The sequence below is a fragment of the Polaromonas sp. P1_E11 genome (genome assembly GCF_056405995.1).
Window position 1 is genome coordinate 1 of the sequence record NZ_JBFUBA010000009.1, and the last position, 57,671, is coordinate 57,671.

At 63.2% G+C, this 57,671-nt stretch carries 42 protein-coding genes and 1 other RNA gene (1 of these 43 running past the window's edge); 19 read left to right on the forward strand and 24 right to left on the reverse strand.

The window, feature by feature from the left end; translation table 11 throughout:
• Positions 1 to 402: 402 nt before the first annotated feature.
• The 9 genes from AC1D11_RS21455 to AC1D11_RS21495 form a co-directional block, all read right to left on the reverse strand.
• Positions 403 to 2,043 (reverse strand): FAD-dependent oxidoreductase, encoded by a 1,641-nt coding sequence (locus AC1D11_RS21455; protein ID WP_477648561.1) that lies wholly within the window; start codon positions 2,041 to 2,043, stop codon positions 403 to 405.
• On the reverse strand, positions 2,022 to 3,569 hold the full coding sequence (locus tag AC1D11_RS21460; RefSeq protein ID WP_477648560.1) for a polyamine aminopropyltransferase: 1,548 nt from the start codon (positions 3,567 to 3,569) through the stop codon (positions 2,022 to 2,024). Before AC1D11_RS21460 ends, AC1D11_RS21455 begins: the two co-directional genes overlap by 22 nt.
• Positions 3,570 to 3,628: 59 nt before the next feature.
• Positions 3,629 to 3,703: non-coding RNA, sX9 sRNA (locus AC1D11_RS21465), on the reverse strand.
• A gap of 58 nt (positions 3,704 to 3,761) precedes the next feature.
• Positions 3,762 to 3,983, reverse strand: a complete 222-nt coding sequence (locus AC1D11_RS21470) for a DUF350 domain-containing protein (protein WP_007871890.1) — start codon at positions 3,981 to 3,983, stop codon at positions 3,762 to 3,764.
• A gap of 48 nt (positions 3,984 to 4,031) precedes the next feature.
• The gene (locus tag AC1D11_RS21475) at positions 4,032 to 5,549 is read right to left on the reverse strand and encodes a DUF4178 domain-containing protein (RefSeq protein ID WP_477648559.1); all 1,518 of its coding nucleotides are present in this window, start codon (positions 5,547 to 5,549) and stop codon (positions 4,032 to 4,034) included.
• A 120-nt stretch (positions 5,550 to 5,669) separates the two neighbouring features.
• The gene (locus AC1D11_RS21480; RefSeq protein WP_477648558.1) at positions 5,670 to 6,707 is read right to left on the reverse strand and encodes an SPFH domain-containing protein; all 1,038 of its coding nucleotides are present in this window, start codon (positions 6,705 to 6,707) and stop codon (positions 5,670 to 5,672) included.
• 64 nt (positions 6,708 to 6,771) lie between these two features.
• Positions 6,772 to 16,326 carry a YDG domain-containing protein gene (locus AC1D11_RS21485; protein ID WP_477648557.1) on the reverse strand — a complete coding sequence of 3,185 codons (9,555 nt, stop codon included), beginning with the start codon at positions 16,324 to 16,326 and terminating at the stop codon, positions 6,772 to 6,774.
• A 31-nt stretch (positions 16,327 to 16,357) separates the two neighbouring features.
• Positions 16,358 to 18,097 carry a ShlB/FhaC/HecB family hemolysin secretion/activation protein gene (locus AC1D11_RS21490; RefSeq protein ID WP_477648556.1) on the reverse strand — a complete coding sequence of 580 codons (1,740 nt, stop codon included), beginning with the start codon at positions 18,095 to 18,097 and terminating at the stop codon, positions 16,358 to 16,360.
• A gap of 642 nt (positions 18,098 to 18,739) precedes the next feature.
• A complete protein-coding gene (locus AC1D11_RS21495) occupies positions 18,740 to 19,855 on the reverse strand; it encodes a 5-methyltetrahydropteroyltriglutamate--homocysteine S-methyltransferase (protein ID WP_477648555.1) in 1,116 nt (371 codons plus the stop codon).
• Between the two features lie 144 nt (positions 19,856 to 19,999).
• On the opposite strand from AC1D11_RS21495, the gene AC1D11_RS21500 reads away from it, so the two are divergent.
• The 11 genes from AC1D11_RS21500 (at position 20,000) to AC1D11_RS21550 (ending at position 31,378) form a co-directional block, all read left to right on the forward strand.
• Positions 20,000 to 21,094, forward strand: a complete 1,095-nt coding sequence (locus AC1D11_RS21500; RefSeq protein ID WP_477648554.1) for an aromatic ring-hydroxylating dioxygenase subunit alpha — start codon at positions 20,000 to 20,002, stop codon at positions 21,092 to 21,094.
• A 17-nt stretch (positions 21,095 to 21,111) separates the two neighbouring features.
• Positions 21,112 to 21,906 (forward strand): GntR family transcriptional regulator, encoded by a 795-nt coding sequence (locus AC1D11_RS21505; protein WP_477648553.1) that lies wholly within the window; start codon positions 21,112 to 21,114, stop codon positions 21,904 to 21,906.
• A 109-nt stretch (positions 21,907 to 22,015) separates the two neighbouring features.
• Positions 22,016 to 23,002: a PDR/VanB family oxidoreductase gene (locus tag AC1D11_RS21510; protein WP_477648552.1), complete on the forward strand. Its 987-nt coding sequence runs from the start codon at positions 22,016 to 22,018 to the stop codon at positions 23,000 to 23,002.
• 132 nt (positions 23,003 to 23,134) lie between these two features.
• The gene (locus tag AC1D11_RS21515) at positions 23,135 to 24,307 is read left to right on the forward strand and encodes an ABC transporter substrate-binding protein (protein WP_477651321.1); all 1,173 of its coding nucleotides are present in this window, start codon (positions 23,135 to 23,137) and stop codon (positions 24,305 to 24,307) included.
• Positions 24,308 to 24,402: 95 nt separating this feature from the next.
• Positions 24,403 to 25,275, forward strand: coding sequence for a branched-chain amino acid ABC transporter permease (locus AC1D11_RS21520; protein WP_477648550.1), 873 nt, complete (start codon positions 24,403 to 24,405; stop codon positions 25,273 to 25,275).
• Positions 25,276 to 26,244 (forward strand): branched-chain amino acid ABC transporter permease, encoded by a 969-nt coding sequence (locus AC1D11_RS21525; RefSeq protein WP_477648549.1) that lies wholly within the window; start codon positions 25,276 to 25,278, stop codon positions 26,242 to 26,244.
• On the forward strand, positions 26,241 to 27,020 hold the full coding sequence (locus AC1D11_RS21530; RefSeq protein WP_477648548.1) for an ABC transporter ATP-binding protein: 780 nt from the start codon (positions 26,241 to 26,243) through the stop codon (positions 27,018 to 27,020). The genes AC1D11_RS21525 and AC1D11_RS21530 overlap by 4 nt, the downstream gene beginning before the upstream one ends.
• Positions 27,013 to 27,729 carry an ABC transporter ATP-binding protein gene (locus tag AC1D11_RS21535; protein ID WP_477648547.1) on the forward strand — a complete coding sequence of 239 codons (717 nt, stop codon included), beginning with the start codon at positions 27,013 to 27,015 and terminating at the stop codon, positions 27,727 to 27,729. Before AC1D11_RS21530 ends, AC1D11_RS21535 begins: the two co-directional genes overlap by 8 nt.
• Positions 27,730 to 27,970: 241 nt before the next feature.
• Positions 27,971 to 30,301 carry an NADP-dependent malic enzyme gene (locus AC1D11_RS21540; RefSeq protein ID WP_457281935.1) on the forward strand — a complete coding sequence of 777 codons (2,331 nt, stop codon included), beginning with the start codon at positions 27,971 to 27,973 and terminating at the stop codon, positions 30,299 to 30,301.
• 177 nt (positions 30,302 to 30,478) lie between these two features.
• Entirely contained in the window at positions 30,479 to 30,874 is a 396-nt protein-coding gene (locus AC1D11_RS21545; RefSeq protein WP_457282089.1) for a guanyl-specific ribonuclease, read from the forward strand.
• Between the two features lie 54 nt (positions 30,875 to 30,928).
• The gene (locus AC1D11_RS21550) at positions 30,929 to 31,378 is read left to right on the forward strand and encodes a barstar family protein (RefSeq protein WP_348050784.1); all 450 of its coding nucleotides are present in this window, start codon (positions 30,929 to 30,931) and stop codon (positions 31,376 to 31,378) included.
• A 279-nt stretch (positions 31,379 to 31,657) separates the two neighbouring features.
• Here AC1D11_RS21550 and AC1D11_RS21555 read toward each other — a convergent pair whose 3' ends face one another.
• The 4 genes from AC1D11_RS21555 to AC1D11_RS21570 all read right to left on the reverse strand — a co-directional run bounded on the left by AC1D11_RS21555 (position 31,658) and on the right by AC1D11_RS21570 (position 37,098).
• Positions 31,658 to 32,359 (reverse strand): glycosyltransferase family 25 protein, encoded by a 702-nt coding sequence (locus tag AC1D11_RS21555; protein WP_477648545.1) that lies wholly within the window; start codon positions 32,357 to 32,359, stop codon positions 31,658 to 31,660.
• 18 nt (positions 32,360 to 32,377) lie between these two features.
• A complete protein-coding gene (rsmA, locus tag AC1D11_RS21560; protein ID WP_477648544.1) occupies positions 32,378 to 33,157 on the reverse strand; it encodes a 16S rRNA (adenine(1518)-N(6)/adenine(1519)-N(6))-dimethyltransferase RsmA in 780 nt (259 codons plus the stop codon).
• A 73-nt stretch (positions 33,158 to 33,230) separates the two neighbouring features.
• Positions 33,231 to 34,649 carry a peptidylprolyl isomerase gene (locus AC1D11_RS21565; protein ID WP_477648543.1) on the reverse strand — a complete coding sequence of 473 codons (1,419 nt, stop codon included), beginning with the start codon at positions 34,647 to 34,649 and terminating at the stop codon, positions 33,231 to 33,233.
• Complete coding sequence (locus tag AC1D11_RS21570) at positions 34,642 to 37,098, reverse strand: LPS-assembly protein LptD (RefSeq protein ID WP_477651322.1); 2,457 nt, start codon at positions 37,096 to 37,098, stop codon at positions 34,642 to 34,644. The genes AC1D11_RS21565 and AC1D11_RS21570 overlap by 8 nt, the downstream gene beginning before the upstream one ends.
• Positions 37,099 to 37,215: 117 nt before the next feature.
• Here AC1D11_RS21570 and AC1D11_RS21575 point away from each other — a divergent pair, with 117 nt between their 5' ends.
• The 3 genes from AC1D11_RS21575 (at position 37,216) to AC1D11_RS21585 (ending at position 40,421) form a co-directional block, all read left to right on the forward strand.
• A complete protein-coding gene (locus AC1D11_RS21575) occupies positions 37,216 to 38,388 on the forward strand; it encodes an aminoglycoside phosphotransferase family protein (RefSeq protein WP_477648541.1) in 1,173 nt (390 codons plus the stop codon).
• Between the two features lie 102 nt (positions 38,389 to 38,490).
• Positions 38,491 to 39,255 (forward strand): 16S rRNA (uracil(1498)-N(3))-methyltransferase, encoded by a 765-nt coding sequence (locus AC1D11_RS21580; RefSeq protein ID WP_477648540.1) that lies wholly within the window; start codon positions 38,491 to 38,493, stop codon positions 39,253 to 39,255.
• A complete protein-coding gene (locus AC1D11_RS21585) occupies positions 39,252 to 40,421 on the forward strand; it encodes an MFS transporter (protein ID WP_477648539.1) in 1,170 nt (389 codons plus the stop codon). The genes AC1D11_RS21580 and AC1D11_RS21585 overlap by 4 nt, the downstream gene beginning before the upstream one ends.
• Positions 40,422 to 40,652: 231 nt before the next feature.
• Here the strand turns inward: AC1D11_RS21585 and AC1D11_RS21590 are convergent, their stop codons facing one another.
• Positions 40,653 to 41,582: a lysophospholipase gene (locus tag AC1D11_RS21590; protein WP_477648538.1), complete on the reverse strand. Its 930-nt coding sequence runs from the start codon at positions 41,580 to 41,582 to the stop codon at positions 40,653 to 40,655.
• A gap of 73 nt (positions 41,583 to 41,655) precedes the next feature.
• A complete protein-coding gene (locus AC1D11_RS21595) occupies positions 41,656 to 43,131 on the reverse strand; it encodes a M20 family metallopeptidase (RefSeq protein ID WP_477651323.1) in 1,476 nt (491 codons plus the stop codon).
• Between the two features lie 211 nt (positions 43,132 to 43,342).
• Here AC1D11_RS21595 and AC1D11_RS21600 point away from each other — a divergent pair, with 211 nt between their 5' ends.
• Complete coding sequence (locus tag AC1D11_RS21600; protein ID WP_477648536.1) at positions 43,343 to 44,209, forward strand: DUF72 domain-containing protein; 867 nt, start codon at positions 43,343 to 43,345, stop codon at positions 44,207 to 44,209.
• On the opposite strand, the gene asd is transcribed toward AC1D11_RS21600, so the two are convergent.
• Both asd and AC1D11_RS21610 read right to left on the reverse strand, forming a co-directional pair.
• Complete coding sequence (gene asd, locus AC1D11_RS21605) at positions 44,206 to 45,060, reverse strand: archaetidylserine decarboxylase (protein WP_477648535.1); 855 nt, start codon at positions 45,058 to 45,060, stop codon at positions 44,206 to 44,208. The genes AC1D11_RS21600 and asd overlap by 4 nt on opposite strands.
• A 72-nt stretch (positions 45,061 to 45,132) precedes the next feature.
• Complete coding sequence (locus AC1D11_RS21610; protein WP_477648534.1) at positions 45,133 to 45,321, reverse strand: heavy-metal-associated domain-containing protein; 189 nt, start codon at positions 45,319 to 45,321, stop codon at positions 45,133 to 45,135.
• A 155-nt stretch (positions 45,322 to 45,476) separates the two neighbouring features.
• Between AC1D11_RS21610 and AC1D11_RS21615 the strand changes: the two genes are divergently transcribed.
• From AC1D11_RS21615 to alkB, 4 genes are all read left to right on the forward strand, one after another.
• Positions 45,477 to 47,915 (forward strand): heavy metal translocating P-type ATPase, encoded by a 2,439-nt coding sequence (locus tag AC1D11_RS21615; protein WP_477648533.1) that lies wholly within the window; start codon positions 45,477 to 45,479, stop codon positions 47,913 to 47,915.
• Positions 47,908 to 48,321, forward strand: coding sequence for a Cu(I)-responsive transcriptional regulator (cueR, locus tag AC1D11_RS21620; RefSeq protein ID WP_477648532.1), 414 nt, complete (start codon positions 47,908 to 47,910; stop codon positions 48,319 to 48,321). Before AC1D11_RS21615 ends, cueR begins: the two co-directional genes overlap by 8 nt.
• A gap of 100 nt (positions 48,322 to 48,421) precedes the next feature.
• Positions 48,422 to 49,165 (forward strand): 2OG-Fe(II) oxygenase, encoded by a 744-nt coding sequence (locus tag AC1D11_RS21625; RefSeq protein ID WP_477648531.1) that lies wholly within the window; start codon positions 48,422 to 48,424, stop codon positions 49,163 to 49,165.
• A gap of 10 nt (positions 49,166 to 49,175) precedes the next feature.
• Positions 49,176 to 49,829, forward strand: coding sequence for a DNA oxidative demethylase AlkB (alkB, locus tag AC1D11_RS21630; RefSeq protein ID WP_477648530.1), 654 nt, complete (start codon positions 49,176 to 49,178; stop codon positions 49,827 to 49,829).
• 15 nt (positions 49,830 to 49,844) lie between these two features.
• Here alkB and otnI read toward each other — a convergent pair whose 3' ends face one another.
• The 7 genes from otnI to AC1D11_RS21665 form a co-directional block, all read right to left on the reverse strand.
• Positions 49,845 to 50,678 carry a 2-oxo-tetronate isomerase gene (gene otnI, locus AC1D11_RS21635; protein ID WP_477648529.1) on the reverse strand — a complete coding sequence of 278 codons (834 nt, stop codon included), beginning with the start codon at positions 50,676 to 50,678 and terminating at the stop codon, positions 49,845 to 49,847.
• A gap of 6 nt (positions 50,679 to 50,684) precedes the next feature.
• The gene (locus tag AC1D11_RS21640; RefSeq protein ID WP_477648528.1) at positions 50,685 to 52,562 is read right to left on the reverse strand and encodes a SulP family inorganic anion transporter; all 1,878 of its coding nucleotides are present in this window, start codon (positions 52,560 to 52,562) and stop codon (positions 50,685 to 50,687) included.
• Between the two features lie 53 nt (positions 52,563 to 52,615).
• Complete coding sequence (gene chrA, locus AC1D11_RS21645) at positions 52,616 to 54,007, reverse strand: chromate efflux transporter (protein ID WP_477648527.1); 1,392 nt, start codon at positions 54,005 to 54,007, stop codon at positions 52,616 to 52,618.
• Positions 54,004 to 54,885 carry a chromate resistance protein ChrB domain-containing protein gene (locus AC1D11_RS21650; RefSeq protein WP_477648526.1) on the reverse strand — a complete coding sequence of 294 codons (882 nt, stop codon included), beginning with the start codon at positions 54,883 to 54,885 and terminating at the stop codon, positions 54,004 to 54,006. Before AC1D11_RS21650 ends, chrA begins: the two co-directional genes overlap by 4 nt.
• Before the next feature lie 381 nt (positions 54,886 to 55,266).
• Positions 55,267 to 55,875 carry a methionine biosynthesis protein MetW gene (gene metW, locus AC1D11_RS21655; protein ID WP_477648525.1) on the reverse strand — a complete coding sequence of 203 codons (609 nt, stop codon included), beginning with the start codon at positions 55,873 to 55,875 and terminating at the stop codon, positions 55,267 to 55,269.
• Positions 55,872 to 57,035 carry a homoserine O-succinyltransferase MetX gene (gene metX, locus AC1D11_RS21660; RefSeq protein ID WP_477648524.1) on the reverse strand — a complete coding sequence of 388 codons (1,164 nt, stop codon included), beginning with the start codon at positions 57,033 to 57,035 and terminating at the stop codon, positions 55,872 to 55,874. Before metX ends, metW begins: the two co-directional genes overlap by 4 nt.
• A gap of 239 nt (positions 57,036 to 57,274) precedes the next feature.
• Positions 57,275 to 57,671: the 3' portion of a TMEM165/GDT1 family protein gene (locus AC1D11_RS21665; RefSeq protein WP_477648523.1), read on the reverse strand. 167 nt of this gene lie beyond the right edge of the window; 397 of the gene's 564 nt are visible here — the last part of the coding sequence; its start codon lies beyond the right edge, outside the window — the gene reads right to left on this strand; the stop codon is at positions 57,275 to 57,277.

Here is a 57,671-nt window from a genome sequence, read left to right on the forward strand (position 1 = left end):
GAATACCGAACAGCCAACAGCCGAATGCGGGAACCCGAACACCTGAAGAAACAAGGACACGCCATGGCGTGTCCTTGTTGGTATTGGAGTTGGTATTTGTCTTCAGTCCCCGCTCCCGATTAGCCCTTCTGCCTGCGCCGAGGAGCGCAGGTTCAGGCGGATCAGGGATCGCGATTGTCTGAGCGAAGTGCAACGTAGCGAGTTCGAGCGAGACCCCGTCTGGACCGAGCACCGCAGGCTGCCCGCAGCGAAGCGGAGGGTCGCAGACAGCAGGGTCGCCTTTTCTTTTGCTTACTTTTCTTTTGGCGAAGCAAAAGAAAAGTGAGTAGCTGCCGGGCTACCCCCGGCCAGCAACACTCAGTAAAAAGCACACAGCCGGAACAAACCCAGCCAAAACAAAACTCAAACCAAACCCAACCCCATCCCCCGCCGATGCCCCTGCGTAAAAGCCTCCTCAAACACCGAATACCCCGATAAATCACCATGCGCAAAATGCAGCCGCTGCCATGACGCCTGCAAAGGCCTTTGCAGCGCCTGCAGCGCCGCACTGCTTCTGACACCAGGCACCGGCGTGCTCATCGCATGGCCATAGCGCATGACGTCGATGCGTGTGACCTTGCCGGGCAAATCAGGATGCGGCACCGACAGCTCGGCCAGCACGCTGTCGCGCCAGTGCGTCCAGGGCTTCTCGTACAAGGCTTTGCGGCCTGCCGGTTCAATGCCAAAGGCGCGGTAATAGGTGAGCACCGTGGCGTCGGGCACGGCTTGCAGGCTCTGGTGCATGGCGTCGACGTAACCCAGGCCTGCCTGCGCAGCGCTGTCTGATGCATCCCCGCCATAGATGACGTTGTCCCAACTGGGTGCGGCACCGGGCCGGTCGTGCAGCGCGGCATTGATGTGCAGGTTGGCGACCAGCCAGGGTGCGTGACGCAGCTGGCCGGCGGCTTCGCGCAATGCGGGCGGCGGGCTTTCCACCACACGCGCCGCCACAAACAGCGGCATCGCCAGGATGCACTGGTCAGCCTGCCAGCGCTCGACGGTCTGGGTGGCCGCATTGAAGGCATCGACCTCTACACCATGCCGGCCCGCAGCCACGCGAACCACGATCCGGCCGGCGTACAGGCGTTCACCGAGTGGTGCGGCCAATTGGCGGGTGAGCCAGCCATTGCCCTCGGGCCAGGTGAGAACACCCGCTTCGCGCTCCGCAGAAGCTGCGTCGCCGGGCGCCTGAAAGCCATGCCGACTGGCGAAGTAATGGATGCCTGCCCAGGCCGATACCGTATCAAGACCCGCACCGTAATCGTCGCGGCAGCAATAGTCGAGGTACCAGCGCAGTGGCGTGCTGGTGAGCTGCTGCTGGTCCAGCCATGCCTTGAACGTCACGGCATCCAGCGCGCGGTGTTGCGGTGCCAGGGGCACTCCGGCAACAGGAATCGGGAATGCGGCCGCAGACGAGGCCTGCTGCACCAGCACCGCAAAGCGCCGGTACTCGGCCAGCACGGCAGCATCCACATCATGCAGGGGCAGCAGCCCTTCCTGCCACTGGCCATTGATGAACAGCCGCTCCTGCGGGCTGTGGCACAGGTGGCGTTCGTCATACATCCAGCGGCCGGCCACGCTCCGGCGCAGTGAAAGTTCTTCGAGCAAATCCTGCACATCACGCGCAGCATCCCCGGGCACCGGCAGGTAATGCGCACCCAGCGGGCAAGGCACGCCATTGACCACGCCCGCGCGGCTGTTGCCGCCGGCCTGGTCTTCCAGCTCCAGCAAGGTGAAGTCCTGCATGCCGCGCAGGCGCAGCGCACGCGCAGCCGCCAGGCCGGCGACACCGCCACCGGCAATCAGTACGCGGGTGCGCCGGGTGACGGAAGGGGCCGGCCAGGCACGCGCCCTGCCGGCTTCGTCAGGCCGAAGCAGATGCCCGCGCTCATGGTTCGCGCCCACAAAACCGCCTTCGACGTGCGTGGCCTCCTTGCAGCCCAGCAGAGGGAGTGCAGAGGCGGCCAGGAAATCCCGGCGCTTCAATGCAGCACCTTGCCCCATTCCTGCTCGTAGCTGTGCACCAGTTCCTGGTTGGAAAGCCGGTTGACAGGCGCCGGCACGCGTGCCATGTCCACAGGGAAATCAAACAGCAAGGGCAGGGTCTGCGGGTCCAGAAAACGCAGGCCGGCGGGCAGGGCGCCGCTTTGCGTTGTGGGGCTGAAAGGCCGCCGGCTGGCGACCACAAAACCCCATTCGCCAAAACTGGGCACATTGGCGTGATAGGGGGCGGCCTTGAGCCCGACGGATTCCAGCGTGCTCACCACCGTCCAGTAACTGCGCCGCGCCACCAGGGGAGACGTGGTCTGGATGACCGCATAACCGCTGGCCGAAAGGTGCTGGTCGAGCAGCGCGTAAAACGAGTTGGTGTAGAGCTTGCCGATGGAAAAATTGGTCGGATCGGGGAAGTCCACGATGATGATGTCGAACATGCCGGCGTTTTTGTCCAGCCACTGGAAGGCGTCGGCATTCACGATGTGCACCTTGGGCGACAGCAGCGCGTCGCCGTTCAGGCGCTTCAAGGCGGGCTGCTGGCTAAAGAGCTGCGTCATGGCCGGGTCCAGCTCTACCAGCGTGACGCTTTCCACACTGGGGTATTTAAGGACTTCGCGCACCGCCATGCCGTCGCCGCCGCCCAATACCGCGATGTTTTTTGGCGCGCCGTGCGCGCTCATCACGGGATGCACCAGCGCTTCGTGATAACGGTATTCGTCGCGCTCGGCGAACTGCAGGTTACCGTTGAGGAACAGGCGGTGGCCCCCGCGGCCGTTCGTGACCACGATGCGCTGGTAGGGCGTGGTGGCGGTGAAAATCACACGGTCCTGGTAGAAATGGTCTTCGGCCAGTGTGGTGATCTGGTTCGCACCCACAAAGCCGGCACCCAGCACGCACAAGACCCCCAGGCAAGCCAGGGCATGCGACTTGACGTGCCGCAGCTCATGGCGGAACAGCCACAGCGCCCACACCGCGACAGCCGCGTTCATGAGGCCGAACAGCAGGCCGGTGCGTATCAGGCCCAGATGCGGTACCAGCACCAGCGGAAATGCCAGCGACACGGCCAGCGCACCCAGGTAGTCGAAGGTGAGCACCTGCGAGACCAGCTCCTTGAGCTTGACGTTGCGCCGCAGGATACGCATGACCAACGGAATCTCCAGCCCCACCAGCGTGCCCACCAGCAGCACCATGGCGTACAGCAGGAAACGGAAAGCGCCGGGCACATAGGCATTCGCCAGAAACAGCGTGGCCGGCAGCGCACCGCCCACCAGCGCCACCATCAATTCAATGCGCAAAAAATGGGCCGGCAGCTGCCGCTCGAAAAACCGCGACAGCCACGATCCGATGCCCATGGCGAACAGGTAGCTTCCGATGATGGTGGAGAACTGCAGCACTGAATCGCCCAGCAGATAAGACGCCAGGGCACCCGCAGCCAGCTCATAAACCAACCCGCACGCCGCAACCACAAAGACGCTGGCCAGCAGCGCGACCTCGAGAGGGCGCGGTGTGGTGGGCGGGGAGGATTCAGTGTTCAAAACAGACAAGGTGGTAGCAGGACGTAAGTGAGGCGATGCGCAGCGAGCCGATCAACGACGGCGCCCAGGGCGTAGCGAGCGGGCCGCGGGCAAGGCGGACGGAGCGGACGAACCGGAACGTACTTGAAGTACGTGAGGATTCGGAGCACCGGACCAACGCCGCCCCCGGTCCGCGCAGTAGCCCCGAAAGAACTAGCCGTGGATGGCGGCGGCTACTATTACGCAGATGCCCAACGCCATGGCCGCAACCACCAGCGCCAGCGCCACGTTCTGCTTCTCGACAATCTCCAGCCACAGGTCGTACGGCGTCATTTTGTCAATGATGACAAAGCTCAGCCAGAAGATGATCACGCCGATCAGCGCGAACAAAATCGAGCCGAGGAAAGCGGCGGGTTTAAGCCATTCAAGTCCCATGATGTTCTCCAGAAAAAATCTGCCAGGTTGAATAGAAAGGGGCCGGCTTCATTTATGGCCACCCCCGCCGGAAAAACCGCCGAACGAGCCGCCTGAACTGCGCGAGCTGCTGGACGAAGAACAGTTCTCGACATTCGGATCGCAGCGCGAACAGCGTGTGACCAGCAAAAGAACCAGCAGGATCAGCAGCACCACCACCACGATGGTGCCGCAACCCATGCCCGACGCGCTGCTCAGGGGTTTGGCGTCCGTGCGCTTGAAGAGGTCTTTTTTGCCTTCAAGCTTGAAAGCCCTGGCGATCAGTTCGCCGTCCTGCTTGCTGCCGCTGGACCAGGTGATTTCTTTCGGCGCCTCTTCCTGGGACAGCAGCGCGCTGCCGCTGGCGAAATCGCGGTTAAAGGTTTTTTGCCCGCGCTGAACCTGCCAGTAGAACTCGCCGGCAGCATACGTCGTCTCGGCGCGGTAGCTGCTTTGCAGGCGGTAGGTGGTCTTGAGGTAGGTGGCGCTGTCGTCACCCGTCTTGAAGGTGGGCGCGCCGGTCAGGGGCTTGACCAGGCTCCAGCCGTCGGTGGCGTCCACCAGAAAGATAAAGCCGCGCTTGCGGTTGTAGAGCAGGTATTCGACCCAGCCAAAGTGCTCGTCCGGGTCGTCAGGCTCGTACCCCATGCGGTGCTGGAACCCGACGACCTGCCATTGCGTGCCCAGCAACTGGCCCGCGCTTCCGAGTGCGATCAGCGGAGCAACCGGTTCGTCCTGGATCGCATGCTGAAGCGCCGCGCCGGTGCCCTGGCTCAGGTCGATGAGGCTGTTGCAGGAACTGCAGGTGATGCTTTTGCTGGCAGCCAGCGTGACCGCCACCGTCGCTCCGCAGTTGGGGCAGCTGAACTGCCTGCCGCTTTCTTCCTTGGCAGACTCGTCCTTCAGGCCAACCAGCTTCAACTCGTCAAGCAGCACCGAACGGCCCAGCGACAGCACCGGCGCGCCGCCACCGGATGCCGTGCCGTAGTCCACACTGAGCACATCGCCATCCGTGCTGCGCAATTCGACCACGGCAAAGGGCATGCCCAGTGCCGGCAGGCGCGGCAGCTCGCCCTGTGCCGACAGCAGCACAACGCTCTCGTTGGAGGCCACGCTGAATGGCTTGGCATTGATCGCTGTAGTGGCGCCGATGCGAAAGTTTTCTGCAGGCGGTACGGCGCGCTGCAGGCTGGTGGGCCGGCTGAACACATAAGCGCCGTTGTCCTCGCTCAGGAAGGCCGCGCTGCCATCGTCCAGGATGGCATACCACTCGGTCCAGGTGCCCTGGGCGTACTTGTATTGCAGCCGGCCGACCAGCGTGAAATTGCGGCCCTGCCAGACCCCGGAGGCCTGCAGTTGCAACGGGCTGAAGTCGTTGAACAGTTCGGCCATCTTGCCGATGCGCGAGAGCGTGTCGCCGTCGCGCACGACAGTGCTCTGGCAATAGCCGCACACCGCATGGGTGGACTGCGCGCTGCGGAATTCAACAGGCGCACCGCAGCCGGGACACGGCGCGCGGTACGCGCGTTGCGAGTTGATTTCAGTCACAGCGGCAGCAGGTCAGCGCCAGTCAGAGGGCCCGCGCAGCGAAGGGCCGCCCCGAGCAAGCGACGGCCCCCTCGGGGGGCAGCGACCCACACGAAGTGGGGGAGCGTGGGGGCCACATTCTCAGACCAGTTTCTTGAGCAGCTCGGCCTTCTTGGCGTCGAACTCTTCCTGTGTGAGGATGCCCTTGGCCTTGAGTTCTCCCAGCTTCTCGAGCGTGGCCATGACATCGTCCGGCTTGACCGCCGCGGCGGCGGCGGCCGAAGCCGCCTGGGCTGTGCCACCCTGCAGGCCCTGCTGCAGGTTTTGCGCCAGCACCTGGCCCAGCGCCACACCGGCACCCAGGCCCATGGCGTCACCGGCAATACCGCTGCCGCCCCCGCCGCCTTCAGCGAACTTGGGGATGGCCTGCGCCGTCTGGTACTGCATGAACTTGCCCATGTCGTTGCCGACCATGCCCATGCCGATTTTCTGGTCGAGGATTTTTTGCAGCTCTTCGGGCAGCGAGAGGTTCTGCACCGTCATGCCCTCGAGCTTCAGGCCTATCTTGGCAAATTCGGGCACGAGCTGTGCCGCCAGCGCCTGCGCAAACACGAGCTGGTTTGCAGCCAGGTCGAGGAAGGCAATGTCGCTGGCTGCAATGGCGGCGGAAATGTTCTGCAGCACCAGGCCGCGCAGCTGCCCGTCAAGGTCGGCCGTGGTGTAGCGGTCGCGCGTGCCTGAAATTTCGGTGTGAAAAAGCTTGGGGTCAGCAACACGGAAGTTGTAGTTGCCAAAAGCGCGCAGCCGGACAGCACCGAAGTCCTTGTCGCGAATGGTGATGGGCTGGGGTGTACCCCACTTCTGGTCGATCTGCTGGCGGGTGCTGAAGAAGTAGACGTCGCTCTTGAAGGGAGACTCGAACAGCTTGTCCCAGTTCTTGAGGTAGGTCAGCACCGGAATGGTCTGCGTCGTCAGCTTGTACATGCCGGGACCGAACACATCAGCAATCTTGCCCTCGTTGACGAAGACCGCCATTTGCGATTCGCGCACGGTGAGCGAGGCGCCGTACTGGATCTCCATGTCGGCCATCGGAAAACGCCAGGCCAGTGTGCCGTCGTCGTCCTCGGTCCACTGGATGATGTCAATGAACTGTTTCTTGATGAAATCCATTAAGGCCATAGCGCGCTCCCTTGAGTGGTTGTCGGCCACATGATACCCGCCGATAACGACGTTTTTGCGTTATTTACTGGCCCTGACCGCCTCCAGTGCAGTTCAGCCCACGGCCCTGCTCCGCGCAGTCCTGCAGTACCAGCCCGGCACTGCGCGGATCAGGGAACCCTGCCAGGCGGAAAGTCGGCACATCGGCCGCAACGCCGCCTTGGGCATCCTTGACACCAGCGGCGCGCAGGGACTGCTGACGGCGCTCATCGCCTTCCAGGACTGGCAGCGCCGTACCGTTCACAATGCGCGCGTCACCGGTACGCTCCGCGGTATTGGCCGGCGCCGGCGTGATATTGGCTGTCGTGGCGGCCGTCGCATTCTGCAAGGTGTAATTGCCGGCGTCGGCCCCTGACAGGGTGATGCCGGTAATGCTGACAGGCCTGCCATTGCCGACGGCAGGCGAATCAAAGTTGCCGGTGGCCGCACCCACGGTGAGAACGTCCGCGCCTATCCGGCCGGTAAATGCCGCACCGCCCGTTGCCAGCGTGGCCGATGTGGTGCCGTCCTGCACCTTGTTCGCGGCGGTGATGCCGCTGACATTCGCAATCGAAGCCGGCGTGATACTGGCCGTGGTGGCGGCCGTGCTGTTGACGCTGTAGTTGACAGCATCGGTGCCGGTGATGGCAATGCCGCCGACGTTGACGGTTTTACCCACGCCCGCATTCTTGTCGACAAAGCTGGCCGAGGTGTTGCTGGCCGCGAGTACATCGCCGGCAACCCGGTTGTCGGCCAGTGTCACGGTTGCGGCAGTGCCGCCGTCGTACACCTTGTTTTGGGCCGCGGCACCCACCGTCAAGGCGCGTTGCGTGATGTTGGCGGTGGTGGCGGCCGTGGTGTTGAACGTGTAGTTTCCGGCGTCGGTGCCGGTGACGGCTATGCCGCTGACGTTCACCGCCTTGCCGGTACCCACATTCTTGTCGCCAAAGCTGGCAGCCGTGTTGGTTGTGGCGAGCACGTCGCCGGCAACACGGTTGTCGGCAAGCGTCACGGTGGCGGCGGTTCCGCCGTCATAGACACGGTTTTGGCCTGTGGCGCTGACCGTGAGGGCTCGCTGCGTGATGTCGGCCGTGGTGGCGGCCGTGGTGTTGTACGTGTAGTTCCCGGCGTCGGTGCCGGTGACGGCTATGCCGCTGACGTTCACCGCCTTGCCGGTACCCACATTCTTGTCGCCAAAGCTGGCAGCCGTGTTGGTGGCCGTGAGCACATCGCCGGCGATCCGGTTGTCGGCAAGCGTTACGGTGGCAACGGTTCCACCGTCATACACACGGTTCTGGCCGGTGGCGCCGACCGTGAGCGCGCGCTGCGTGATGTTGGCAGTGGTGGCTGCCGTGGTGTTGGCGCTGTAGTTGCCCGCATCGGCGCCGGTGAGGGCAATGCCGCTGACGTTCACGGTCTTGCCGGTGCCGACGTTCTTGTCGATAAAGCTCGCGGTGGTATTCGTGGCGGTCAGCACATCGCCGCTGAGGCGGTTGTCGGTCAGCGTGACGGTGGCAGCAACGCCGCCGTCATAGACACGGTTCTGGCCGGTGGCGCCGACCGTCAACGCGCGCTGCGTGATGGTCAGCGCGCCATTGGTCAAGGCCAGGGTGTAGTTTTCGCTGTTGGTGCCCACGCCGGCAGTGATGGCCACCGGTCCGGCCGCCACGGCCGTCCGGTCAACGGCTGTGGTGGTGTAGTTCACACCCAGGCCGGCGATCGTGTCACCGTCGATCAGCCCGCTTACCACCCCGGTCAGCAGGGGATTGGTGTCGCCATACACCTTGGTCTTGTTGTCGGCCGTGACCGTCAAGGTCGGCGCGACGCGGTAGAGGAAAGTATTTGCGCTGCCGGCCGGGACATAGCTGGCGTCGCTGTTGTAGCGCTTGCTGTAGCCGGCAACGCCCTCAAGCGTGGTGCCGGGGTCGCCGCTGTAGACCAGGTAGCGGCCGGATGCGGCCACGATGCCGCCCGCGCCCACATTGTTGACGAGCTGGCCGCCCGTGCTGACGCCGGCCGCATTGGCGCTGCCGGCCTTGAGGATCACGGCGTCGCCGGTGGCGGAAGAATTCACGGCATTGTTCAACGTGAGATTTGACGTCGCGCCGGTGGTTTCTATTTTGACCGCGCCGGTGGCCGTTACGCCTGCTGTCGCGCCGACCGTGCCCACAACCAGTGCGCCGGCCTGCCTGTAGTCCACGCTGCCGGTGCTGGCGGCGAGCGTGGTGACGGCATTGCCCGAATGGCCCAGCGTGTAGGCACCCCCCACGCCCGTCAACGCAAGCCCTGACGCCGTGATGGCTGCGGTCTGGCTGACCGCACCAGTCGCAGTCAGGCTAAGCGTGCCGGTGCCGACGTTCGATCCCAAGCCGCCTACACCCAGGTTGATGGCACCAGTGCTTCGCACGAAAGCATTGGCATTGCCGGTGGTGTTGACGCTCAGATTGGTGGCCGCCACATCGATGCCATTGCCGGCGTTGGCGCCGATCTGACCGTTGGCGTTGAGGGTGACGTTCTGCGCGGTGATGGTTTGCACGCCCACATCGTTGATGGAACCGGCATTGAGCGTAAGCGTCTTTAAGGCCAGGTTGACCGGGCCGCCAATGGTCATGGCACCGGTGCTGGCGGCATCGCCGATGACGATGGGGCCGGTGGCACCGGTGGCAATGGCGGTGAGCTCTGCAGCGGTGAGGTCAAACCCGGCCGCGCCTGACAGCGACATGGTGCGACTCGCAGTTTTGGCTTTGAGTGTCAGCACGCCGCTGGTGGTCAAGGCGTTGTTACCGGTATTCGCGGTGATGTTGACGGTATCTGCCGTGATGCTGATGGGGCCGCTGCCGGCCGTCACATCGAAGTTGTTCTGGGTGTAGGCGCCCGTGCCGGTGTCGATGGAGACAGCGCTATTGGTGGTGTTGAGGGCGCCTGCCACCGTCACGGCGTTGTTGTCGTTATTGAGCGTGAAGCCGCCCGCCGCCGTGATGGCGTTGAGGATGACGATGCTGTTGGCCTGGGTGCCTAGGTTCAGCGAACCGGCGCCCGTACCGGCCACCGTCAGTGAAGCAGCCGCTATAGCTCCCGATTGCGTGATGTTGCCGTTGGACTGCAGGCTCAGCGCGCCCGTGGTGTTGATCGCTGCAACATCAAAGCCGGTGGCGTCCCGGTAGGAGATCGCACCATTCGCGTTCGCGGTATCGGTGAGGTTACGAGCGCGCAAATCGACCGTGTTCACTTGGTTGGCGGCATTGCTGAGCGTGATGTTCGCCGTACCCGCGGACAGCGTCTTAGCGATCAATGTGGGTGTGGTGATCGCGCCCGTCTGGGTGATGGCACCGCCGGCCGCCAAAGTCAGGCTGGTGGCCGCGGTGGCCGCACCCAGTTGCAGCGCGTTGGCATCCTTGATGCTGACGTTGTTGCCCGAGACAAGGGTCAAGGCGCCGGTGAAGTCGTTGGCCGCGTTGTCCAGCGTCACGTTGTTGGCTGCGCCGGCAGTGATGCTGGTCGTGCCGCCCGCGACGACGGCGCCGGTCTGCGTGACAGCGCCGGCAGCCACGAGCGCGAGGCTGCCTGTTGCAGCGGCGCCGCCGCCCGCGTTGATGCCGCCAATCACCACTGCATTGGCATCGGTGTAGGCGATGGCCGCCGCCGTGCGATCCGCGTCCGCCGCATTACGGGTTTGCAAAACGATGCTGGCTGCATCATTTCCAGCGTTGGTCAGGGTAATGGCCGCTGGCGTGTTGTTGAGTGTCTTGGCCGACAGCACGTCCGCCTTGATCGCACCGGTTTGCGCGATGGCGCCTCCGGCCACGAGCGTGACGTTCCCCCCAGCGCCGGTGCCGTTGTTGATGCCGGAAATGCTCACGCCATTGATGTCCGTGTACTGGATGGCTGCGGCACTATTGGCGCTACCGGCGGCATCCCGTACCTGCAGGTTGAGGGTGGCGGCGTTGTTGGCGGTGTGGTTGAGCGTGATGGCCGCGCCGGCATTGTTGCGGGTCGTTGCGGTCAAGGTACTGGCCATGATGGCACCGGTCTGCGTGATGGCGTCACCCGCCACCAGCGTCACCGCGCCTGCTGTGCCGCCCGTGCCGCTGTTGATGCCGGCTACCGAAACAGCATTGGTGTCGGTGTAGAGGATCGCGGCGTTCGCGTTCGCCGTCCCAGGCGCTGCGACCGTGCCAGTTGCAACTTGCAGATTGACGGTGGCGGCATCGTTGCCGGCGTTGGTCAAGGTGATGGCTGAGCCCGCTGCGCTATAAGTCGCCACATTCAGAGAAGGAACCACCAACGCGCCAGTCTGGGTGACAGCGCCCCCGGCTTTCACGGTAAGGCTGGAGGCTACCGTCGATGCCTCCAGCACAATGCCGCTGGCGTCGCTGAGCGCAACGTTGTTGCCGCTGGCCACAGCAACGGCGGCGAAATTGTTGGTCGCGGTGGTCAGCGTGATGTCGTTGGCCGCCCCTGCTGCCAGCGTCATGGCACCGGTCACCGTCACTGCGCCGGTCTGGGTGATCGTACCGGAAGTGTTGATGCCCAGCGTGCCCGAAACGGTGGAGGCGCCCAGCGCCAGCGCGTTAGCGTCTACAAGGGCGACGTTCAGCCCAGAGGTCACCGACACCGCGCCGGCAAAGTCGTTGCCCGTGTTGTTCAGGGTGATGCTGTTGGCCGCGCCTGCTGCGAGGGTGGTCGCACCGGCCACGGTGACGGCACCGCTTTGGGTCAATGCGCCATTTGTGGTGACGACCAGGGTTCCGCCCACCGTTGAGCTGCCCAATGCCAGGGCATTGGTGTCGCGCAGCGAGACGTTGTTGCCGGAGACGACCGAAACCGCGCCTGTGAAGTTGTTGGTTGCCGTGTTCAGCGTGATGTCGTTGGCCACGCCCGCAGCAAGTGTGGTGGCGCCTGCCACGGCCAATGTGCCGGTTTGCGTGATGGCGCCGGAAGTGCTGACACCCAGCGTGCCGGACACCGTCGATGCGCCCAGCACCAGTGCGTTGGCGTCGGCCAGACTGACGTTCAGCCCCGAGGTCACGGCCACAGCACCGGTGAAATCATTGCCCGCATTGTTCAGCGTGATGCTGTTGAGCGCGCCGGCCGTGAGGGTGGTGGCGCCGCCCACACCAAGCGCGCCGTTTTGAGTCAAGGCGCCGTTCGTGGTAACGACAAGGTTACCGCCCACCGTCGAGCCGCCCAATGCCAGGCTATTGGTGTCGCGCAACGAAACGTTGTTACCGGAAACGATAGACACGGTGCCCGCGAAGTCGTTGGTCGTGGTGACCAGCGTGATGTTGTTGGCCGCACCCGCGGCCAGCGTGGCAGCGCCCGTAACCGCGAGTGTGCCGGTCTGCGTGATGGCGCCGGAACTGTTCAGGTTCAGCGTGCCGGAAACCGTCGAGGCGCCCAGCGTCAGCGCGTTAGCGTCGGTCAGCGCGACGTTCAGCCCTGAGGTCACGGAGACGGTACCGGTGAAGTCGTTACCCGCGTTGTCCAGCGTGATGTTGTTGGCCGCGCCCGCAGCGAAGGTGGTGTTGCCGCTTGCGATGATGGCGCCGGTCTGCGTGACGGCGCCGGTGGCCATAAGCGCGAGGCTGCCTGTTGCCGCACTGCCACTGCCCGCGTTGATGCCGCCGATCACCACTGCATTGGCATCGGTGTAGGCGATGGCCGCGGCGGTGCGGTCGGTATCTGCCGCATTTCGCGTTTGCAAGACGATGCTGGCCGCATCATTTCCGGTGTTGGTCAGCGTGATGGCTGCCGGTGTGTTGTTCAGCGTTTTGGCGGACAGCACGCCCGCCTTGATTGCGCCGGTCTGCGTGATGGCGCCGCCAGCCACCAGCGTGACGTCGCCGCCTGCGCCTGTGCCGGTGTTGTTGATGCCCGAAGTGCCGAATCCATTGGCATCTGTGTACTGGATAGCCGCGCCCGCGTTGGCCGCACCAACGGCCGCCACCGTACCGGTACGCGATTGCAGGTTGACAGTGGTCACGTCATTGCCGGCATGGGTCAACGTGATAGTGGCACCGGCGGCATTGGCCGTGCTTGCAGTCAGAGTACTGGCCTTGATGGCGCCGGTCTGTGTGATGGCGTCGCCGGCCAGCAGCGTCACCGCGCCTGCTGTACCGCCCGTGCCGCTGTTGATACCGGCTATCGAAACAGCATTGGTGTCGGTGTAAAGAATCGCGGCGTTCGCGTTCGCCGTCCCAGGCGCTGCGATCGTGCCAGTTGCAACTTGCAGATTGACGGTGGCGGCATCGTTGCCGGCGTTAGTCAAAGTGATGGCCGAGCCAGCCGTGCTGTAAGTCGACACGTTCAGCGCGGGTGCAACCAGTGCGCCCGTCTGGGTGACAGCGCCCCCGGCTTTCACGGTAAGACTGGAGGCTACCGTCGATGTGCCCAAGGCGATTCCGTTGCTGTCGCTGAGCGAGACATTGTTTCCGCTGGTCACGGCCACGTTGGCAAAGTTGTTGGTCGCCGTGGTCAGTGTGATGTCGTTGGCAGCGCCCGCAAACAGCGTGGCGACGCCGCCTACAGTCAATGCACCGCTTTGCGTGATGGCGCCACTGGTGTTCACGCCCAGTGTCCCGGTCACAGCCGATGTGCCCAGCACCAGTGCATTGGCATCGGTCAGGCTGACGCTGGATGCCGATGCCACTGAAACAGCGCCCATGAAGTCATTGCCTGCGTTGGTCAACGTGATGCTGTTCGTACCAGCCGTGAGGGTGGTTGCACCGCTCACGGTGAGAGCGCCGGTCTGCGTCAAGGCGCCGTTGGTGACGACAGTCAAGGCTCCACTGACGCCGGAAGCGCCCAGCGCAAGCGCATTGGCGTCGCGCAGCGAGACATTGTTGCCAGAGGCGACCGACACGGCGCCGATGAAGTTGTTGGTTGCCGTGGCCAGTGTGATGTTGTTGGCCGCGCCGGCCGCCAGCGTGGTGGCGCCTGTGACGGTCAAGGCGCCGCTCTGCGTGATGGCGCCTGAAGTGCTGACACCCAGCGTGCCAGAAACTGTCGAGGCTCCCAGCGTCAGCGCGTTGGCATCGACCAGGCTGGCGTTCAGCCCCGAGGTCACAGCCACAGCGCCGGTGAAGTCATTGCCGGCGTTGTTTAGCGTGATGTTGTTGGCCGCGCCAGCCACCAGGGTGGTGGCACCGGTCACGGCGAGTGCGCCGCTCTGAGTTAGGGCGCCGTTCGTGGTTACACCCAAGGTGCCGCTGACCGTGGAAGCGCCCAAGTCCAGGGCATTGGCATCGCGCAGCGAGATGTTGTTGCCAGAGACGACCGACACGGTGCCGGTGAAGTTGTTGGTGGCCGTGTTCAGCGTGATGTTGTTGGCGGTGCCGGCCGCCAGCGTGGTGGTGCCAGTCACGAGCAGCGTGCCAGTCTGCGTGATGGCACCGGCGGCATTGACGCCCAGCGTGCCCGAGACGTTGGACGCGCCCAGCGCCAACGCGTTGGCGTCGGTCAGCACGACATTGCGGCCGCTGACGGTCGAAACCGCTCCCGCGAAATTGTTGGCTGCGTTGTCCAGAGTGATGTCGTTAGCGGCTCCTGCCGTAAGCGTAGTGGCACCGGTCACGTTCAGTGCGCCGCTTTGCGTCAAGGCGCCGGCAGTGACGACAGTCAAGGTTCCGCTGACGTTGGAAGCACCCAGCGCCAGCGCATTGGCATCACGCAGCGAAACAAGGTTTCCTGAAACGACCGACAGCCCGCCCTGGAAATCATTGGTGGTCGAAGCCAGCGTGACGTTGTTGGCCGCGCCTGCCGTGACGGAAGTAGCCCCTTTGATTACAAGCGCGCCGGAGGTCTGCGACACGGCGCCAGTTCCGGTAATGCTCAGGTTGCCAGTGCCTGTGCCGCCCGTCGTCGTAATATTGCGAAGCGCCTTGGTAGTGCCCGCGATGGCGACGTCGCCGCCAAAAGTAGACAGCGACCCCGCAGCGCCGAACGTGGTGGTGCCCACGGCGTTCAGGTTGGTCGACAACGATGCGGCCGACGAAGTGATGGCCGCGTTGATCGCGATGTTCCCGTCGGCATTGAGCGTCAATGAACGGTCGGCGCCACCGGTATAGGCAATGGCGTTGTTTACCGTGATGTTGCCCGCGCCGCCTGTGCCCGGCGAGGTGTTGACAATCACATTGGCACCTGCAAGCTGGCCGAGCAGAGTGGTGACGTTCAGGATGGCTGCGCCAGCGCCGTTCTCGAATGTCGGGCCCGCACCCAGCCCGCCAGAGTTGGCCCCCGTCGAGATCGTGATGTTGGAGGGATCCAGCAGCAGCGTGCCGGTGCTTCCATTGGCGGCAGTCAGGTCGGTAAAGCCGCGGTAGTCGAGGTATTGCTTGCCCGACACTTCGGCCAGGCCGCCGTTGCCCGACTCGCTGCCGGCATGGGCGGTAATGTTGCCGCCGAACCGGGTGGTGTCGTCGGCCCACACCACCACCTTGCCACCGTCGCCGCTGCGGTGGGCGCTCGCGTCAATCCGTACCTGCTCGCCCACAAAAGTGGCTGTCGCATTTTGCTCAGGGCCCCGGCCCTGGTAATTGCCGCCGACCAGGACCGTGCCTCCGCCCGCCTCTCCCGAAACGTCGATGAGGGCGTTGCCTGCCAGGCCCACCTTGTCGCCCAGCACCTTGACGGTGCCACCGGTTTGTCCGTGTTCAACACCTGCGGCACTCAGCTCGCCGGTCACATGAACCACACCAGTGCCACCGCCGCTCAGCACAATCGTGCCGTTGCGCTCCACCGCCGAGTTGGCACGTATCACGCCGGACTGGTTGATGACGGTAGCCAACGCGTCGCCCATGGCGCTGGCCAGCACGGCGACCTGGCCGCCCGTGGCCGTGATACTGCCGCTGTTGGTGATCGCGGCCTGCGCAGCCGCGGCGTCCACCGAGAAGCGCACCAGGCCTGTGCCCGAAGTGTCGACCGACACGCGGGAGCCTGCCAGCAGGCCAACCGAGCCAGCGTCTGCGCTGATGGCGCCGGTATTGCTGACCTGGGGCGCGGCCAGCAGCACGTAGCCGCCGCGCGCGACGTTGATGCTGCCGTGGTTGTCCACCGGGCCAGAGCCGCTGCCGCTGAAGCTGTAGCGGCCAGCCATGAAGTCGCCGTTGCCGATGTCGAGACTGGAGGCGACGAGCCCACCCACATTGACCTGCGCCCCCGGGGCGAACATCACGCCGGACGGATTGATCAGGAAGACCTGGCCGTTGGCGCTCAGTGAGCCGAAGATGGACGAGGCGCCGTTACCGATGACGCGGTTCAGCGCGACGGACGAAGCGCCGGGCTGCACGAACTGCATCGATTGGCCCACGCCGATGTTGAAGCTTTGCCAGTTCAGCACCGCCTTGTCGCTGGTCTGGTTGACCACCATGGCGTTGGCCGACGGCGTGCTGACGCTGGCCTGGCCTGCCACCACCTGCGCGCCTTCAGGCAAGGCGGCGGCCCAGGGCGAGACAGCCGCCAGCAGTGTCGCAAGCAGGCGCGACAGCCTGCGGTCGCTGCGGATGCGGTAGGTGGCTGAGAGCTTGCGCGACAGGCGGACCACCACCGTGCGCACAGACCAGGGGCGATAGGCGGCGCGGGCGGAAGAAGTTGGGGCGGTCATGATGGGTATGCAGAGCAGGGGTTGGGCCGGGCTAGAACCAGGTTTGGACCGACAGCCAGGCGCGCGGCGCACGGTCCGGGTCGCCGGTGGACGGCAGCGCCGTCGTCGTGCGCCAGGCCAGGTAGGTCTTGACCAGGAATTTGCCTGGCTGGCCCAGCGTGGCGCCCACACCGACGGAACCGAGGCTCAGCGTGTTGGCATTGCCAGGCACAGTGGGGCCGTTCTGGTTGAAGCGAACGCGCCCATGGTCATAGAAAGCCAGCAGGGTCAAAGGCTCACCCCAGACCGTCGGCGCGAGCTGGTAACGCGACTCCAGGTTCAACAGGAAACCGGCGTCGCCGACGCCTTCGCCCACTGGGTAGCCGCGCACGCCATTGGGCCCGCCCAGGACCATTTTTTCGGCCGAGCTGAGGTTTTTCGACGCCAGCTGGGCTTGTGCCGCGACGTGAAAGCTGTAAGCGGCGTCAAAAAACTGGGAGCGCTGGAATTCCAGGTTCAGCTTGCTGAAACCGCCCGCAGTGCGCAAGCCGCCGAGGCCATCGTCAAGCGCCTGATCGGCCGCATTCAAGGTGAGGCGGCCGAAGGTGGCGTTCACGGCATAGTTGTTCAGGCTGCTGCCGCCTGCCAGTTCGTCGATGAAGTTACCCGCCAGCCCCAGCCTGAGCGCGGCAATGTCGCGCTCGCTTTTGAGTGCGGGTGTGCGCGTTTCGTCGACGAGTTTTTTTTGCTCCGCACTGACGAGGCCGTACAAATTGCTGGCGCGCCCGCGCAGCAGGGGGTGGGACAGGTTGAGGCCGAGAATGTCGGCCCGGCCGCTGGCTCCCAGCGGCTCGAATTGCTTGCCCAGCGCGTAATCCAAGCGCGCCGCGCTGACGCCCACCCGCGTGCCGTAAGCGCCGACCGGCACGGTGTAGCCGGCGCGGTACAGGGTCGAGCCAGCCTGGTCGCTTTGCTGGGTGCTCAAGGCCAGCACGTCACCGCGCCCCAGCAGGTTGTTGAGATTGGCACTTAACGTGACACGCGCGGCACCAGCGGCGCGCGCGCCATGGTTGTCTGCGCTGACCGAGCCGTCGGCGCGCGGCCCTTTGCCCTGCACGGTGATCAGGACATCCGCCAGGCCCAGGCGATCTCCAGGCTCGACCGTAGCGCCGGCGTCATATCCCGCCAGGTCGCGCAACAGCAACACGGGCTTGTCGAGTGCGTATTCGGTAACGGCGTCACCGGACCGCAGCTGGCTGCCCACCAGTTCTTCCGCGAACGCCTTTGAGATGCCAGCGCCTTCGACCCGCACAGAGACACGGCCGACCCGCGCTTCAATGATGGTGATGGCGACAGTCCCGCCTTCCGCGGGAAACGCCTGCTCGGGCAGGTAGGCCTGCGTGAGCAGATAGCCGTTCTGCCGGTATAGCGCGCTGATGGCATTGGCGGCATCTGTGAGGCCGGCCAGATCCGTGGGCCGGTGGAGCCGGCTAGACAGCAAAGCCGCAAGTGCTTCATTGGAGAAAACGCTGTTGCCGGAAAAACTGAACGCCGCTGGCGTAATGCGCGCAGTTCCGGCCGCTGGCTCCGCAACCCGGGGCGGTGTCAGTTCGGGCAGTGGCCCGCTGCGCAAGGGCAGCAACGGCAACGAACCTTGCGGCTCCAGCAGCGTTCCGGCATCGGGCCGCACGTCCACCCGGGCCTGCGCCAGCGCAGGGACGTCCAGGGCGATGCAAACACCCAGAACCCCCCAGGCGACAAGCCTGGATGCCAGAAAGACTGAACTGCTCAAGAAGCGACCCTTTCGGTGTACAAGTGAAACAAAATGTTTTATCGGTTGTAGCGCTTTGCTCTTAAGCTGTCCAATATTTTTTGTTAAAACACCTCCTATTTTCGCTGTAAGTGTTTGTTTTTGCACGGTTATTTAAAGATCTTGGAAAAATAAGCCGGCGCGCTGATGGTTCTTGGTTAAATGTAAGTAAATGTTCATAGCATTATTCCCACCGACAGGCAGACAGAAGTGGTCGTCGTCCGCATGAAGGAGCGCCGGTCAATAGGGATAAGAAGAGGAGGCAAGGAAGAGGGGGCGGCACTTATGGGGTACGTGCCGGCCGGCAGCGCCAGTACTGGCGAGGGCTGCGCCAGAAGCCTGAGGGCGGCATGCCCAGGCCATGCTTGCTATCTTTTTGAGAGCTGCTTGCGCGCGTCCAGTGGGGATGGTGAGCCGTTTTGATGCTCAATCGTGGCGCCGACCCGTTGACCGGGATTGCCCACGGGATCGCCGCCAACCGGGAGCCATCAAGCCACAGCGAAACTACCGACGCAGCAGAAGGCGCCGGTTAACGGCCCCCAAAAAAACAGGCTGAAGTCAGCCAGGCCCCCTCGCTAAAGACACGAAAAGGGGAGGATGACGTGCGCCAGTCCCGGGGTCAGCTCAAGCTGTGCCCCACACCTCGCGTGCGGTTTCGACCACCAGGCGCAGCTTGTTGCGTTGCGCTTCCACGGCGATGTTGTTACCGTGCACGGTGCTGCTGAAGCCGCACTGCGGTGACAGTGCGAGTTGCTCCAGCGGCGCGTATTTCGCGGCGTCTTCAATGCGGCGTTTCAGGTCATCCTTGCTTTCCATTTCGCCGAACTTGGTGGTGACCAGGCCCAGCACCACTGTCTTGCCCTTGGGCAGGTAGCGCAGGGGTTTGAAGTCGCCGCTGCGGCTGTCGTCGTACTCGAGGAAATAGGCATCCAGGTCCATCTCCTTGAGCAGCGCCTCGGCCACCGGCTCGTAGTTGCCGGCCGCGGCGTGGGTGCTCTTGAAGTTGCCGCGGCACAAGTGCATGGCCAGCGTCATGCCGGCGGGCTTTTGCGCGACCACCTTGTTGATGAATTTGGCGTAGCGGTGCGGCAGCTCGTTGGGGTCGTCGCCGCGCTGGCGCGCCGCCTCACGCATTTTTTCGTCGCACAGGTAGGCCAGGTTGGTGTCGTCCATCTGCACATAGGTGCAACCGGCCGCGGCCAGGCTGCGCAACTCGTCGCCATAGGCTTTTGCCACGTCGTCGTAGAAAGCCGGATCGAGTTCGGGATAGGCCTCTTTGCTGATGCCGGCGCGGCCGCCGCGAAAGTGCAGCATGGTGGGCGAGGGGATGGTGACCTTGGGCGTGTTGCCCGTGCTGACCTGGCTCTTGAGGTACTGGAAGTCGGCGAGCTGGATGTCCTTGACGTGGCGCACCTTGTCAATCACGCGCATCACCGGCGGCGCCAGTTCCATGCTGCCGTCGGGCCGCTGGATGGTGACCGGGATGTCGGTCTTCACGCCGCCGATCTGCTCCAGGAAGTCGATGTGGAAGTAGGTGCGGCGGAATTCTCCGTCGGTGATGCTTTTGAGGCCCACGTCTTCCTGGAACTTCACGATCTCGGTGATGGCCTGATCTTCAACCTTGCGCAGTTGTTCGGGCGTGATCTGGCCCTTGGCTTTTTGCTCGCGGGCTTCCAGCAGGTACTGCGGGCGCAGAAAGCTGCCGACATGGTCATAACGGGCGGGTAGCTTGGCGGTCATGGGAAAGTCTCCATCGGTTGCAGGCACAAACCCCCATGGTATTCCAGCAAAGTCACCCCTCATTGAATACATAAGCCCCGTATTTACCCTGAATTTCCCCATTTTTCTTGGCTTTTTGGCAATTTATGTATACATTGAGTATCCATGAATGCCCAGAAATCGACTTTTCCCCTGAACGCCTGGTATGCCGCCGCTTATGACGTGGAGGTGGGCCGCACGCTGCTGGCGCGCACGATTTGCAAACAGAAGGTGGTGATGTTCCGCCGCACCGACGGCCAGGTCGCCGTACTGGAAGATGCCTGCTGGCACCGGCTGCTACCGCTGTCCATGGGCACGCTGAACGGCGACGAGGTGACCTGTGGTTACCACGGGCTGGTCTACAACGCCCAGGGCCGCTGCACCCACATGCCCAGCCAGGAAACGCTGAACCCCTCGGCCTGTGTGCGTGCCTTTCCAGTGCTGGAAAAGCACCGCTTTGTCTGGATCTGGCCCGGCGACCCGGCCAAGGCCGACCCGGCGCTGGTGCCCGACATGCACTGGAACGACGACGCAGACTGGGCCGGCGACGGCAAGCTGATCACCGTGAAGTGCGACTACCGCCTGGTCGTCGACAACCTGATGGACCTGACCCACGAAACCTTTGTGCACGGCTCCAGCATCGGCCAGCGCGCCGTGGCCGAGGCACCCTTCGTAGCCACGCATGGCGACCGTACGGCCACCGTCACGCGCTGGATGGAAAACATCGACGCACCGCCGTTCTGGGCCGGGCAGATTGAGCATGCGCGCGACTACAGGGGCAAGGTGGACCGCTGGCAGATCATTAAATTCGAAGCGCCCTGCACTGTGAACATCGACGTCGGCGTGGCCGAAGCCGGATCAGGCGCGCCACCGAAGGGCGGCCAGCCAGGCGACCGCAGCAAGGGGGTCAATGGTTTTGTGCTGAACACGGTGACGCCGGAAACAGACGGCAGCTGCCACTACTTCTGGGCTTTCGCACGCAATTACTGCCTGGGTGAACAGCGCCTGACGCACCAGCTGCGCGAGGGCGTTGCCGGCATCTTCCGCGAGGACGAACATGTGCTGGAGGCTCAGCAGATCGCCATCGACGAACATCCGGACCACCAGTTCTACAACCTCAACATCGATGCCGGCTCGATGTGGGCACGCCGCCTGATAGACGGACTGATCGCGAAAGAAAAACCACCGGCGCCTGTCATCGCTATCCGGCTGGCGGCCTGAAGCGGGGATCATTTTTTATGCGCACCACAATCAATGCTATTAATTCAGTAGCTGCCGGCGCCGATTCCGAAAGGGCTACAGGCCAAAATAGCCTTGAAAGCGCGCAGGTGCGGGCGCAGTTACAGCTTCGCGAGATGATCCTGGCTGGCGAGTTGCCCGGTGGCGCACGCATTGCCGAGCTGTCCATCGTTGAAAAACTCGGCTTCTCACGAACACCGATTCGTGCGGCATTGATGCGGCTGGAGCAGGAAGGCCTGCTGGAGTCGCTGCCCAATGGGGGCTATGCCGTGCGTACGTTTTCCGAACGCGATGTTTCCGAAGCGATCGAACTGCGCGGCACCATTGAAGGGCTGTCGGCGCGGCTGGCCGCCGAGCGCGGCGCACCCACCGTGGTATTGAACGAAGCCCGCGAATGCCTGGGCAAGATTGATGCGGTGCTCAGCCAGCCTGCGCTGGACGATGAGGCTTTCTCCTCCTACGTCGCGCTGAACGAGCGGTTTCATGAACTGCTGGGTGAAATGGCCGGTAGCAGCGTCATTGCCAAGGAGCTCGAACGCGTGTTCAGCCTGCCGTTTGCGTCGCCTTCGGGTTTTGTGGTGGTGCAAGCCAATTCCCCGGGCGCGCGCGACATGCTGGTCGTGGCGCAGGACCAGCACCGACAGGTGCTCGACGCCATTGAGCAGCGCGAGGGCTCGCGCGCCGAAGCGATCATGCGCGAGCACTCACGCCTGGCCCAGCGCAACCTGCGCGCTGCCGTGGCCAGCCACAACCTGGACCAGATGCCCGGCGTGCGGCTCATACGAAAGAAATGACGTCCCCCCGAAGCGGCCTGCGGCCGCCTCCCCCCAAGGGGCGCCACCAGTGGCCCGGCAAAGCCGGTTCCACGGCGGCCCTCGAATTGAAGAGATCACGGAAAACTGAATGAAAGCCACCTCCAGCTGGACCGATGCGGTCATTGAATCTTTTGAGGACCTCACGCCCACCGTGCGCGAGTTTCGCATCCGGCCCACGGGCGACGCAGCCACCGTGCAGCGCCACGAACCTGGCAGCCACCTGCAAGTGCAGCTGCTGGTGGACGGCAAGCCGGAACTGCGCTCCTACTCGCTGGTCGGCGAACCCGACGGACAGACGTATCGCATCGCGGTGAAGCGGCTGGACGACGGCCGCGGCGGCTCTCGCGCGATGTGGCGGCTGGCCGCCGGCGACCGGCTGCAGCTCAGCGGGCCGCGCAACCATTTTCCGCTGGACTTCAACGCGCCAGCCTACCTGCTGGTGGCCGGCGGCATAGGCATCACGCCGCTGCTGGGCATGGCCCAGGCGCTGGCCGACCGCTGTGCGCAGTCGGGCCGGCCGCTGCGCATGCTGTACGGCACGCGCAGCGAATCTGAACTCGCTTACGGGGAAACGCTGCAGGGTTGCCTGGGCGAACGGCTGCATGCGGCCGTCGCCGTGCGCATCGACTTTGCCGGCGAGATTGCGGCGCTACCGGCCGGCGCGCAAATGTATATCTGCGGCCCGGTGCCCATGCTGGACGCGGCGCGCCATGCCTGGGAAGCCTCGGGCCGGCCGGCGGCCGACTTGCGCTATGAAACCTTCGGCAACAGCGGGCGCTTCGCACCGCAGGCTTTTCGGGTGCAGATCCCCCGCCACGCGCTGGACATCACTGTGCCGGCCGACTGCAGCCTGCTGGATGCGCTGGAGCAGGCTGGGGTGCAGGCCGTCTTCGACTGCAAGCGCGGCGAATGCGGCCTGTGCACACTGGACGTGCTGGCGCTGGACGGCGAGATCGACCACCGCGACGTATTTTTGAGCGAGCACGAGAAACAGCAGAACACGCGGCTGTGCGCCTGTGTCTCACGGGTGGTGGGTTCGGTGACGCTGGATTCTTCCTACCGGCCCGACAGTTGATCTCTGAACCGATCCACCACGGCGCACCCGTGAAGTTCGCATACAGAACATTGGTACTCGTTGCGAACGCTCAGTAAACTAACGCCAGCATCCCGCCCTTATAAATTCAAAATCGACCACTGGAGACAAACCATGAAAAGACGCCTCTTTACCGCTGCAGCCCTTGCCGTCGCCAGCCTGGCTTCGGCTACTTCGGCACTGGCCCAGGACAACACCTTCAAGATCGGCCTGATCCTGCCGATGACGGGCCAGCAGGCCACTACCGGCCGGCAGATCGAAGCGGCCGTACGGCTTTACATGGCGCAGAACGGCGACAGCGTGGCGGGCAAGAAAATCCAGCTGATCGTGAAGGACGACACCTCGCTGCCGGACACCACACGGCGCCTGGCGCAAGAGCTGGTGGTCAACGACAAGGTCAACGTGCTGGCAGGCTTCGGCATCACGCCCTCGGCCCTGGCCACCGCGCCCATTGCGACGCAATCCAAGACGCCCATGGTGGTGATGGCTGCGGCAACATCCAGCATCACGCAGGCTTCGCCTTACATCGTGCGCAGCAGTTTCACTTTGCCGCAGGTTTCGGTCGCGCTGGCCGACTGGGCGCCCAAGAACGGCATCAAGACGGTGGTCACGCTGGTGTCCGACTACGGCCCCGGCATCGACGCGGAGAAATTCTTCAAGGACCGCCTGACCTTTAATGGCGGCCAGGTGACCGACGCGCTGCGCGTGCCGCTGCGCAATCCCGACTTCGCGCCCTTCCTGCAAAAAGTGCGGGACAACAAGCCCGATGCGCTCTTCGTCTTCGTGCCTTCGGGCGCAGGCGCGGCGGTGATGAAGCAGTTTCTCGAGCGCGGCCTGGACAAGGCCGGCATCCGGCTGATCGCCACCGGCGACGTGACGGACGACGACCAGCTCAACGACATGGGTGACGGCGCGATCGGCGTCGTTACTTCGCACCACTACTCGGCGGCGCACCCCTCGGCGATGAACAAAAAATTCGTGGAAGCATTTGCCAAAGCCAACAAGGGCCTGCGCCCCAACTTCATGGCGGTGGGTGGCTATGACGGCATGCGGGTAATTTACGAGGCGCTCAAAACCAGCAAGGGCCAGGGTGGCGGCGACGCGCTGCTCGAAGCCATGAAGGGCCAGCTGTTTGAAAGCCCGCGCGGCAAGATCTTCATCGACGCACAGACGCGCGACATCGTGCAGGATGTCTATCTGCGCAAGGTCGAGAAGAAGGACGGCCAGCTCTACAACGTGGAGTTTGACGTGATCAAGGACGTCAAGGATCCCGGGAAGAACAAGTAACCCCCCGAAGCGCCGCTTCGCGGCGCCTCCCCCCTGCTGGGGGCAACACCAGCGGCCCGGCGAAGCCGGTTCCGCGGTGTTCCTGGTAAAGACACATGCTCACTATCCTCTTCGACGGTATCGCTTACGGCATGCTGCTGTTCATCCTGGCGGTGGGACTGGCGGTGACCATGGGCCTGATGAATTTCATCAACCTCGCGCATGGTGCTTTCGCGATGGCCGGCGGCTACATCACCGTGTTGCTGATGCAGCACTTCGGCGTGCCTTTTTTGCTGTGCTTGCCGCTGGCCTTCGCCGGCTCGGCGCTGCTGGGCGCTGTACTGGAGCGCACGCTGTATCGGCCGCTGTACAACAAGCCGCACCTGGACCAGGTGCTGTTTTCGATCGGCCTGGTGTTCATGGCGGTGGCCAGCGTGGACTACTTCGTCGGCTCGACGCAGCAGATCGTGCAGTTGCCCCAATGGCTTAAAGGCCGCACCGAGATCGGCAGCGGCGCCTGGATGCTGGGCATGGGCCACTACCGGCTGTTCATCATTGCGGTGTGCGCTGGGCTGACGATAGGCCTGCAGTACGTGCTGACACGCACGCGCTTCGGCAGCCGCTTGCGCGCCTCCGTGGACGACCAGCGCGTGGCGGCCGGCCTGGGCATCAACGTCAACATCGTGTTCCTTTCGACCTTCGCCGTCGGCTCGGGCCTGGCCGGCCTGGGCGGCGCGCTGGGCGCCGAAGTGCTGGGGCTGGACCCGAGCTTTCCGCTCAAGTTCATGATTTACTTCCTGATCGTGGTGGCCGTGGGCGGTACCACGTCGATCACCGGGCCGCTGCTGGCTGCGCTGCTGCTGGGCATTGCCGACGTGGCGGGCAAGTACTACATCCCCAAGCTGGGGGCCTTCATCGTTTACAGCCTGATGATCGCGATCCTGATCTGGCGGCCGCAGGGCCTCTTTGTGCGCAAGGGCGGCAGATAAATGAACACACAAACGTCCCTGCTTAAAAACAGCCGCTGGAAGCTCTGGGAACCGGTGCTCTGGCTCGCCGCCTTCGCCGCGCCAGTGCTGATGCCCAGCCACGCGTCCATCATCAATGAGATCGCCATCGTCGCGCTGTTCGCGGTGTCGCTGGATCTGGTGCTGGGTTACACCGGCATCGTCTCGCTGGGCCATGCAGCCTTCTTCGGCATAGGCGGTTATGCGGCGGCGCTGTTCGCCAAGCTGGTCATGCCGGACCCGCTGGTGGGCCTGGCAGTGGGCATCGCCACCGCCACGCTGCTAGGGGCCGTTTGTTCGCTCACCATCCAGCGCGGTAGTGACCTGACACGGCTCATGGTGACACTGGGCGTGGCGCTGATCCTGCTGGAGCTGGCCAACAAGCTTGACTGGCTGACCGGTGGCGCCGATGGCCTGCAGGGCGTGGTCATGGGTCCGCTGCTGGGCCGCTTCGAGTTTGACCTGTCGGGCCGCACCGCCGCCTATTACTCGCTGGCCGTGCTGCTCATTTTGTTTGTGCTGATGCGTCGCCTCGTGCATTCCCCGCTGGGCGCGACTCTCAAGGCGATACGCGACAACCGCCTGCGCGCCATGGCGATCGGTATTCCGGTCGCCTCCCGGCTGGCGGTGGTCTATACGGTGGCGGCGGGCGTGGCGGGTGCCGCCGGGGCGCTGCTGACACAGACCACCGGCTTCGCTTCGCTGGACCTGTTCGAGTTCCACCGTTCCGCCGACGTGCTGCTGATCCTGGTGGTCGGCGGTGCGGGCTGGCTGTACGGGGGTGTGGCCGGGGCGGTTGTGTTCAAGCTGATGCAGGACGCGCTGTCGTCCATCACGCCGCAGTACTGGACCTTCTGGATAGGCCTCTTCCTGGTGGTGCTGGTGCTGGTGGGGCGCGAGCGGCTGGTCCGGCCCTGGGCATGGTTGCCTAAGCGCGGAGGCCAGCCATGAGCGCGGCGCCGCACAGCGACGCGGTACTGTCCGCACAGGGCCTGGTGATGCGCTTCGGCGGCATTGCCGCCACCAACAACGTGAGCCTGAACCTGCGTCGCGGTGCCCGCCATGCGCTGATAGGGCCGAACGGTGCGGGCAAGACCACGCTGGTCAACCTGCTGACGGGCGTTCTGCAGCCGACCGAGGGCCGCATCCTCCTCGACGGCGAAGACATCACGCGGCTGGCGCCGCACCAGCGCGTCAAGCGCGGGATGGTGCGTACCTTCCAGATCAACCAGCTCTTCGATTCGCTCACGCCGCTGGAAACGCTGGCACTGACCGTATCGCAACAAGCGGGGCTCGGCGCGAAATGGTGGCAGGCGCTGGGGCGCAACCGGCGTGTGGCCGAGCGCTGCGAACAGTTGCTGGAGCAGTTTCACCTGACCGGGGTGATGGACCAGCCGACCCGCATGCTGGCCTACGGCAAGCGCCGCCTGCTGGAAATCGCCGTGGCGCTGGCCTGCGAGCCGCGCGTGCTGCTGCTCGACGAACCCGTGGCGGGTGTGCCGGCCGGCGAGCGCGAAGAACTGCTGCAGACCGTGGCCGCACTGCCCGCTGACGTGTCGGTACTGCTGATCGAGCACGACATGGACCTGGTGTTCAGCTTCGCCACCACCATGACGGTACTGGTCAACGGCACGTTGCTGATCGAGGGTACGCCTGAGGAAATCGCGGCCGACCCTCAGGTCAAGGCAGTCTATCTGGGCCATGGCGAAGAGGTGGCTCATGGCTGAACTCCTCAAGGTCGACAAACTGCGCGCCGGCTACGGTGAGGCAGTGGTGCTGCACGAGGTGTCGTTCGCACTGGGCGAGGGACAGACGCTCGCGCTGCTGGGCCGTAACGGCACCGGCAAAACCACACTGATCAACACCCTGGCAGGTGCGACGCGGCAGCACGGCGGCGCCATCTCGTTCGGGGCGGGCGCATCCATGGTCGCGTTGCACCATTTGCCCTCGCACGAACGCGCGGCGGCCGGCATAGGCTGGGTGCCGCAGGAGCGCAATATCTTCAAGTCGCTGACGGTGCACGAGAACCTGACGGCGGTGGCGCGCCCGGGCAAATGGAACCCCGAAGGCGTGTACGCCATGTTCCCGCGCCTGGCCGAGCGAAAGGGCAACCTGGGCACGCAGCTGTCGGGCGGCGAGCAGCAGATGCTGGCTGTGGGCCGGGCGCTGGTACTCAACCCGAAGCTGCTGCTGCTCGACGAACCGCTGGAGGGCCTGGCGCCCATCATTGTGGAGGAGCTGCTGCGCGCCATACGCCGCATCACGCGCGAGGAGGGCCTGAGCGCCATCATCGTAGAGCAGCACCCGCAGGCCATTCTGGCGATTTCCGACAGCGCCGTGGTGCTGGACCGCGGCATGGTGGTCCACACCGGAACGGCCCAGGCGTTGCGCGAGCAGCCCGAGCGCCTGGACCATTTGCTGGGTGTTGCGCGCTGAGCGGCGCAGGCCCGCCAACCTGGCTTTTTTTATTTCGCGCTTAAAGCGCTCAAAAAACGGCTACGCGCCGCCATCGTGAATGAGCTCTACGGCAAAGCGGCTTTCTGTGCTGAAAAGTCAAAAGCAATACACCTTTTTGCGTAGATTCACTTACTAGGGTTTTCCCCTCCGACGGCCTACAATCGCAGACCTTACAAGAAATTGACGGTCGACCCGACCGTTTCCGCTGGAGACCTTGCTGATGCCGACACCCCCCACCGCGACGCCCAATAGCACTGAAGCCAATCGCGAAGAAAAACGCGCCGAATTGCGCCTCGCCGCACTTGAATACCACGAGTTTCCGACCCCGGGCAAGATCGCCATCGCAGCGACCAAACAGCTGACCAACCAGCGCGACCTGGCCCTGGCTTATTCCCCCGGCGTCGCGGCACCTTGCGAAGAAATCGTCAAGGACCCGAACAACGCCTTCAAGTACACCAGCCGCGGCAATCTTGTGGCTGTCGTGACCAACGGCACAGCTGTGCTGGGCCTGGGCGACATCGGCCCGCTGGCCTCCAAGCCGGTCATGGAAGGCAAGGGCGTGCTGTTCAAGAAGTTCGCCGGCGTGGACGTGTTCGACATTGAGATCGACGAAAAAGACCCGGCCAAGCTGGTCGACATCATTGCTTCGCTGGAGCCGACCTTCGGCGCCATCAACCTTGAAGACATCAAGGCGCCCGACTGTTTTTATATCGAGCGTGAGCTGCGCAAGCGCATGAAGATCCCGGTCTTTCATGATGACCAGCACGGTACCGCCATCACCGTCGGTGCGGCCGTCCTGAATGCGCTCAAGGTTGTCGGCAAAGGTCCGGGCCAAGTCAAGCTCGTGACGTCCGGCGCGGGCGCGGCCGCCCTGGCTTGCCTGAACCTGTTGCTCAAGCTGGGCATCCAGCGCGAAAACGTGTTCGTGACCGATCTGGCCGGCGTGGTCTATGAAGGCCGCACCGAGCTGATGGACGAAGACAAAATCCAGTTCGCGCAGAAGACCGATGCACGCACGCTTGCCGACGTCATCGCTGGAGCGGACATCTTCCTGGGCCTTTCCGCCGGCGGTGTGCTCAAGAAAGACATGGTCGCCAAAATGGCCGCCAAGCCCATCATCCTGGCGCTGGCCAATCCCAATCCCGAGATCACGCCGGAGGACGTCCGGACCGTACGCGACGACGCCATCATGGCGACCGGCCGCACCGACTACCCCAATCAGGTCAACAACGTCCTGTGCTTTCCCTACATCTTCCGCGGCGCACTGGATGCCGGAGCCTCCACCATCACCATCGAGATGGAAATCGCGGCCGTACACGCGATAGCCGAGCTGGCGCAGGCCGAGCAAAGTGAAGTCGTGGCAGCCGCCTACGTGGGTGAAAAGCTGGCGTTCGGGCCCGAATACCTGATTCCCAAGCCTTTCGATCCGCGCCTCATGATGAAGATCGCGCCCGCCGTCGCGCAGGCGGCGGCCGACAGCGGCGTGGCCTTGCGGCCTATCCAGGACATGAACGCTTACCGCGAGCGGCTGCAAAGTTTCGTCTACGCATCGGGCACGGTGATGAAACCGATTTTCGCGGCCGCCAAGGCCGCCAGCCGCAAGCGTGTGGCCTATGCCGAGGGTGAGGAAGAACGCGTGCTGCGTGCCTGCCAGATCGTGGTGGATGAAGGACTCGCACGCCCGACACTGATTGGCCGGCCCGCCATCATTGCCCAGCGCATCGAAAAATTCGGCCTGCGCCTGAAGGAGGAGCTCGACTACGACGTGGTCAATGTCGAACAGGATCATCGCTACCGCGACTTCTGGCAAACCTATCACCGCCTCATGGAACGCCGTGGTGTGACGGTGCAGATCGCCAAAATCGAAATGCGCCGCCGCCTCACATTGATCGCCGGCATGTTGCTGCACAAAGGCGATGTGGACGGGCTGATTTGCGGCACCTGGGGCACGACGGCCCATCATCTGGACTATCTGGATCAGGTCATCGGCAAGCGCGAAGGCGTCAACACTTATGCCTGCATGAACGGCTTGTTGCTTCCGGGGCGCCAGGTGTTCCTGCTCGATACGCACGTCAACTGCGATCCGACTGCGGAGCAGCTCGCGGAGATCACCACCATGGCGGCCGAGGAAATGATGCGCTTTGGCATCAAACCGAAGGCGGCTCTGCTGTCGCATTCGAATTTTGGATCTTCCAACTTGCCCAGCGCCCTGAAGATGCGCCGCACGCTGGAGTTGCTGCGCGAAAAAGCGCCCTGGCTTGAGGTTGACGGGGAGATGCATGGCGACATGGCATTGGACGCCGATGCGCGCGCCCTCATCATGCCGAACAGCACCCTGACGGGTGAGGCCAACCTCCTGGTACTGCCCAATATTGATGCAGCGAACATTTCCTACAACCTGCTGAAAACAGCGGCGGGTGGCAATATCGCCATCGGCCCCGTTTTGCTGGGAGCAAACAAGCCCATGCACATCCTGACCGCTACGGCAACGGTGCGCCGTATTGTCAACATGACCGCACTGACGGTAGCGGATGCCAATGCGAGTCGATAAGCAAAAATTAGATAGCTAGCACTAACTTAGTGCATCAATGACCTCTCTCTTTACTGCCTAAATTTTCAGCATCCACTTGCGTTTTTTAGCCACATGCGGCAAACTACCTCTCTTGAAATTTAAGGGTTAACCCGAAAAATCGGTGGGTAACTCTGGATTCGAGAAAAAGGTTTTTTCATGTTGCGCAATGGGTGGGCGGCCAAAACGGCCATGTTGCTGGTTTTGGCAACCGGTCTGGCCGGGTCAATCCCCAGCATGGTGCAGGCAAAGGGCCCGGTTCCGATCGGGACCATAGCGACCGTCCAATTGCCCCCCCAGGGACGCGACATGATGGTGCTGATCTACCAAGGCGGGCCTTTCAAGCATGAAAAGGACGGCGTGGTGTTTGGGAACCGGGAACGACTTCTACCGGCTCAAAGTCGCGGTTACTACCGTGAATACACCGTCAGAACGCCCGGTGAGCGCAGCCGGGGAGCCCGGCGTATCGTTTGTGGTGGCTTGAAACCTGTCGCACCTGATGCCTGTTATTACACCGACGATCACTATGCGAGTTTTCGCAAAATCGTTCAATAAATTGAACTGTGATCGTTATTTTGAGTTTTTGACTTAAGAGAAAGAGTAGCGGAGATGGATACACCACTTCGTCGGGACAACGAAACGCCTTTGCGCAAGGACGGTGAAACGCCCTTGCGCGGCGTACGTCCCAATATCGTTCAATCCATACGGGCCTTCCGGGTGCAAGACCTGCAGGATGCCGCGACACATTTAAACCAGCATTTCCTGTACGCCAACCTGGGCAACGCCCAGAGCAAGCAGGACGTGCTGGACATGATTGCGGCGCAGTACACCTTTCCGGCGCATTTCGGCAAGAACTTCGACGCACTGTACGACTGCATGACGGACCTGGTCCACAAGTCAGGCCCGCAGCCCGGCTTTATTGTCGTGCTCGAGCAAATTCCGGCCAACGCCAAATTTGACAAGGAAGCGCGCGAGCAGTTGCTCGACATCTTCCGGGATGCCTCTGATTACTGGGCGGATCGCAAGATACCGTTCAGATGTTTCTATTCTTTTCTGTAGCCCGCTCCCCAGACATTGGCCAAGGGGATCGGGCGAATGAGGCCCAGCAAGCAACCGCAGAAGGCGAAGAAGTCATGCCGACCGACAAATTGGTCGACGTATCGCCACTGGCGTTGCGCATGAGCAGCCCGTTTAATGCGGGTTACTGGTTGGCAGCTGCCTGAAAAAGGCGCTCCCTCCCGGTTTATAAAAAGCCCGCTTGCTGCGGGCTTTTTTACGCCAAACCCGAAGTTGAAAGCAGTGGCCGTCTCAAATAGCACTGCCAAACCGCTTTGCAACTCAAAACATATAGTAAAGAATGCGGTAGAAATATTTGCGGATATCAATCGGAATGCGCACCAGCATCAACCGAAAGCGCACCAGGCTTGACAGCTCCGGTCGAAGGCGCTGTCCTATCTGTGTATCAGTTCCCGCTTGGCGCACCGGGTAGGGCAACAAGGCATAGGTATTGATACCGTGTAAATGCCGCGCCTCCATAAAGTCGTCAACAGCCATGTGAAACTGCGTCGATCGCCGCAGCAACTGAGTTGCCTCTTGCGGGCCAAGCACATAACCGGCCGTACCAGCCGGATCGCCCCAGTATCTGGCATATGGCGTATCGCCCATAAATTTGTGCCGCTTCTCGAAAACACCCGCGAGCCTGACTATGGGATAAGGTGCCAGTTCAAGCTGGTCGAGCAACGCGGTACTCAGCCCGGGCAGCAACACGTCATCTTCCAGGATCAGGCATTTTTCGCCTTGCGCCTGTACAGCTTTCCAGGCACGCTGATGGGCGAGAAAACAACCGACCTCTCCCGGCGACATGCCGTAGCCATAGCGTAGAAGGCGCCCACCTTCGTTGTAGCCGAGCTCGGCCAGCCGCGCGGGGTCTACTCTTACACCATCAATCAGGCCATAGCTCAGCCCCAGCGCCACCATTTGCCGGTCAATGGTCGCTCGTCTGGTGGTCGCCTCGGGAAGTGAGATGACGAATATCTTCATGTCAGATGTACCGAACAGCTAATTGCGCAGTTGCGCTACGCTCTGCGCCAGGGCAACATACTCGGTCACCGCGACTTCTTCGGCACGCCGCTGGATATCAAATTCCCCCTCGAACCCATGGCTGTCCAGCCACTTCCCCAAGGTGTGACGCAGCAACTTGCGGCGCTGGCTAAAGGCAACCTGTACCAGTTCACTCAGGAGTTTGACATCCAGCGCCACGGGCGCCGTGCGCGGCACCATGCGCACCACGGCGCTGTCGACACGCGGCGGTGGATCAAAACTTTGCGGCGGCACGAACAGCACGTTTTCCATCGCGTAGCGCCACTGCAGCATAACGCTGAGCCGGCCATAGTCACTGGTGGCAGGCTCAGCCACCATCCGGTCTATCACTTCCTTTTGCAACATGAAGTGCTGGTCTTCTATAACCTCCACAGCATCCAGTAAATGAAACAGGATGGGTGTGGAAATGTTGTAGGGGAGATTACCAACCACCCGTAGCTTCTGCCCTTCAGCACAGGCCGTTTGTGCCAACCCGCGGACATCCACTTTCAATACGTCGGACTCGACCACGGCAAGCTGGGGATGCAACCGTAACTGACGGGCAAGATCACGGTCCAGCTCAATGACCGTCAAATGGCCCACTCGTTCAACCAGGGGCTGGGTCAGCGCAGCCAGCCCAGGCCCGATCTCTACCATGGCCTGTCCCGGACGTGGAGCAATTGCCTGCACAATTCCCTCAATGACGCCTTGGTCCGTCAGGAAATGCTGGCCAAAGCGCTTGCGTGGAATATGTTTCACATCAAGGGCGGGACTTTGTTGGAGAGATCACTCCGGAAATTGATCCGCAAAAACATGACGCGTGGGACGATCTTCACAATTGCGGTGCTTCACGGTACTCCACGTAGGCACGGCCCCGAATCTCCTGGGCCCACAGGGCGAAGGCTTCGTTTTGCTTTTTCTCGCGCAACACCCCCCGCGCCATTTCCCGTTGATCGCGCTGCGAGAGTTGGGTCTCGCGGCGTTCCAGTACCTGAACAAGATGCACGCCAAAACGGGATACCAGCGGATCCGAAATCTGGTTGGGTGCCAGTCCGTTCATGACTTTCTCGAACTCAGGCACAAACATGCCGGTGCTTGCCCAGCCGAGATCACCGCCTTCCTTGGCTGAGGCATCGTCGCTGTTCTCACGTGCGAGTGCCGCAAAATCAGCCTGTCCGGCCTGGATGCGTCTTTTGAAACCCGCCAGCTTTTCCACCGCGGCGGCTTCACTGAGCTGCGGCGTCAACCGGAGCAGGATATGTCTTGCATGGGTTTGTGCCACCATCATGCCCGGCATGCCGCCTTGCCTTTTTTCGATGACTTTGAGGATGTGAAATCCAGCCCCGCTCCGAACCGGCCCCGCCAAGCCCCCCGCTTGCAGTTTGCTTGTCGCCTCGACAAAAAGATCTGGATAGCGGTCTGCAGTCCGCAGCCCCATCAGCCCACCTGAAGCGCGTGTAGGAGACGCTGAAACTTCGGCGGCCAGGGCCGTAAAGTCGGCACCGTTGCGGGCACGGTCCATCACCTGCTGCGCCTTGGCTTGCAGTGTTGCAACCTGATCGGGCGTGGCATTTTCCGGTACGGCCACCAGAATTTCCGCGAGGTTGAGCGCCAGCGAAGACGATGGGGTCCCGCCGTCCTGGTCACGCAAAAATTGGTCGACTTCCTGCTCCGTAACCGTCGCACGCGCCTCCAGTTCTCGCTGGCGCAGGCGGCTGACCAAAAGCTCATCCCGCAATTCCGAGCGGAACTGGGCATAGTCAATCCTGTCCGCCTTCAGGCGGTTGCGCAGCTCTTCGACCGTGATCTGGTTTTGGCTGGCAACGGTCTGGACCGCGGCTTCGACGGCGTTGTCATCGACTCTCAGGCCCGACGTGCGCGCCATTTGCAATTGCGCCTTGTCGCTGATCAGGCGCTCCAGGATTTGCCCGACCAATTCGCTTCGCGGCGGCACGGTAGCGCCCATCTGAAGCATTTGCTGCTCGGTACGGATCAGCTTGCTGCGAACCTCATTGTTGGTAATCGGCTCGGAATTGACCACCGCAACAATGAAGTCAGCCTGCCGTTGCGCGCTTCCCTGCGCCCCTGCAGTCCGGGTGCCGCTGGCCGCATCAGGCAGGCGCAACGTACCGGACGGCCGCAACCCCTGGGCCTGTGCGCCTGCCATCAGCACAATCGACAATGCCAAGGCCGTCGTGGCGGCTTGAACGGGATTCAAAAAAAATCTTGGGATGGCGCGGTTATTAGTCATAAGTAGTAAAGCGGCTTGGCGTGCTGGTATTCTCACGCAGATATTGGTAACGTGGAACATTCGACTTCAGGGTTTCCAGGGGGTTGGAACCCAGGCGCGAAAATCCCACCAGCTCAAGCTGGAACAAGATTTTCGTATCCGAGCTTCCGGTCCCGGTTTGAGAACGCTGCAGAACCACGCGCCCTATCCAGCAACAGCCATCGTATTCAACACCGATGATCGAGTCGACCAGTTTTTTGTCCAGCACGCTGTAATTCAGGCGCCCAACGGCATAGTACCGGCCGCCTCCCTGGCCTTGCCCGGCGCCCAGGTCTTTTCCCTTGTCGCCCCATAAATCATTGATGGGCCACTGCCAGCCCACGTCAATTTGTTCACTGACATTGCGCTGGCGCCGGAATGCGGCACTGATAACACGGTAATTGCTGGGGTTGTAGCGCACACCGATCGACGTCCGCTCGGACTGCCTGGTCTTCGGGTTGTATTGAACCGTGCTATCGAAAGACCACTGTGGCACCCAGTTGACGGACGCACCGACCAGCAAGTCGCTGATGCGATCAGTGACCGGCAATACACCCGGCATGGTCACTTTCTGATCTTCGAAACGCAGGCGCTGAGCAATGCCGACACGCACGGCTTCCGCACCGGTCGCGGGATCCAGCAGGCGTGAGGTAACGCCCAAGGTCAACAAGTTGGCGTCTGAAATGCGGTCATTGCCAACAAACGCGTTTTCGGTAAAGACCGTGGCGAAGTTGAAGTCATTGGACCCGGAATCGTAGTTTGGCAACAGGCTCTGGTCACGATAGGGCGTACGCACATAAAAGGCGCGAGGCTCCAATGTCTGGGTAAAGTCCCGACCCAGGAACCCGGCGTTACGTTCAAACTGCACGCCGCTGTCCAGGCTGAAGGTGGGAACCACACGCGACGCCGTTCTTGCACCATTGGGCAGCGTTGAATCGAATTTATAGCTCGTGGCATGCAGCTGTACTTTGGGGGTGATATACCCAGCAGGCAGCAGCCAGGGGCGGCTCAGCTGCAATCGCGTGAATGCCCGATCACTGTTAGGTTGGTTGGTCAACTGGCGGTCAGCGGAAAACCGGGTAAAGTCGCCCTCCACCGACCAGTCAAAGCCATTGCCCAATCCCACCACCGGCGCGTCCACACGGGTGTAGGCCGCCGCAAACTGCGGCAAGCGGTCGTAGGGCGGGGTGATGGGTGAGGTGACATCCTGCAATGTCTGCCACTTAAGTGTCCGCACATATGAAGAGAAGAATCCGCGGCCCCACGACAAGGTCGCGTCCTGAGGGAGAAGGCGCTGGGTGGTCGCCCCCTTGAGAGTCGGGAAGTCACGCCAATAATCGTTGTCACTCACCCGGTTCATGTTGAGGTTGATGCCCAGATCACCCACGGATGACAAGCCGCTGCTGATGACGCCGGCGTGCTGATAACTGTAGGACCAACGGTCCCGGTTGCGCAGTTTGTCGCCGGGAAGGAAATTCCCCCGCAGCTCGCCCGTGTACTTTGGCTCCAGGTAACGGAATTCGCCGACGAAGTCCATCCCGCGTTTGGTCAGGATTCCCGGTGAAAACGTCGCATCCCGATTGGGCGCAATATCAAAGTAATAGGGCTGCCGAAACTCAAAACCGTTCACCGAACCCATGCCGACCGTGGGCGGCAAAAGGCCCGACTTGCGCTTGTCGCTCAATGGAAAACTCACCCGGGGGAAGCCCAGAATGGGCACATCCTTGAAACGAACAACCGCCCCATTGGCAACACCCACCTCTCGCTCCAGGTCGAACTCGAAACTCCTGGCGCTCAATACCCACGAGGGCTCCCAGCTGGCCTCGTCATTGCGCTCGCAGGTGGTATAGCTCGCGCGCTGTGCTGTCAGGTTATTTTCATCAATGAAATCGACCCGCTCCGCCTGTCCGTTGCCCCCATTGCTGAGGAAACGGTAAGTCGGCGTGGTGAAGAAGCCTTCAAACCGGTCCAGCTTGATCTCCAGCTCGGGGCCCTCAAATCTGTTGCCGGCCCGGTTAATGCGGACATTGCCGCGGCTTTTGAGCTGGTCTTCGGGCTGGTAGTACTCGATGCGGTCCGCGCGGATGGCGGTGGACCCGCGGCGCAATTCCGCATTGCCTTCAATGACGGTCTCAAGATCCGGGCGCCCCGAAATCCGGTCGCCAAAAACAAATGTGGGCCCCTTATCCTGTGGGTCGCTGGAAACCTGCTCGGCCAGCTGGGGCGAAGACTTGAGTTTCGGGGTGCCGCCTCCGGGCGGGTCTGCGGGGGAGGTGGCGGAAGCGGCCTGAAGAGGAGCAGGTGACGCAGCCGGAGTTTGGGCGAGCGCCGTCCCGGCACCGGTCATCCCCAGTGCTGCGCAAACCACCAGCGTGGAGACAGCTTGAGCTATCGGGGAAAGAATAAAGGGCGAAGGGGATGCGCGGCGCATCGTTTATGTGAGATAAACCCGTTTGTAAAATCAGGCCTGATTATCCATGACCCTCCACCCCGTTCCCACAATGTCGAACCAGCGCCCAATTGCAGGGCTGGCAGGGACTCCAGAAACATGACCACCCCTTCCATTGCCTGGGCCGACCCGGCACGTGCCATGACCTTCGAAGCCTGGCTGACTGCCGCCGCCCGCGAGCACAACCTGCGGGTCGACACCATCAGGCCGGCATCAGCTGACGCAAGTTTTCGGCGCTACTTCCGGGTGGACGCAGCAACAGGCGATGGCAGTTACATCGTCATGGACGCACCACCTGCGCAGGAAGATTGCAAACCCTTCGTCAAGGTCGCCGGCCTGATGAGCGGTGCCGGCTTGATTGCCCCGCGCGTACTGGCCTGGGATGAACCAATGGGCTTCATGCTGCTAAGCGACCTGGGTGCGCAGACCATGATGGAAGCGATTAGACCGCCCGCCGAGGTTGACGCTATCGCCAGCCCCTCTCCGGCGCACTACGACCTGTATGTAGATGCGGTGGAGGCCTTGGTGCGCTGGCAACTCGCCTCCACGCCCGGAGTGCTTCCGCCCTATGACGATGCACTTCTCTCGCGCGAGCTGTCGCTCTTTCCAGACTGGTATGTCGCCAAATATCGCCACCTGGCGCTGGACACCGGCCTTCAGGACAAGCTGAACGTCATCTTCGAGCAGATCAAGGCCAGCAACCTGAATTCGCTGGGCGGCGCACGCGTCTACGTGCACCGCGACTTCATGCCCCGCAACCTGATAGCTCCCACGCTTGTCGCTTCGCGTACTACGCTGCCCCTTCAAGGGGCTAATTTTCCCAGGGGCGGCCCGTCGGAAAATTTCACGGCCCCTGAGCGCGGCGCGACAGGCCTTGGCGTGCTGGACTTTCAAGATGCGGTCTACGGCCCCATCACCTATGACATCGCCAGCCTGATGCGCGACGCCTTCCTGAGCTGGGAAGAAGATTTCGTATTGGACATCACCGTGCGCTATTGGCAAAAAGCCCGGAAGGCCGGCCTGCCGGTCGGCGACGATTTTGGCGAGTTTTACCGGGCCGTGGAATGGATGGGCCTGCAGCGCCACCTCAAGATTCTGGGTATCTTTGCGCGCCTCACGCTGCGTGACGGCAAGCCCAAATACCTGGCCGACACACCCCGCTTCATCAAATACGCCCGCAACACCGCCGCGCGCTACCGGCAGCTCGGGCCGCTGATGGTGCTGCTCGACGAAATTGAGGGCAATGAAACCCGTGTGGGCTACACCTTCTGATGCACAATCAGGCTGTAGCGAGCGCTGGTTATGCGCAAGCAGCTATTATTTTTATAGCATTCAAGGCGAGCCCCTAACAATGCCTCTTCCCGCATCAGCACCATGACCGCCCGGTTTTTCGCCGATATCGCACTGGCGCCGGGCAGCGTCGTCAGCCTGCCGCCGTCCACTGCGCGTCACGTCCAGGTCTTGCGCATGCAGCCCGGCGACGCCCTGACACTGTTCAATGGGCAAGGCAACGGCCAGCCCGGCAGCGAAGGGGAATTTGCCGCTACCGTCGAGCGCATGGGCCGCAGCGATGTGGAGGTCCTTATTGGCGGCTACACCGCCACGGCACGCGAAGCCAGCCGTTCCGTTCACCTGGCCGTCGGCATGCCCGCCAACGAGCGCATGGACTGGCTGATTGAAAAAGCCGCCGAATTAGGCGTGGCCAGCATCCAGCCCTTGATGAGCGAGCGCAGCGTGCTGCGCATCAAGGGTGAGCGAGCCGACAAAAAAATCGCGCACTGGCGGGGCGTCGCCATCGCGGCCTGTGAGCAATGCGGCCGCAGCCGTGTGCCGCTCATTCACGACGCCGGCGACCTGTCTGACTGGCTCAAAGGCGCGGGGCAAGGCGCAGCTGGCGGCACCCGGCTGTTACTCTCATTACAAGACGGCACCCGGCCGTTGGCCGAAGCGGTGGCCGCAGCCGGTGACGGCGCGCTGACCTTCCTGAGCGGTCCCGAGGGCGGCCTCAGCGCGGCTGAAGAGGCTGCGGCCATGGCTTGCGGCTTTGCGGCCGTCACCCTCGGCCCGCGCGTGCTTCGGGCCGAAACCGCACCGCTCGCCTGCCTGTCGTTTCTCGCAGTGACAGGCGGCGCGCCATGAACCGCAATCTCTGGCTGCTGGCCGTCTGCCAGGGCCTCTTTCTCACCAACAACGTCACCTTCATCGCCATCAACGGCCTGGTCGGCCTGAACCTGGCGCCCCTGGGCTGGATGGCGACACTGCCCGTCATGGGCTATGTGGTGGGCGGCGCGCTGTCCACGTCCGTGGTGGCGCGCACGCAAATGCGCTTCGGGCGCAAGACTTCCTTCCAGCTCGGCCTTCTGGTGGCGGCCGCCTCGGCCCTGCTGTGCTGCTATGCGGCTTACAGCAAAAATTTCTGGCTTCTGGTGGCCGCCACCGTGGTGGCGGGCTACTACAGCGCCAATGCCCAGCTTTACCGCTTTGCCGCGGCCGAGCTCGCCCTGCCCGCTTTTCGCGAAAAAGCCATTTCACTGGTCATGGCTGGCGGTCTGCTGGGCGCCGTTGCCGGGCCCAACCTGGCGGCTTCTACGCGAGGGCTGACCGACGTGCCCTTTGCAGGCGCCTACCTGGCGCTGGCCGGCGTGGCGCTGCTGTCGATGACGCTGCTGGCATTCATCCGGTTTCCACCACCGCCCGAGGCGCACGCCAACCGCGGTGGCCGGCCGCTTCGCGAAATCATGCGGCAGCCGATCTTCATCGTTGCCGCCGCAGCCGGCGCCCTGGGCTTTGGCGTGATGAACCTGCTGATGGCGGCCACGCCGATTGCCATGCAGGTTTGCGGCTTGCCGTTTTCCAGCGTCGCGCTGGTGCTGGAGTGGCATGTGATCGGCATGTTCGCGCCCGGTTTTTTCACCGGTCACCTGATCCGGCGCTTCGGCACTTTGCCCATCATGGCGGTGGGTCTGGCGCTCAACGTGGTGTGCGTGTTGATCGCGCTCTCGGGCGTGGAGCTCAAGGAATTTCTGGCGGCGCTCTTTTTGCTGGGTCTGGGCTGGAATTTTCTTTTCACCGGCAGCACCACCCTTGCGCTTGAGACCTATCGCCCGGAAGAAAAAGACAAGGCGCAGGGCGCACTCAATTTCTGTATTTTTGCCGTGCTGGCGGTTTCCTCGCTGGCCTCCGGCGTGCTGGTGACCACCCAAGGCTGGGCGCTGTTGAACCTGGGGTCACTGCTGCCGCTGGGGCTCACCGCCGCCGCACTGGCCTGGCTTGCACTCGGCCAACGCAAGGGACAGAACGCCTGAGAACCTGTTGACGCCTCGCACCGTGTCCGCCATTGCGGCCAGGCCCCTGCGCAAGGGCTGGGAAACCGCGAAGACCTGATGGGCATGTTGGGCATGTTGGGCGGCCTGCTTTAACAGCGTTGAGCCATTGGCTGCTGCCGGTGGTTGCCAGTTATTGCTATGGTTTTTATAGCTGCTTGCGCCCGTTCTTATTGGGCTAGAGCTGAATTTCTCTTGAGATTTTTCTCAACGCTAGAAGCGGGCGTCCAGCCAGGCCTTGAGCGTGTCAAACACCGGCTCCGACTCGACTTCATTGAAGATCTCGTGATAGAGACCCTCAAAGCACCGCGCTGTCACCGTACCAGCTGCCGCGGCCGGTGAGTTGGCCGCGTTTTCCGCAAAGGCGCGGCTGCCGGCCGGGTTGACAAGCCGGTCCGCACCCGCATACATCAGCAGCGTGGGCGTACGCCATTGGGCGGCGGCCGCCACCGTCGCGGGGCCCGCTGTTGCGATGAATTTGCCCAGACGCGGTGAGATTCTGTCGTGCACCAGCCGGTCGGTGAAGTATTTTTTGACCACCTCTTCATCGTGCGAGATGTAGCGCGCGTCCAGGCCGTTGCCCACACACAGGTCGGGCGCCAGTCTCGGCATAAAGGCCAGCAGCAGCTTTTGCAAGGCGTTGAGCCCCGGATCCAGCGCCGGAGAAGACATCACCAGGCCTTCCACTGGGCGAATGCCCAGCGCGACAAACCGGCTCACCACCAGACCGCCCATGCTGTGGCCAAGCAGGATCACGGGAAGATGTGCAGGCAGCTGCGGGCTCCGTCCGTCCGCGTTGACCTCCTCCAGAAGGCGCACGCATCGCAGGCGCGTGTCGTCGACGATCTCGGCCAGGTCGTCCAGTAAGGCAGTCTCATTGGGCAGCACACCACGGACTCCGCCCGATTCGCCATGGCCGCGCTGGTCGTAGGCACGCACGGCAAAACCCCAGTCGAGCAATTGGCTGGCGACATGGTCGTAGCGGCTGGCGTGCTCGCCCAAGCCATGAACCAGCAACACCATGGCGCGCGGCGGCAACACATGTTGACCCGTTTCGATGGCCGAAGCATCCAGTGGCCACTCATAGAGGGCCAGGTTCTCGCCATCGCGGGCGGTGAAAGGCGCTAGGACGGTGGAATGCATGCGGCAGCAAAAGCCTGGCTTGAAACAAGCGCTGCCGGCAAGCCGCGGCGCATAGAAGGGTAGGTCACCCGCATCAACCGGGAACGCGGGCCATCACATGCGCGACCGCGGCGGTCAGCTTCTTGGCGTACGGCACGTTCAGGAATTCGTTGGGGCCGTGCGCATTGCTCTTGGGGCCGAGCACACCGCAAACCATCATCTGCGCCTTGGGGAAGCCCTTGCTCAGCATGTTCATCAGCGGAATGGTTCCGCCCTGGCCTATGGTGCCGCAGGGCGCGCCGAAGAAGCTTTGCGACGCATCGTTGAGCGCGTTCTCAAACCAGGGTACGGTGCTGGGCGCATTCCAGCCGGTGGCGCCGCCGTTGCTTTCAAACGTGACCTTGGCCTGGTAAGGCGCATTGTCTTCCAGCAGTGTCTTGAGTTCCTGCACCGCTGCGCCAGCGTCAATCAGCGGCGGAAAGCGCAGCGAGAGCTTGAAGGCGGTGTAGGGGCGCAGCACATTGCCCGCATCCTTGAGGGCCGGAAAACCTTCGGCGCCCGTCACGCTCAGCGTCGGGCGCCAGGTGCGGTTCAGCAAGGCCTCGACAGGGTCGGTCGTGGTGGGCAAGGCAAATGCGCTGGAGCCTTCACAGTCGTAGTGCGCCCAGGGAAAGCGCTTGTAGATTTCCTCGCCGAGGATTTTGGCGGTGGCCTGCGCCTGCGCCAGCCGGTCGGCCGGAACCTCACAGTGAAAGCTCTGCGGCAGCAGGCGACCGGTCTTGCTGTCTTCCAGGCGGTCCAGCACCTGGCGCATGATGCGAAAGCTCGACGGCACCAGGCCGCTGGCGTCACCGGAGTGCACGCCTTCGGTGAGGATTTCCACCTTGAGCACGCCCGCCGCGTTGCCGCGCAGGCTGGTGGTCAGCCACAGCTGGTCGTAGTTGCCCGCGCCGGAATCCAGGCACACTACCAGCGCGACGTCGCCCAGGCGCTCACGCAGCGCATTGACGTAGGGCAGCAAATCATAGGAGCCGCTTTCCTCGCAGGTTTCGATCAGGCCAACGATGCGCGGGTGCGGCACGTTCTGCGCTTTGAACGCCTGCACCGCGGCAATGCTGGCGTAGACCGCATAGCCGTCGTCAGCGCCGCCGCGGCCGTAGAGCTTGCCGTCTTCGTACTTGGCCGCCCAGGGGCTCAAATCGTTGCGCCAGCCGGTGAACTCGGGCTGCTTGTCGAGATGGCCGTACATCAACACGGTTTGCGTCGAATCGGCGCGCGTGGCCGGGATCTCAAAGAACAGCACCGGGGTGCGGCCTTCGAGTCGCACGATCTCCAGCTTGAGGCCTTCGACCTTCTGCGCCTCGACCCAGGCCGCCGCATTGCGCATGACTGTGTCGATAAAACCGTGCTGCGCCCAGTCGCTGTCGAACGTGGGGGACTTGGCTGGGATGGAGATGTAGTCGGTGATCTGTTTGACGATGTCACCGTCCCATTGGGCCGTGACCTGAGACAGGGCCTGGGCGGCGTTGAGGATGCTGGCGGGAATTTCGCGGTGCAGTGGGGCGTTCATTGGAAAGGCTCCGGGAACAGGAATATCGGCTTTTTTAGGACAGCGTTTTGCTGCCGCACCTGCTACTGTACGCTTCCGACACAGACCGTGCCACCGGCCGCGGGAAGACCCGCAATTGGAGAACTCAACCTACAGCGCCTCGCGGGCGGCGTGGGCAAAGATAACTCCTCCAATTGGACGAGAAAGCAGACAAGTACGCCACGGAGCCGCCATGACACCAGCAAGCCGCGCACGCGCGCCATCTTCCGCCGCCACGCCTTCCACGGCAGCCGATTCCCGCATCCGCGCTGGTGTGGGCGGCTGGACCTTTGAGCCCTGGCGCGACAACTTTTTCCCAGCCGGCCTGGCGCACAGCCGCGAACTCGAATACGCAAGCCGCCGGCTGAGCGCCATCGAGGTCAACGGCACCTACTACGGCACGCTCAAGCCGGCCAGCTTCAGGAAATGGCACGACGAGACGCCGGACAACTTCATGTTTTCCCTCAAGGCCTCGCGCTACGCGACCAACCGCCGCGTGCTGGCCGAGGCGGGCGAGTCCATCCAGCGCTTCACTGAAAGCGGCATCAGCGAACTGGGCGACAAGCTGGGCCCCGTCGTCTGGCAATTCATGCCCGGCAAGGTGTTTGAGGCAGGGGATTTCGAGGCGTTTCTGTCGCTGCTGCCCAAACAGGTGGACGGCCGGGCGCTGCGCCATGTCGTCGACGTTCGCCACGAGAGCTTTATGTCGCCCGATTACCTGGCCTTGGCGCGCCGTTACAAGGTCGCCACTGTATTTACCGACGCTGACAAATTTCCGTCTTTCGCCGACCTCACGGGTGACTTCGCCTATGTCCGCCTCATGATGAGCGAAGCAGGCCTGGAGACCGGCTACGAGGAAAGCGCGCTGAACGCCTGGGCTGAGCGCGCGCGGCAATGGGCTGACGGCTCCGCGCCGGCCGACCTGCCGACGCTGGAAGAAGCCCCGGCACAGGGCAAGGCGCGCGACGTGTTTGTGTATTTCATCAACGGTGCCAAGGAAAGGGCGCCGGCGGCGGCCATGGCACTTTTAAACCGCCTGGGCTTCACGCCTTCTGCTTAACCGCAGACCGCCATGGCTTCGCCGAGCCGTATTTCGCGGCCGGGCGCCCACTCGGCATTGAACTGCAGCGGCCCTTTGGGAAACAGCATGACAACGGTGGAACCCAACAGGAATCGGCCCATTTCCTCACCCTGCTTGAGGCGAATGGCGGAGGTTGGCTCGTCGGGGTAGTCCCATTGCCGCACCACCTTGCCGCGCGGGGGGTTGACCACACCGTGCCACACCGTGGCCATGCTGCCGACAATCGTCGCGCCGACCAGCACCAGCACAAAGGGCCCGCGCGCCGATTCAAAAACGCAGACCACGCGCTCATTGCGCGCGAACAGGCCCGGTACGCCGCGCGCGGTAACCGGGTTGACGGAAAACAGCTCGCCCGGCACATAAATCATGCGCACCAGCCGGCCGCCTGTGGGCATATGAATGCGGTGGTAGTCCTTGGGGCTCAGGTAGAGCGTGGCGAAATGGCCGTCCTGATACTGCGCCGCCAGCGCTGCGTCGCCGCCCACCAGCGCGGTGGTCGAATAGCTGTGACCCTTGGCCTGGAAGATCTGGTCTTTCTCTATCGCACCGAACTGGCTGATGGCGCCGTCCACGGGCGAGATCAGATCGGCGCCAGCCAGCGGCCGCGCGCCAGGCTTGAGCGCGCGCGTGAAGAAATCGTTGAAGGTGAGGTAGCTGGCAATGTCTGAATTGAGGGCCTCGTCCATGTTGACCTGGTACTTGGCGACAAAGCGGCGGATGATTTCGGTAGTGACCCAGCCGCGCTCACGCGATGCCACGAAACCGGCGAAGTTGGTCAACGCCTGCTTGGGAAACAGGTATTGGGGAAGGACGGCGAATCGGTCGGACACTAGGCGGCTCAGTGAGGAAGGAAGGGCCATTCTATCGACGCCCCAACGCCATTCCCGTCGGATATCGGCGCGCTACTGTGCGGGATAACCCGCTTCGGCCAGCGCCGCCGCGACGGTGGATTGGTCTTGCGAGGACTGCACCACGACTTTTTTTGACGCCAGGTCGATGTTGACCTGCGCGGCCGGATCCAGTGACTTGACGGCCCGGGTGACGGCGCCGACGCAATGGCCGCAACTCATGGCGGGGATGGTGAATTCCATAAACGTATTTCCTGAAAGTTGATACAGCCTGGGCCTGAGTCTGAACCTTCCCATGGGGGGAGGGTCAAGCGGCGCCTGCCAAGTCCTGACCTTGTTCAGGGCTATTGCAGTATTGGCCTTGACCCTCCCATGGTGGTAAGGTTCAAACTGCAGCCATGAACACCTCCCCCTCAAGCACAGCCGCCACCGCCACTTTGACCGAGTGGCAACTCCCCATCGAAGGCATGAGTTGCGCGTCTTGCGTGGCGCGCGTGGAACGCTCGCTGGCCAATGTCCCGGGTGTACAGGACGTCAGCGTCAATTTCGCAACCGAACAGGCTAACGTCAAGGCGCACAGCGACGTCGGCATGGAGACGCTGAAGGCGGCTGTCGTAAAAGCCGGCTACAGCGTGGCCGAACAATCGCGGCAACTCAAGATAGAGGGTATGACCTGCGCCTCCTGCGTGTCGCGCGTCGAAAAAGCGATTGCCCAGGTGCCAGGGGTGCTGTCGGTCAGCGTCAACCTGGCCACCGAGACCGCTGAAGTCAGCGTGGTGGGCAATGCCACCATGCTGGCCGCGCTGATGGCCGCAGTGGCCAAGGCCGGCTACCAGGCGCGGGAACTCGCCGCTGACGGAGCGCATCCTGCGGACAAACCCGCTGCCGCCTGGTGGCCTATCGCTCTGGCGGCGGTCCTGTCCGCGCCGCTGGCGCTTCCCATGGTGAGCGCGCTGTTCGGCCAGGACTGGATGCTCAATGGCTGGCTGCAATGGCTGCTGGCCACACCGGTCCAATTCTGGCTGGGTGCGCGTTTTTACCGCGCCGGCTGGAGCGCCCTGCGCGCCCGCACCGGCAACATGGACCTGCTGGTGGCCCTGGGCACGTCGGCAGCCTACGGGCTGAGCGTCTACCAGCTGCTGCAGCACGGCGACCACGGCATGGCCCACTTGTACTTCGAAGCTTCGGCAGTCGTCATCACGCTGGTGCTGCTGGGCAAATGGATGGAAGCGCGCGCCAAACACCAGACGACGGCAGCCATCCGCGCGCTGCAAGCATTGCGCCCCGACACTGCACGCCGCCGCCGCGATGGAAAAGACGAAGACGTTGCCCTGCAGGAGGTTCAACTTGGCGACCTGGTGGTGGTCCGCCCCGGCGAACGCATCGCGGTCGACGGAGAGATCGTCGAGGGCTCCACGCAGGTAGACGAGTCGCTGATCACCGGCGAAAGCCTGCCGGTTGCCAGACACGCGGGCGACCACGTCACTGGGGGCGCGGTCAACGCCGAAGGCCTGATCGTGGTGTGCACCACGGCCATAGGCGCGGAGTCCACGCTGGCCCGCATCGTGCGCATGGTCGAATCGGCCCAAGCCAAAAAAGCACCAATACAGCGGCTGGTGGACCAGGTCAGCGCGGTGTTTGTGCCAGTGGTGATCGCCATTGCCCTGGTGACGCTGCTGGGCTGGGGCCTGGCCACGCAGGACTGGGAGGCGGCCATCCTCAATGCAGTCGCTGTGCTGGTGATCGCCTGTCCCTGTGCACTCGGTCTGGCCACGCCTACCGCCATCATGGTGGGCACGGGCGCCGCCGCACGCCAGGGTATCCTGATCAAAGACGCAGAGGCGCTGGAAGTGGCGCACAGCGTCAAGGTCGTGGCCTTCGACAAGACCGGCACGCTGACCGAAGGCAAGCCCGAACTGGTGGCGCTGGAGCCCCACGCTATCGCTGCCGGTGAATTGCTGGCCTGGGCCGCCGCCATCCAGTCGGGCAGCGAACATCCGCTGGCCCGCGCGGTCACGCGGCGTGCGGCGGAGCAGCAGCTCGTGATTCCGGCAGCGACAGAGCTGCGCGCCGTCGCCGGCCGCGGCATGGCCGCCGTGGTGGCGGGCCGCGAACTCCGGTTGGGAAGCCCGCGCTTCATGCAGGAGCTGGACCTGGACCTGAGCACCTTCGCCGCGCTAAACGCTCGCGCCAAAGAACTCGAAACCCAGGGCCGCACCGTGTCGTGGCTGGCCGAAGTGACGGCAACGCCTCGGCTACTGGGCCTGATGGCGTTTGGCGACACACTCAAAAGCAGCGCTGCGCCCGCGATCTCCCGCCTCCATGCACTGGGCATACAGACCGCGTTGATAACGGGCGACAACCGCGGCAGCGCCGAAACGGTGGCCCGGCAACTCGGGATAGACATTGTGCACAGCCAGGTGCTGCCAGAAGACAAGGCCGCCCTCATCGGCCAGCTCAAAGCCAGCGTGCAGGCAAACGGCGGGCGCGTGGCGATGGTGGGTGACGGCATCAACGATGCGCCGGCGCTCGCGGCGGCCGACGTGGGCATTGCGATGTCTACCGGCACCGACGTGGCCATGCATGCAGCCGGCATCACGCTGATGCGCGGCAACCCAGCGCTGGTGGCCGACGCCATCGACATCTCGCGCCGCACCTACGCGAAGATTCGCCAAAACCTGTTCTGGGCCTTTGTCTACAACGTGGTCGGCATTCCGCTGGCTGCGCTGGGACTGCTGAGCCCGGTGATCGCCGGCGCCGCCATGGCGCTGAGTAGCGCCAGCGTAGTGATGAATGCCCTGCTGCTGCGCCGCTGGAAAGGAAGCCACCATGACTGAACCCATTGATACCGGCCCGCTGAACATCGGCCAGGCCGCTGCGCACTCGGGCGTGTCCGCCAAGATGATTCGCCACTACGAATCGCTGGGCCTGCTGCCCACGGTGCACCGCACCGACGCTGGCTACCGCCAATACGGCGAAAAAGAAGTGCACACGCTGCGCTTCATACGCCGGGCCCGTACCTTGGGCTTCAGCATGGCCGAGATCACCGAACTGCTCAAGCTGTGGCAAAACCAGCGCCGCGCCAGCGCAGACGTCAAACGCATCGCACTGGCCCATGTAGCCGACCTGGAACGCCGCATTGCGGAGATGGAAGCGATGAAGCTGACCCTGGGTCACCTGGCGCATTGCTGCCAGGGCAACAACCGGCCCGACTGCCCTATCCTGACCGAGTTGGCGGCTTGATCGCAGCTGAATGAAATGTCCGGTTCTGGCGAGCGTCAGCGAGCCGCCGGATTTATCCTGAGCTGTTGATGGACGCTCCATCGCCCTGACGGATTGCAGCATGCCACTTGTTTCTGAAGCACCTACCCTGTTGCCCGACCCAACTGAAGCCGGCGCTGGCCCGGATGACTGGGCGCACATCACAGCCACACTGAACCGCCACGGCAGCGCTGTGCTGCCACAGCTGCTGAGCGCGCAGGAATGCGAAACCGTGGCCGGGCTGTATGCCGATGCGTGCCATTTCCGCAGTCGCGTGGTGATGCAGCGCCACGGCTTCGGCCAGGGTGAATACCAGTACTTCAATTGCCCGCTGCCGGACATCGTGGCGCGGCTGCGCACCACGCTTTACCCGCAGTTGGTCGGCGTGGCCAATGCCTGGAACCAGGCCATGGGGATTGACGTGCGCTATCCGCCGGTCCATGCCGATTTCCTCGCACGCTGTCACGCGGCAGGCCAGCAGCGGCCTACACCGCTGCTCTTGCAATATGGTCCTGGAGACTACAACTGCCTGCACCAGGACCTGTATGGCGAGCACGTGTTCCCGATACAGGTCGCCGTGCTGCTGTCGCTCCCGGGCGAAGATTTCACGGGCGGCGAGTTTGTGCTGACGGAGCAGCGCCCGCGCATGCAGTCGCGACCCGAGGTGGTGCCGCTGCGGCAGGGCGACGCCGTGGTATTTGCCGTGCATCACCGGCCGGTGCAGGGCAGCCGCGGCTTTTACCGGGTCAACATGCGGCACGGCGTGAGCACGGTGCGCAGTGGCCACCGGCACACGCTGGGCATTATTTTTCATGACGCTCAATGAAGGAGATCGCTTGACCTTGGGGCTTTTCGACGAGGTGCCGGCGCCATACACCGCGCCCGAGGTGATTGCACCGGGCGCCATGCTGCTGCGCGGCTTTGCCCTCGAGGTGGACGAAGCGTTGCTGCAAGCTGTGCAAGACGTCACCGCGGCCGCGCCGCTGCGCCACCTGGTCACGCCGGGCGGCTACACCATGTCGGTCGCGATGAGCAATTGCGGCGCGCTGGGCTGGGTGTCCGATCGCAGCGGTTACCGCTATGACGCGAAAGACCCGCTTTCAGGCCAACGCTGGCCGGCCATGCCGGCCTGCTTTGCCGAACTGGCACTGCGCGCCGCAGCGGAAGCGGGTTTCGGCAATTTTCGGCCGGACGCCTGCCTGATCAACCGCTATGAGCCCGGAGCGCGCCTCTCGCTACACCAGGACAAGGACGAAGGCACCATGGAGGCGCCAATTGTGTCGGTATCGCTGGGCTTGCCGGCGGTGTTTCTGTTCGGCGGCCTGAATCGCAGCGACCGCCCAGCACGATACCGCCTGGTGCATGGCGACGTGGCGGTGTGGGGCGGCCCGTCACGGCTGGCTTATCACGGCGTGGCGCCGCTGGCCGGGGGCGAACACGCGCGCCTGGGCAGGCAGCGCATCAATTTGACGTTTCGTTGCGCGCGCTGAATGCTGCGAACGCGCTCAGGCGTGTTCGCGAAATTTTTTCAGCCAGCCCAGCCCGGCCGGCGTAGCGCCGGCTTCTGCGCCGCGCAGCGGTTTGTATTCACACCCTACCCAACCGCTGTAGCCGAGCTCGTCGAGCAGCGCGAACAGATAGGGGTAGTTGATCTCGCCGACATCCGGCTCATTGCGACCGGGCGCGCCCGCGATCTGCAGATGGCCGACGTGGCCCGTGGGCAGGTATTTGCGCAGTTTCATGGCCAGGTCGCCTTCAACGATCTGGCAGTGGTAAAGATCCATCTGCACCTTGACATTGGGCGCATCGACTTCGCGGATGATTTCATGCGCATGGTCTTGCCGGTTCAAAAAGAAGCGCGGAATGTCGCGGGTATTGATGGGCTCAATCAACAGGTCCACACCTACCTTGGCCGCCAACGCAGCCGCCTCGCGCAGGTTGTTCACATAGGTCGGTTGCACCGCTTCGCGCTCCACCCCGGCGGGCAGTATGCCCGCCATCACATGGATGCGCGGGCAGCCCAGCGCTTGCGCATACTCCAGCGCAATCGCGATGCCGCCACGGAATTCGGCTTCATGGCCCGGCAGGCAGGCCGTGCCTTTTTGCGAGGAAGCCCAAGCCTTCTCGACGCCGGCCACATCCACACCACCCGGCGGCGCGTTGAACAGCACCAGCTGCTGGCCGTGCTGTTGCAGGATGGCCTTGAGTTCGTGTGGGGCCCAGGCATAGGGGGACAGAATTTCCACAGCCGTGAAGCCATCACGCGCGGCGGCGGCAAAGCGTTCGCCCATGGGAAGCTCGGTGTACATCCAGCTGAGGTTGGCGGCGAATTGGGGCATGGGGTTTCAAGTGGCGGGGGTGTCGGGACCGGGCGCGGACTGGCATTCCCAGAATATCCGCGCGGTGCAGCGGCGGCAAATCTCGGGGTCCAGTTTATTGAAGATGGTGGAGATGGCCGTGAACTTGTCGGGGAACTGGTGCTCAGGCCCCAGCACGCTGGTGAAACCGGTCTTGCGCCACATGCGGATCACTTCAGGCCTTGGCCGGTGAAAGTACAAGTCGCCACCCATGGCGCGTCGCGCGGCAAGCTCGGCCTCCCACAGCTCGGCGCCGGCCAGGTCGATGAAGTTCATGCTCTTGCCCATCACCAGCAGGTGTTTTTGCGGCTGGGGCTGGGTGCGCAGCGCGTGCAGGATGTCGGCCACGTGCTGCGTTGCGCCGAAGTAGACCTCGCCTTCCATGCGCAAAAGCTTGAGTTGCGGGCACTCCGGCAAGGCCTGGGGCGTTGCTTCCATCGACGCTTCGGCCTTCTGTGCGGGAACAACGTCAGCCCCTGCGTCAACGCTGTTGTCAACGACCACAAACTGCCGGTCCAGCCCACGGCTGTCAAAGCCCATGGTGCGCATTGCCGGTTTTGACGTGCGGTAGAGAAAGGACATCAGCGACAAAATCATGCCCAGCAAAATCGCGATCTCCAGCCGTATGGTGACGGTCGCCACCATGGTGGCCATCGCCACCCCAAAGTCGCTGCGGCTCAAAGTGAACAGCTGGCGCCAGCGCGCGAAGTCCAGCAGCGCGAACGCCACCAGCACCAGCAGTGCCGCCAGTGCGGCCATGGGTATCTGGGCAAGCAACGGCGCGCTTACCGCCACCAGAGCCAACAGCAGCAGAGCGGAAAATACCGAGGCCAGCGGCGTGCGCGCACCGGCTTCCAGGTTGGGCATGGAGCGGTTCATCGAACCGCAGGAGACATAGCTCGAAAAAAACCCGCCGACGATGTTGGATAGCCCCTGGCCTCGGAATTCGCGGTTGGCATCTATGCGCTGGCCCGAGCGCAGCGCCACGGTCTTGGCGATGGAGATCGCCTGGCCCAACGCGACAATGGTCAGGGCGAATGCCAGGCCGATGAGGTCGGCGGCCTGCGCCCAGCTGATGCGCGGCACTTCGAACCTCGGCCAGGGTACGGGGATCTGGCCCACAGTACGCAACGAGGCGGAGGGTGCAGCACCGGGATGAAGAAGGCTGCTCCACACCCAGGCCAGCGCAGTGGCCACCGCCAATCCAATCAACATGTAAGGCCAGTTGCGGCGCAGGTGGCGCAACAGCAGCGCGACACCCAGGGTGATGGCCGCAACACCCAGCGCCAGGGGCTGGGCGGAAGCGATCTGCGTGAGAACATGTCCCAGAACCGCCCCCGCGCTATGTTCAGGCGCGGTCGGCAGGCCCAACAGATCGGGCAACGCATGCACGGCGATCAGCAAGGCCGCACCCGACGTAAAGCCGAAAAGCACGGCCGGCGAGATGAAGTTGGCCAACACGCCCAGGCGCAGCGCGCCTATCAGCCACTGCATGACGCCGACCATCACGGTAACGGCCAGCGCGAGCTGGATGTACAGCGGGCTGAAAGCCATGGCCAGCGGCGAGAGCATGGCAAACAGGGCCAGCGAGTTGGCGTTGGTAGGGCCCGACATGACATGCCGGCTGGAGCCGAACAGCGCAGCGATGATGCAGGGAATGACGGCGGTGTAAAGGCCGTAGGCGGGGGGCAGGCCGGCCAATGTCGCGAAGGCAATGCCCTGCGGCAGCACCAGCACTGCGCCCAGCAACCCTGCCATCGCGTCAGCCCGCAAAGTGGCGGGCGACACCTCACGCACCCAGTCGCCAAAAAGGCGTTCCAGGAGCGGAATTGATGACCGGGATGCACGGGGGTCGGAAGGTTCCATCACGAGGACCTGAGCATACCGCGCCCAAGGCCGCCGACCACCCGCCGTGGGGCTCAGGCCAGGCCGGACAAACGGAGCAGCAGGCCGGCCAGGGCCGACGCAAAGATGACCTGGATCACGCCGCGCTTGTAGCGCAGCAAGGCCACGGCAGCGCCCAGCGTGATGGCCAGCGCGTAGAAATCCACCCTGGTCAACCATGAACCCCCGGTGTCGGCCCGCAGGGCAATGTGTGCCAGAAAAAACAACGCCAGGCTGGCGATCACGCCAACCACCGCCGCTGTGATGGCGGTGAGCGGCGCGGTGAAATGCAGCTTGCCGTGCGTGGACTCCACCAGTGGCCCGCCAGCCAGGATGAACAGGAAGGAGGGCAGGAAGGTGAACCAGGTCACAACGGAGGCGGCCAGCGCTGCGCCGAAAAACAGCATGTCCGGCCCCAGCACCTGCTTTGCCCAGCCGCCCATAAAACCGACGAAAGCCACCACCATGATCAGCGGGCCGGGCGTGGTTTCACCCAGCGCAAGCCCGTCGATCATCTGCGGGCCGGTCAACCAGTGGAACTGCTCCACCGCTCCCTGGTAAACATAGGGCAGAACCGCATAAGCGCCACCGAAGGTGAGCAGCGCGGCCTTGGTGAAGAACCAGCCCATCTGCGTCAGCGTGGCATCCCAGCCCCGTGTCGCCATCAACATCCCCATGGGCAATAGCCACAACACCGCGCCCACGCCCAATACGGCGGCCAGGCGCGAAGGCTTGAAGCGGGCGTGCTCCGGTGTCGGCGTGTCGTCGTCGATCAGCGCCGGCCCATACCCAAGCTTCGCCTCGCCATGCCCCGCGCCACCGGAAAACTGTGCCGGCGAGAAGCGGGCCCCCAGCCACCCCACCACCGCCGCGCCCAGCACGATCAGCGGAAACGGCAGGTTCAACGCATAGATTGCTATAAAACTAATAGCTGCTATCGCCCATAAAACGGGCGCCTGGGCCGGTTTTCTTAAGGAGCGTGAGCCGATGCGATGCACCGCCTGCAGCACAATGGCGGCCACCGCCGGCTTGATGCCGTAAAACAGGCCCGCCACCAGAGGCACATCACCAAAGGCCACATAGACCCAGCTGAGCGCGATGAGGATAAACAGTGAAGGCAGCACAAACAGCGCGCCTGCCACGATGCCGCCCCAGGTGCGGTGCATGAGCCAGCCGATGTAGGTGGCCAGCTGCTGTGCCTCGGGGCCGGGCAGCAGCATGCAGTAGTTCAGCGCATGCAGAAAGCGCCGCTCGCTGATCCAGCGTTTTTGCTCGACCAGTTCGCGATGCATGATGGCGATCTGTCCGGCGGGCCCGCCAAAGCTGATGAAGCCGAGCTTGAGCCAGAACCTGAGCGCATCAGCAAAAGACACGGCCGACGGCCGTTCATGGGGCAAAGGGAGGGAAGATGGCAAGGCGGTGGTCACTTGGCGGCTCCGGTCATGGTTTCTGGTTTCCAGTTGTGCGGCTCGCCTTGCGCACTGCGGCACCATGCGTAGAGCGCGTCGTATAACGGCATGGCGGCCTCCAGCATGGCGTGGTCATCGTCCGCGTGCAGACGCGAGAGGCCGAGTGAGAACGCCAGCAGCCCGGCCGATTGCGGCGCGAGTTCGAGACGGTCTGTATCGGCGCCGCGCACGATGCGCGCCAGCGCGTCCAGGCCTGGATCGGTCAGCGCAAAGGCTTTGAGCAGGGTGTCAAAACTGCAGAGCTCGCCTTCATGCGAGACCGGCGCACCAGGAATGTCATAGGCCACGGCACCCAGCCGTCTGGCTTCATCCAGCACCTGCGGGGTCGGCACGTAGAAGAATTCCGCACGGGCATCGATAAAACGGCGTACCAGCCAGGGGCAGGCGATGCGGTCGATTTTGGGGCGCTCACGCGTGATCCAGCGCGAGGGCTGCTCCCCGGTGACGCCCCATTCGGGCCGCTTGAGGACGGTGGCGGGGCGCTGCGCTCGCCATCGGGCGATATCTTGCGGCGTATCAACGCCGTCTTCACCGCCTTCGATACCGCCGGACAACGCGTACGCATTCCAGCCCGCAGCGCGCAGTTCAGTGACAGCATCCGCGCTGACGTTGTGCCCATAGACGCAATACACCACGACTTCGCGTGGCGGCTGTGAGATGGAAAAGCTTGCAATGTCTTCCGGTGCGCAGCGCCGGGCGCCTGCAATCAGATGGGAGCTTTCAAGGAACTTGCCTTTGCGCCGGACGTCGAGCAGCAAGGGTGCATCGGCACGGCCCATACGGGCTGCGAGATCCTGGGGGGAAATGGAAGGAACGGAAAGGGTAGAGGTGTCCACGGAGTACTCCAATGAGTTGCCAGCGCTTGGACGGGACACCGTCTATCTGTGAAGATTCGGGAGGCTGAAATCCCGATGAGCGAATACTAGCACCACAAACCGTTCCTGCGCCAGTCAGGGCCTGTTAAAGCTATTTATGCAAATGCGAATGGGGTGAGAAAGCCGCCAATCAAGGCGCGTGGCGACGCCCGGACCGGGCGTCTGGGCTAGGAGCGCAACGCCGAGTGGCGGTTTTCTCACCCCATCCCCTCCGGGTTGCGATCAAAAAGGCCTTGCGCGGCGTTGCAGAGCCTTGACGGGGTCTACCCCGCCTGCGTTTTGCGCCTTGCTCAAGGCCTTTTTGACTCGCAACGCATCTTGCATAAATAGCTTTAACAGGCCCTAGCCGCGCTGGAACTTGAACACGGCCCGGCTGGCGCGGGCATTGGGCCAGAAACGCACTTCGCGGCCGTCCTGCAAGCCAAAAGAGTCCAGTATCTGCAACTGGTTTTGCAACGCGAGCGCTTCGAAATCCTGCAGCGTACCGACACGGATATTGGGCGTGTCATACCACTGGTAGGGCAGCACCTTGGTCACCGGCATGCGGCCGCGCGCGACGGCCAGGCGATTCGGCCAGTGGCCGAAGTTGGGAAACACGACGACACCGGCGCGCCCAACGCGCGCAGTTTCGCGCAGCATGGTTTCGGCGTTGTGCAGGTGTTGCAGCGTGTCGATCTGCAGCACCACGTCAAACGAGCGGTCGCCAAACAGCGCCAGGCCTGCTTCCAGGTTGAGCTGGATCACGTTGACACCACGCGCCACGCAGGCCTGCACGTTGGCGTCGTTGATCTCGACGCCGTAGCCCGAGCAGCCGCGTTCACGGATCAGGTAGTCCAGCAGCTCGCCGGTGCCGCAGCCCAGGTCAAGCACACGGGAGCCGTGCGGCACCAGCCGCGCGATGGACAGCAAATCAGCCGAGGGCTGAATATTGAGTTCGACAGGCAGGTTCATACAGCGGCCACCTTGCTCTGAAAATAGGAGCGCACCACGCCCAGGTAGCGGTCGTCCTCCAGCAAAAAAGCATCATGGCCGTGCGGCGCGTCGATTTCGGCGTAACTTACGTCGCGCTGGTTGTCGAGCAGCGCCTTGACGATTTCGCGGCTGCGCGCGGGAGAAAAACGCCAGTCGGTGGTGAAGCTCACGAGCAGGAACCTGGCTGTCACATGGGCCAGCGCCTGGGTGAGGTTGCCGCCATACGCCCGGGCTGGGTCGAAGTAGTCGAGCGCCCGCGTGATCAGCAAATAGGTATTGGCATCGAAATATTCGCTGAATTTGTCGCCCTGGTAGCGCAGGTAGCTTTCGATTTCGAACTCGATGTCCTGCGTCGTGTATTTATAGGGTGCATCGGCCTTCACCGTCTCGGCTACTGCCTGCCGTAACTGACGGCCAAACTTCTCGTTCATCACATCGTCGCTCAGGTAGGTGATGTGGCCGATCATGCGGGCGATGCGCAGGCCGCGTTTGGGCAGCACACCGTGGCGATAGAAGTGGCCGCCGTGAAAATCGGGATCGGTCACGATGGCGCGGCGGGCGACTTCGTTGAAGGCGATGTTCTCGGCGGTGAGGTTGGGCGCGCTGGCCACCACTACGGCGTGGCGCACGCGGTCGGGATATTGCAGCGTCCAGGCCAGGGCCTGCATGCCACCCAGGCTGCCGCCCATCACGGCGGCCAGCGTCTGAATGCCCAGGCGATCCAGCAGGCGGGCCTGGGCGCTGACCCAGTCCTGCACCGTGACGACGGGAAAGTCGGCGCCGTAAAGCTCCTGCGTGTCGGGGTTGGGCTGCATGGGCCCGGTGGAGCCGAAGCAGGAGCCTAAATTGTTGACGCCGATGACGAAGAAGCGGTCGGTGTCGACCGGCTTGCCCGGGCCGATCATCGTGTCCCACCAGCCTTCGGATTTGGCTATCGGCTGGCCCTGCACATCGAGGTACACGCCCGCCACATGGTGCGAGGCATTGAGCGCGTGGCAGATCAGTACGGCGTTTGATTTGTCGGCGTTGAGCTCGCCGTAGGTTTCATAGCTCAGGTCGTAGGCGCGTATTGATGCGCCGCTCTGCAGAGGCAAGGCCTCTACAAAGTGCATGTTGAGCGGGGTGGCAATAAGTGTCAAAAAATCACCTGCAGAAACAAAAAACCCGGCATCGCTAAAGCGAGTCCGGGTCCGGGAGGTCGTCTTTAGCTGTACTTTTTAAGCGCCCGCAAGCTGAGCAAATCGGCGCTGAAAGAAGTATACCCCCACGGTCGCGCACTTCGTGTCACTCCCTGCCCCCCGAGGGGGCCGCCCGCCTGCGGCCCGGCAAAGCCGGTTCCGCGTCTCATGCTGGGTTTAAGAGTTCTGTGTGCATCCGCTCAGGCCTTGATCAGCAACGCTGCCAGCCCTAGCCCGGCAAAAATGAGCGCCGAAACAATGTGCACGGCACGCAGCGGCACCAGGCGCGTGACGCGCTCGCCCAGCCAGACCACTGGCGCATTGGCCAGCATCATTCCCAGGGTGGTGCCGGCGACCACGCTGACGATGGCGTCGTAGCGCGCGGCCAGCATCACAGTGGCGATCTGCGTTTTGTCGCCCATTTCCGCCAGGAAGAACACCAGCACGGTGGTGAAGAACACGCCGTAGCGTGGGGGTTTTTCCTTCTCGTCTCCGTCGAGCTTGTCGGGCACCAGCATCCAGGCGGCCATAACCAGAAACGAAGCGCCAAGGATCCAGCGCAGCATTTGCGGGCCGATCAGCGTGGTGAGCCAAGCG

Coding starts and splice junctions, on each gene's coding strand:
- AC1D11_RS21565 (WP_477648543.1), bottom strand. CDS start 34,649: ATGACTAATAACCGCGCCATCCCAAGATTTTTTTTGAATCCCGTTCAA.
- AC1D11_RS21595 (WP_477651323.1), bottom strand. CDS start 43,131: ATGAACGCCCCACTGCACCGCGAAATTCCCGCCAGCATCCTCAACGCC.
- AC1D11_RS21540 (WP_457281935.1), top strand. CDS start 27,971: ATGCCGACACCCCCCACCGCGACGCCCAATAGCACTGAAGCCAATCGC.
- AC1D11_RS21495 (WP_477648555.1), bottom strand. CDS start 19,855: ATGACCGCCAAGCTACCCGCCCGTTATGACCATGTCGGCAGCTTTCTG.
- AC1D11_RS21500 (WP_477648554.1), top strand. CDS start 20,000: ATGAATGCCCAGAAATCGACTTTTCCCCTGAACGCCTGGTATGCCGCC.
- metW (WP_477648525.1), bottom strand. CDS start 55,875: ATGAACCTGCCTGTCGAACTCAATATTCAGCCCTCGGCTGATTTGCTG.
- AC1D11_RS21640 (WP_477648528.1), bottom strand. CDS start 52,562: ATGGAACCTTCCGACCCCCGTGCATCCCGGTCATCAATTCCGCTCCTG.
- AC1D11_RS21555 (WP_477648545.1), bottom strand. CDS start 32,359: ATGAAGATATTCGTCATCTCACTTCCCGAGGCGACCACCAGACGAGCG.
- AC1D11_RS21525 (WP_477648549.1), top strand. CDS start 25,276: ATGAACACACAAACGTCCCTGCTTAAAAACAGCCGCTGGAAGCTCTGG.
- AC1D11_RS21470 (WP_007871890.1), bottom strand. CDS start 3,983: ATGGGACTTGAATGGCTTAAACCCGCCGCTTTCCTCGGCTCGATTTTG.
- AC1D11_RS21520 (WP_477648550.1), top strand. CDS start 24,403: ATGCTCACTATCCTCTTCGACGGTATCGCTTACGGCATGCTGCTGTTC.
- AC1D11_RS21510 (WP_477648552.1), top strand. CDS start 22,016: ATGAAAGCCACCTCCAGCTGGACCGATGCGGTCATTGAATCTTTTGAG.
- AC1D11_RS21615 (WP_477648533.1), top strand. CDS start 45,477: ATGAACACCTCCCCCTCAAGCACAGCCGCCACCGCCACTTTGACCGAG.
- AC1D11_RS21545 (WP_457282089.1), top strand. CDS start 30,479: ATGTTGCGCAATGGGTGGGCGGCCAAAACGGCCATGTTGCTGGTTTTG.
- AC1D11_RS21515 (WP_477651321.1), top strand. CDS start 23,135: ATGAAAAGACGCCTCTTTACCGCTGCAGCCCTTGCCGTCGCCAGCCTG.
- AC1D11_RS21535 (WP_477648547.1), top strand. CDS start 27,013: ATGGCTGAACTCCTCAAGGTCGACAAACTGCGCGCCGGCTACGGTGAG.
- otnI (WP_477648529.1), bottom strand. CDS start 50,678: ATGCCCCAATTCGCCGCCAACCTCAGCTGGATGTACACCGAGCTTCCC.
- AC1D11_RS21505 (WP_477648553.1), top strand. CDS start 21,112: ATGCGCACCACAATCAATGCTATTAATTCAGTAGCTGCCGGCGCCGAT.
- AC1D11_RS21480 (WP_477648558.1), bottom strand. CDS start 6,707: ATGGCCTTAATGGATTTCATCAAGAAACAGTTCATTGACATCATCCAG.
- cueR (WP_477648532.1), top strand. CDS start 47,908: ATGACTGAACCCATTGATACCGGCCCGCTGAACATCGGCCAGGCCGCT.
- AC1D11_RS21590 (WP_477648538.1), bottom strand. CDS start 41,582: ATGCATTCCACCGTCCTAGCGCCTTTCACCGCCCGCGATGGCGAGAAC.
- AC1D11_RS21610 (WP_477648534.1), bottom strand. CDS start 45,321: ATGGAATTCACCATCCCCGCCATGAGTTGCGGCCATTGCGTCGGCGCC.
- AC1D11_RS21550 (WP_348050784.1), top strand. CDS start 30,929: ATGGATACACCACTTCGTCGGGACAACGAAACGCCTTTGCGCAAGGAC.
- AC1D11_RS21585 (WP_477648539.1), top strand. CDS start 39,252: ATGAACCGCAATCTCTGGCTGCTGGCCGTCTGCCAGGGCCTCTTTCTC.
- AC1D11_RS21625 (WP_477648531.1), top strand. CDS start 48,422: ATGCCACTTGTTTCTGAAGCACCTACCCTGTTGCCCGACCCAACTGAA.
- AC1D11_RS21600 (WP_477648536.1), top strand. CDS start 43,343: ATGACACCAGCAAGCCGCGCACGCGCGCCATCTTCCGCCGCCACGCCT.
- AC1D11_RS21575 (WP_477648541.1), top strand. CDS start 37,216: ATGACCACCCCTTCCATTGCCTGGGCCGACCCGGCACGTGCCATGACC.
- AC1D11_RS21530 (WP_477648548.1), top strand. CDS start 26,241: ATGAGCGCGGCGCCGCACAGCGACGCGGTACTGTCCGCACAGGGCCTG.
- AC1D11_RS21485 (WP_477648557.1), bottom strand. CDS start 16,326: ATGACCGCCCCAACTTCTTCCGCCCGCGCCGCCTATCGCCCCTGGTCT.
- AC1D11_RS21455 (WP_477648561.1), bottom strand. CDS start 2,043: ATGGGGCAAGGTGCTGCATTGAAGCGCCGGGATTTCCTGGCCGCCTCT.
- AC1D11_RS21580 (WP_477648540.1), top strand. CDS start 38,491: ATGACCGCCCGGTTTTTCGCCGATATCGCACTGGCGCCGGGCAGCGTC.
- AC1D11_RS21570 (WP_477651322.1), bottom strand. CDS start 37,098: ATGCGCCGCGCATCCCCTTCGCCCTTTATTCTTTCCCCGATAGCTCAA.